The organism is Cryobacterium sp., from assembly GCF_025463825.1.
In the GTDB taxonomy this organism is placed as follows: Bacteria; Actinomycetota; Actinomycetes; order Actinomycetales; family Microbacteriaceae; genus Cryobacterium.
The window spans coordinates 1-45,219 of the sequence record NZ_JAODBG010000075.1 but is presented as its reverse complement, the minus strand read 5'-3'; the positions used below and the strand labels follow the sequence as shown (position 1 = coordinate 45,219).

The 45,219-nt window shown below is 69.7% G+C and carries 44 protein-coding genes, 1 tRNA gene and 2 pseudogenes; 24 read left to right on the top strand and 23 right to left on the bottom strand.

What is annotated here, in order from left to right; all coding sequences use genetic code 11:
* The coding region (locus tag JWP54_RS09505; protein WP_297370919.1) for an AMP-binding protein at window positions 1-812 on the top strand (812 nt) is incomplete at its 5' end.
* 138 nt (window positions 813-950) lie between these two features.
* Window positions 951-1,526, top strand: a complete 576-nt coding sequence (locus JWP54_RS09500) for a nitroreductase family protein (RefSeq protein ID WP_297370916.1) — start codon at window positions 951-953, stop codon at window positions 1,524-1,526.
* Between the two features lie 160 nt (window positions 1,527-1,686).
* On the opposite strand, the gene JWP54_RS09495 is transcribed toward JWP54_RS09500, so the two are convergent.
* The 4 genes from JWP54_RS09495 to JWP54_RS09480 all read right to left on the bottom strand — a co-directional run bounded on the left by JWP54_RS09495 (window position 1,687) and on the right by JWP54_RS09480 (window position 6,442).
* The gene (locus tag JWP54_RS09495; protein ID WP_297370912.1) at window positions 1,687-2,736 is read right to left on the bottom strand and encodes a zinc-dependent alcohol dehydrogenase family protein; all 1,050 of its coding nucleotides are present in this window, start codon (window positions 2,734-2,736) and stop codon (window positions 1,687-1,689) included.
* 26 nt (window positions 2,737-2,762) lie between these two features.
* Window positions 2,763-4,160: an LLM class flavin-dependent oxidoreductase gene (locus JWP54_RS09490; protein WP_297370909.1), complete on the bottom strand. Its 1,398-nt coding sequence runs from the start codon at window positions 4,158-4,160 to the stop codon at window positions 2,763-2,765.
* Window positions 4,161-4,220: 60 nt separating this feature from the next.
* Window positions 4,221-4,294, bottom strand: a tRNA-Met gene (locus tag JWP54_RS09485).
* Between the two features lie 45 nt (window positions 4,295-4,339).
* Window positions 4,340-6,442, bottom strand: a complete 2,103-nt coding sequence (locus JWP54_RS09480; RefSeq protein WP_297370907.1) for an FAD/NAD(P)-binding domain-containing protein — start codon at window positions 6,440-6,442, stop codon at window positions 4,340-4,342.
* Window positions 6,443-6,601: 159 nt separating this feature from the next.
* On the opposite strand from JWP54_RS09480, the gene JWP54_RS09475 reads away from it, so the two are divergent.
* The 6 genes from JWP54_RS09475 to JWP54_RS09455 are packed head-to-tail and all read left to right on the top strand — an operon-like array spanning window position 6,602 to window position 10,996.
* A complete protein-coding gene (locus JWP54_RS09475) occupies window positions 6,602-7,753 on the top strand; it encodes an LLM class flavin-dependent oxidoreductase (RefSeq protein ID WP_297370905.1) in 1,152 nt (383 codons plus the stop codon).
* A complete protein-coding gene (locus JWP54_RS09470; protein ID WP_297370901.1) occupies window positions 7,740-8,360 on the top strand; it encodes a GNAT family N-acetyltransferase in 621 nt (206 codons plus the stop codon). The genes JWP54_RS09475 and JWP54_RS09470 overlap by 14 nt, the downstream gene beginning before the upstream one ends.
* Window positions 8,361-8,364: 4 nt before the next feature.
* Window positions 8,365-8,631 (top strand): hypothetical protein, encoded by a 267-nt coding sequence (locus JWP54_RS17725; RefSeq protein WP_367274206.1) that lies wholly within the window; start codon window positions 8,365-8,367, stop codon window positions 8,629-8,631.
* Window positions 8,559-9,320: an amino acid ABC transporter permease gene (locus JWP54_RS09465; protein WP_367274205.1), complete on the top strand. Its 762-nt coding sequence runs from the start codon at window positions 8,559-8,561 to the stop codon at window positions 9,318-9,320. Before JWP54_RS17725 ends, JWP54_RS09465 begins: the two co-directional genes overlap by 73 nt.
* A complete protein-coding gene (locus JWP54_RS09460; protein WP_297370898.1) occupies window positions 9,317-10,069 on the top strand; it encodes an amino acid ABC transporter ATP-binding protein in 753 nt (250 codons plus the stop codon). The genes JWP54_RS09465 and JWP54_RS09460 overlap by 4 nt, the downstream gene beginning before the upstream one ends.
* Window positions 10,070-10,084: 15 nt before the next feature.
* Complete coding sequence (locus JWP54_RS09455) at window positions 10,085-10,996, top strand: transporter substrate-binding domain-containing protein (protein WP_297370895.1); 912 nt, start codon at window positions 10,085-10,087, stop codon at window positions 10,994-10,996.
* 116 nt (window positions 10,997-11,112) lie between these two features.
* Here JWP54_RS09455 and JWP54_RS09450 read toward each other — a convergent pair whose 3' ends face one another.
* From JWP54_RS09450 to JWP54_RS09440, 3 genes are read right to left on the bottom strand one after another with little or no spacing between them, the layout of a single operon-like run.
* On the bottom strand, window positions 11,113-11,499 hold the full coding sequence (locus JWP54_RS09450) for a rhodanese-like domain-containing protein (RefSeq protein ID WP_297370892.1): 387 nt from the start codon (window positions 11,497-11,499) through the stop codon (window positions 11,113-11,115).
* A 36-nt stretch (window positions 11,500-11,535) separates the two neighbouring features.
* Window positions 11,536-12,912: an NtaA/DmoA family FMN-dependent monooxygenase gene (locus tag JWP54_RS09445; protein WP_297370888.1), complete on the bottom strand. Its 1,377-nt coding sequence runs from the start codon at window positions 12,910-12,912 to the stop codon at window positions 11,536-11,538.
* The gene (locus JWP54_RS09440) at window positions 12,909-14,186 is read right to left on the bottom strand and encodes an LLM class flavin-dependent oxidoreductase (RefSeq protein WP_297370885.1); all 1,278 of its coding nucleotides are present in this window, start codon (window positions 14,184-14,186) and stop codon (window positions 12,909-12,911) included. The genes JWP54_RS09445 and JWP54_RS09440 overlap by 4 nt, the downstream gene beginning before the upstream one ends.
* A gap of 196 nt (window positions 14,187-14,382) precedes the next feature.
* Here JWP54_RS09440 and JWP54_RS09435 point away from each other — a divergent pair, with 196 nt between their 5' ends.
* From JWP54_RS09435 to JWP54_RS09395, 9 genes are all read left to right on the top strand, one after another.
* On the top strand, window positions 14,383-15,351 hold the full coding sequence (locus tag JWP54_RS09435) for an ABC transporter permease (RefSeq protein WP_297370882.1): 969 nt from the start codon (window positions 14,383-14,385) through the stop codon (window positions 15,349-15,351).
* On the top strand, window positions 15,348-16,307 hold the full coding sequence (locus JWP54_RS09430) for an ABC transporter permease (RefSeq protein ID WP_297370879.1): 960 nt from the start codon (window positions 15,348-15,350) through the stop codon (window positions 16,305-16,307). The genes JWP54_RS09435 and JWP54_RS09430 overlap by 4 nt, the downstream gene beginning before the upstream one ends.
* On the top strand, window positions 16,304-18,085 hold the full coding sequence (locus JWP54_RS09425; protein ID WP_297370876.1) for an ABC transporter ATP-binding protein: 1,782 nt from the start codon (window positions 16,304-16,306) through the stop codon (window positions 18,083-18,085). Before JWP54_RS09430 ends, JWP54_RS09425 begins: the two co-directional genes overlap by 4 nt.
* Window positions 18,082-19,713 carry an ABC transporter substrate-binding protein gene (locus JWP54_RS09420; protein WP_297370873.1) on the top strand — a complete coding sequence of 544 codons (1,632 nt, stop codon included), beginning with the start codon at window positions 18,082-18,084 and terminating at the stop codon, window positions 19,711-19,713. Before JWP54_RS09425 ends, JWP54_RS09420 begins: the two co-directional genes overlap by 4 nt.
* A gap of 63 nt (window positions 19,714-19,776) precedes the next feature.
* Complete coding sequence (locus JWP54_RS09415) at window positions 19,777-20,565, top strand: MFS transporter (RefSeq protein ID WP_297370868.1); 789 nt, start codon at window positions 19,777-19,779, stop codon at window positions 20,563-20,565.
* 846 nt (window positions 20,566-21,411) lie between these two features.
* A complete protein-coding gene (locus JWP54_RS09410) occupies window positions 21,412-21,567 on the top strand; it encodes a hypothetical protein (RefSeq protein WP_297370865.1) in 156 nt (51 codons plus the stop codon).
* Between the two features lie 9 nt (window positions 21,568-21,576).
* Window positions 21,577-22,053 (top strand): 4Fe-4S single cluster domain-containing protein, encoded by a 477-nt coding sequence (locus JWP54_RS09405; RefSeq protein ID WP_297370862.1) that lies wholly within the window; start codon window positions 21,577-21,579, stop codon window positions 22,051-22,053.
* 88 nt (window positions 22,054-22,141) lie between these two features.
* On the top strand, window positions 22,142-22,636 hold the full coding sequence (locus tag JWP54_RS09400) for a hypothetical protein (RefSeq protein WP_297370858.1): 495 nt from the start codon (window positions 22,142-22,144) through the stop codon (window positions 22,634-22,636).
* A 7-nt stretch (window positions 22,637-22,643) separates the two neighbouring features.
* The gene (locus tag JWP54_RS09395) at window positions 22,644-23,264 is read left to right on the top strand and encodes a helix-hairpin-helix domain-containing protein (RefSeq protein WP_297370855.1); all 621 of its coding nucleotides are present in this window, start codon (window positions 22,644-22,646) and stop codon (window positions 23,262-23,264) included.
* A 19-nt stretch (window positions 23,265-23,283) separates the two neighbouring features.
* On the opposite strand, the gene JWP54_RS09390 is transcribed toward JWP54_RS09395, so the two are convergent.
* The 6 genes from JWP54_RS09390 to JWP54_RS09365 all read right to left on the bottom strand — a co-directional run bounded on the left by JWP54_RS09390 (window position 23,284) and on the right by JWP54_RS09365 (window position 30,438).
* Window positions 23,284-24,420, bottom strand: coding sequence for an LLM class flavin-dependent oxidoreductase (locus tag JWP54_RS09390; protein ID WP_297370852.1), 1,137 nt, complete (start codon window positions 24,418-24,420; stop codon window positions 23,284-23,286).
* Between the two features lie 3 nt (window positions 24,421-24,423).
* Window positions 24,424-25,275, bottom strand: a complete 852-nt coding sequence (locus JWP54_RS09385; protein ID WP_297370849.1) for a DUF1684 domain-containing protein — start codon at window positions 25,273-25,275, stop codon at window positions 24,424-24,426.
* An 828-nt stretch (window positions 25,276-26,103) separates the two neighbouring features.
* Complete coding sequence (locus tag JWP54_RS09380) at window positions 26,104-26,727, bottom strand: N-acetyltransferase (RefSeq protein WP_297370846.1); 624 nt, start codon at window positions 26,725-26,727, stop codon at window positions 26,104-26,106.
* A complete protein-coding gene (locus tag JWP54_RS09375) occupies window positions 26,724-27,731 on the bottom strand; it encodes an alpha-L-glutamate ligase (RefSeq protein WP_297370843.1) in 1,008 nt (335 codons plus the stop codon). Before JWP54_RS09375 ends, JWP54_RS09380 begins: the two co-directional genes overlap by 4 nt.
* Window positions 27,728-29,035 carry an amidohydrolase gene (locus JWP54_RS09370; protein ID WP_297370841.1) on the bottom strand — a complete coding sequence of 436 codons (1,308 nt, stop codon included), beginning with the start codon at window positions 29,033-29,035 and terminating at the stop codon, window positions 27,728-27,730. The genes JWP54_RS09375 and JWP54_RS09370 overlap by 4 nt, the downstream gene beginning before the upstream one ends.
* Entirely contained in the window at window positions 29,032-30,438 is a 1,407-nt protein-coding gene (locus JWP54_RS09365) for an NtaA/DmoA family FMN-dependent monooxygenase (RefSeq protein WP_297370838.1), read from the bottom strand. The genes JWP54_RS09370 and JWP54_RS09365 overlap by 4 nt, the downstream gene beginning before the upstream one ends.
* 176 nt (window positions 30,439-30,614) lie before the next feature.
* On the opposite strand from JWP54_RS09365, the gene JWP54_RS09360 reads away from it, so the two are divergent.
* Window positions 30,615-31,808, top strand: a complete 1,194-nt coding sequence (locus tag JWP54_RS09360) for an aminotransferase class I/II-fold pyridoxal phosphate-dependent enzyme (RefSeq protein WP_297370835.1) — start codon at window positions 30,615-30,617, stop codon at window positions 31,806-31,808.
* The gene (locus tag JWP54_RS09355) at window positions 31,805-33,127 is read left to right on the top strand and encodes an O-acetylhomoserine aminocarboxypropyltransferase/cysteine synthase family protein (protein ID WP_297370832.1); all 1,323 of its coding nucleotides are present in this window, start codon (window positions 31,805-31,807) and stop codon (window positions 33,125-33,127) included. The genes JWP54_RS09360 and JWP54_RS09355 overlap by 4 nt, the downstream gene beginning before the upstream one ends.
* On the opposite strand, the gene JWP54_RS09350 is transcribed toward JWP54_RS09355, so the two are convergent.
* Window positions 33,124-33,300, bottom strand: coding sequence for an ATP-binding protein (locus JWP54_RS09350; RefSeq protein ID WP_297370922.1), 177 nt, complete (start codon window positions 33,298-33,300; stop codon window positions 33,124-33,126). The genes JWP54_RS09355 and JWP54_RS09350 overlap by 4 nt on opposite strands.
* A gap of 114 nt (window positions 33,301-33,414) precedes the next feature.
* The gene (locus tag JWP54_RS09345; protein ID WP_297370830.1) at window positions 33,415-35,577 is read right to left on the bottom strand and encodes an AAA family ATPase; all 2,163 of its coding nucleotides are present in this window, start codon (window positions 35,575-35,577) and stop codon (window positions 33,415-33,417) included.
* A 113-nt stretch (window positions 35,578-35,690) separates the two neighbouring features.
* Here JWP54_RS09345 and JWP54_RS09340 point away from each other — a divergent pair.
* Together JWP54_RS09340 and JWP54_RS09335 are read left to right on the top strand one after the other, a co-directional pair.
* A pseudogene (locus tag JWP54_RS09340) lies at window positions 35,691-36,250 on the top strand (GrpB family protein).
* A 112-nt stretch (window positions 36,251-36,362) separates the two neighbouring features.
* Window positions 36,363-36,764 (top strand): hypothetical protein, encoded by a 402-nt coding sequence (locus tag JWP54_RS09335; RefSeq protein WP_297370828.1) that lies wholly within the window; start codon window positions 36,363-36,365, stop codon window positions 36,762-36,764.
* Window positions 36,765-36,785: 21 nt separating this feature from the next.
* Here JWP54_RS09335 and JWP54_RS09330 read toward each other — a convergent pair whose 3' ends face one another.
* Both JWP54_RS09330 and JWP54_RS09325 read right to left on the bottom strand, forming a co-directional pair.
* Window positions 36,786-37,667 (bottom strand): aldo/keto reductase, encoded by an 882-nt coding sequence (locus tag JWP54_RS09330; protein ID WP_297370826.1) that lies wholly within the window; start codon window positions 37,665-37,667, stop codon window positions 36,786-36,788.
* A 417-nt stretch (window positions 37,668-38,084) separates the two neighbouring features.
* The gene (locus tag JWP54_RS09325) at window positions 38,085-39,116 is read right to left on the bottom strand and encodes an alcohol dehydrogenase catalytic domain-containing protein (RefSeq protein ID WP_297370824.1); all 1,032 of its coding nucleotides are present in this window, start codon (window positions 39,114-39,116) and stop codon (window positions 38,085-38,087) included.
* Between JWP54_RS09325 and JWP54_RS09320 the strand changes: the two genes are divergently transcribed.
* Window positions 39,104-40,060, top strand: coding sequence for an aldo/keto reductase (locus JWP54_RS09320; protein ID WP_367274204.1), 957 nt, complete (start codon window positions 39,104-39,106; stop codon window positions 40,058-40,060). The two genes, JWP54_RS09325 and JWP54_RS09320, sit on opposite strands and share 13 nt — an antisense overlap.
* Window positions 40,061-40,089: 29 nt before the next feature.
* Here the strand turns inward: JWP54_RS09320 and JWP54_RS09315 are convergent, their stop codons facing one another.
* Window positions 40,090-40,740 (bottom strand): hypothetical protein, encoded by a 651-nt coding sequence (locus tag JWP54_RS09315; protein ID WP_297370819.1) that lies wholly within the window; start codon window positions 40,738-40,740, stop codon window positions 40,090-40,092.
* On the bottom strand, window positions 40,737-41,651 hold the full coding sequence (locus tag JWP54_RS09310; protein ID WP_297370817.1) for a VOC family protein: 915 nt from the start codon (window positions 41,649-41,651) through the stop codon (window positions 40,737-40,739). The genes JWP54_RS09315 and JWP54_RS09310 overlap by 4 nt, the downstream gene beginning before the upstream one ends.
* A gap of 184 nt (window positions 41,652-41,835) precedes the next feature.
* On the opposite strand from JWP54_RS09310, the pseudogene JWP54_RS17720 reads away from it, so the two are divergent.
* Window positions 41,836-42,414: pseudogene (locus JWP54_RS17720) on the top strand (SDR family NAD(P)-dependent oxidoreductase); the annotation flags it as partial.
* 138 nt (window positions 42,415-42,552) lie between these two features.
* On the opposite strand, the gene JWP54_RS17715 reads toward JWP54_RS17720, so the two are convergent.
* Window positions 42,553-42,834: a MaoC/PaaZ C-terminal domain-containing protein gene (locus tag JWP54_RS17715; RefSeq protein ID WP_367274207.1), complete on the bottom strand. Its 282-nt coding sequence runs from the start codon at window positions 42,832-42,834 to the stop codon at window positions 42,553-42,555.
* A 201-nt stretch (window positions 42,835-43,035) separates the two neighbouring features.
* On the opposite strand from JWP54_RS17715, the gene panB reads away from it, so the two are divergent.
* A complete protein-coding gene (gene panB / locus JWP54_RS09300) occupies window positions 43,036-43,881 on the top strand; it encodes a 3-methyl-2-oxobutanoate hydroxymethyltransferase (RefSeq protein ID WP_297370813.1) in 846 nt (281 codons plus the stop codon).
* 113 nt (window positions 43,882-43,994) lie between these two features.
* Here panB and JWP54_RS09295 read toward each other — a convergent pair whose 3' ends face one another.
* The 3 genes from JWP54_RS09295 to JWP54_RS09285 all read right to left on the bottom strand — a co-directional run.
* Window positions 43,995-44,387 carry a VOC family protein gene (locus JWP54_RS09295; RefSeq protein ID WP_297370811.1) on the bottom strand — a complete coding sequence of 131 codons (393 nt, stop codon included), beginning with the start codon at window positions 44,385-44,387 and terminating at the stop codon, window positions 43,995-43,997.
* Window positions 44,388-44,396: 9 nt separating this feature from the next.
* Window positions 44,397-44,669 (bottom strand): helix-turn-helix transcriptional regulator, encoded by a 273-nt coding sequence (locus JWP54_RS09290; protein WP_297370809.1) that lies wholly within the window; start codon window positions 44,667-44,669, stop codon window positions 44,397-44,399.
* A gap of 124 nt (window positions 44,670-44,793) precedes the next feature.
* The coding region (locus tag JWP54_RS09285) for a MetQ/NlpA family ABC transporter substrate-binding protein (protein ID WP_297370806.1) at window positions 44,794-45,219 on the bottom strand (426 nt) is incomplete at its 5' end.

Below are 45,219 nucleotides of genomic sequence, written 5' to 3'. Positions count from 1 at the left end.
AGCGCACCCCGCCCACCTTCCTGCCCGCCGTGCCGCCGATCTACGACAAGCTCGTGAAGGCCGCGAACGAGAAGGGCATCAGCCTGCGCGGCACCAAGTACGCCATCTCCGGCGCGATGAGCCTGCCGCTGGCGACCGTGGAACTGTGGGAAACCGCCACCGGTGGCCTGCTCGTCGAGGGCTACGGCATGACGGAGTGCTCACCGATCGCGGTCGGCAACCCGATGGGCCCCAGCCGCCGCCCCGGCACCGTGGGGGTTCCATTCCCCAGCACCGAGATCCGGGTCGTCGACCCGAAGGATCCCACCGTGGACCGCGGCTTCGACGAAGAGGGCGAGCTGCTCGTGCGCGGCCCGCAGGTCTTCTCCGGCTACTGGGACCGCCCCACCGAGACCGCCCAGGTGCTGCTGGCGGATGGCTGGCTGCGCACCGGTGACATCGTCACCGTGTCGTCCGACGGCTTCGTCACCGTGGTCGACCGCATCAAGGAACTCATCATCACCGGCGGCTTCAACGTGTCGCCGTCCGAGGTGGAGGCCGCGTTGCTGTCTCACCCCGATATCGCCGATGCCGCCGTGGTCGGCCTCAAGGCCGAGACCGGCGGGGAAGACGTGATTGCCGCGGTGGTACTCGTACCTGGCGCCACCCTCGACGTTGCGGGCCTGCGCGAATACTGCCGCACCCGCATCTCTGCCTACAAGGTGCCGCGCCGCATCGTCGAGGTCGACGACCTGCCCCGGTCGTTGGTGGGCAAGGTGCTGCGCCGGCAGGTGCGCGACAGCCTGGCCGCCGCGGAGACGCCCGCCGGCTGAGCCCAGTGCTTGCCTCGGCGAGCCTGAGCAAACTCACATGCGAATGCATGGAATACCTGCGCGCGCCGCGCGTTGGAGTCACTGGGACAACGGTGCCCCACATCCGATTCACCTCATTGGTATAGAAAGCCGGGCACCATGACCCTCATCACCGATTCCCACAGCCGCGTCGCCGACACCACGGCGCCGATCCTCCCCGCCATGGCTGAGCGCTGGAGCCCACGTGGCTTCGACCCCACCGCCGTGATCGACGAAGACACCCTCACCACGGTGCTCGAAGCCGCCCGCTGGGCGCCGTCGGGCAACAACAACCAGCCGGCCCGCTTCATCGTCGCCCGCCGCGGCTCCGCGAGCTTCACCAAGATCCACCAGCACCTGATGGGCTTCAACCAGGCGTGGGCCGACAAGGCCTCAGTGCTGATCCTCAACATCGCCGAGGGTGACAACGCCTGGGCCGAGTACGACCTGGGCCAGGCCGTCGCCCACCTCACCATCCAGGCCCAGCACGAGGGCCTCTTCAGCCACCAGCTCGGCGGCATCGACCGCAAGGGCCTGGCCGACGCGTTCCACCTCAAGGCCAACCAGAACGCCGTCACCGTGACGGTTCTGGGCGTGCTCGGCGACGCCGACAACCTGACCCCCGAGCTGCTCACGCGAGAGATCGCCCCGCGCACCCGCAAGCCCCTCACCGACGTCGTTCTCGTCAACGACTAGGCACCCCGGCGCCAACTGGCATCTCACCCGACATCCGCTCGCGAAAAGCCAGTTGAGGCCCCCTCCCGGCCCGCCAATGGGCCGGAACTGGCAAGTCGCGCATGCCGCACGACGAACGCCCCCTCGCTTCGAGCGAAGGGCGTTCGTGTGTGCGGTGCGGCTACGGGCGCAGCAGCACCTTGATGGCGCGGCGCTCGTCCATGGCGGCGTAGGCTTCCGCCACCTCGGCCAGCGGCAGCTGCAGGTCGAAGACCCGGCCCGGGTTGATCGCACCGGTCAGCACCTCGGGCAGCAGCTCTTCCACGTAGGCGCGCACGGATGCGACACCGCCGTTCACGCCGACGTTCCGGCCGAAGAGGGCCTTGATCGGCAGCTCGGCGCCACCGTTGGGCACGCCGACGTAGCCGACCATGCCGCCGGGACGTGCCGAGCGGATCGCCTGGTCCATCGATTCCCGGGTGCCGACGCACTCGAGCACACAGTCGGCGCCGACGCCGTCGAACATCTCGTGGATGCGTTCGACGCCCGCGTCGCCGCGCTCCTCGACGATATCGGTGGCGCCGAACTCCCGCGCGACGGCCTGACGGTCGGCGTGCCGGGACATGGCCACGATGCGCCGGGCGCCGAGGCGCTTGGCGGCGATGATGGCGCAGAGGCCCACGGCACCGTCGCCGACCACGACGACGGTGCTGCCGGCGGTGACGCCGGCGGAGACCGCGGCGTGATGTCCGGTGCCCATGACATCGGCCAGGGTGAGGAGGCCAGGGACCTGGGCATCCGTGGGCTGCACGGGGGTGGCGACGAGGGAACCGTCGGCGTGCGGAACCCGCACGCGCTCGCCCTGGGCGCCGTCGGCGAAGCCGCCGAGCCGGTCGTTCGCGCCCCACCAGCCGCCGTTCAGGCAGGAGGTGCTGACGCCGTTCCGGCAGTTCACGCAGGTGTTGTCGCAGTCGTAGAACGGTGCGATGACGAAGTCGCCGACCTTGATGGTGCTGACGTCGGGGCCGATCTCGTCGACGATGCCGACGAACTCGTGGCCGATCCGGTGGGGCTCGTTGGTGGCGGTGACGCCACGGTACGGCCACAGGTCGGAGCCGCAGACGCAGGCCGCAACGACCCGCACGATGGCGTCGCCTCCGGTGGAGAGGACGGGGTTGGGTACTTCTTCGAGTCGGATATCCCGCTCGCCGTAGATCACTGTTGCACGCATCCGAAAAGCCTAACCCCCCGAGCCGACTAGCCCTGGAGGTTGGCGCCGCCTCGGTAGCGGGTGGCGGGGTGCGGATGCCTCAGGCGCGGGGAACCGCCGAAGAGGCGCTCCCGTAGGGTCTCGCCAGCCACGTAGGCCTCGCGCAGGCGTCCGCGGGCGCGGAGTTCGGGCACGACGAGTTCGATGAAGTCCTGGGCGGTTCCGAAGGAGTGGTACTGGCGCAGGTTGATGCCGTCGATGCCGACGTCGTCGAGCCAGGCCTCGATGGCGTCCGCCACCGTGGCCGGGGTGCCGCAGACGAAGAACAGTTCGTCCCAGGACTCCTTGAGGCCGGCCAGGTACTCGGCCACGGTCTTCTCCAACGGCAGGAAGGCCGCGCCGGGCGCATCCTGCTTGCCTTCGGCGATCAACGCATCCCGGACCGTCGTGCCCGGCTCGTGCGCCATCGGGTCGAAGGGCACGCTCTGGTGCGCGAGACGCCCCTCCACGCTGGCGAGCTCCCGGTAGGCGCGGAGCTTCTGGGCGGCTTCCTCCTCGGTGCGGCCCACGACGATGCCGGCCTGCACGATGAACTTGATGTCGGTGGCCGACCGGCCGTTCGCCGCGACGGCGTCCCGCATCGCCTGGATGCCGGCGAGCACCTTTTCGTAGCTGGGTCCGCCGGTGAACACGACCTCGGCGTGCCGGCCGGCGAAGTCGATGCCGGCCCTGGACGCCGTGGCCTGGTACAGCACCGGGGTGCGCTGCCGGGACGGCTCGGTCAGGTGCGGCCCGGCCACCGAGAAGTGCTCCCCCACGTGGTTGATGTAGCGCACCTTGGTGGGATCGGTATAGACGTTGTGCTCGGTGTCGCGGAGAACCGCGTCGTCGTCCCAGGAGCCCTCCCACAGTTTGTAGAGCACGTCGAGGTATTCGTCGGCGATCGCGTAGCGCTCATCGTGCGGGATCTCGTCGGCCAGACCGAAATTGCGGGCGGCATTGGGCAGGTAGGAGGTGACGATGTTCCAGGCGACCCGGCCCTTGGTGAGGTGGTCGAGGGTGCTCATCCGGCGGGCGAACGCGAACGGCGGTTCATAGCTGGTGGAGAACGTGACGCCGAAGCCGAGGTGCGTGGTGACCGCCGCCATGGCCGGGATGACCAGCATCGGGTCGCTGCTCGGGATCTGGAGCCCCTCGCGCAGCGCGGTCTCCAAACCGTCCCGGAAGACATCGTAGGCACCGACAACATCGGCCAGGAACACCGCGTCGAAGCCGCCGGCCTCGAGCATCGTGGCCAGCTCGGTCCAGTACTCGATGTCGTTGAAGCGGTGCCGGTTGTTGCCGGGCAGGCGCCAGAGGCCGTGCGTGATGTGGCTCACCGTGTTCATCTCGAACAGGTTCAGGATCAGCCGCTTCGGGGTGCTCACGGCGCTCGGGGTACTCATCCCAGCAGCCTAGATGCACTCCGGCATCCGCGCGGGTCGCACGAGCCCGTGGGGCGCTCGACGCGACGGCAGGATTCGAACCTGCGTATACCGGAATATGAAACCGGTCCCTTGGTCCACTTGGGTACGCCGCGATGTCCCCACGCTAGGCGGGTCGGCGGCCCGGCGCCCGGTTCGTGTCACGGTTCGACGCTGTGTAACGTTGTGTGTCGTTCGTGGGCCGTCTCGCACTCCGCGGTGGCGGGCGCGGGGGTGTGCAGGGTCGCGAGGTGGCGGAGCAGCGCGCGGGCGACCTTGTCGTTCTCGCGGAAGGAGATCGCGTTGGTGCGCGGCCGGGAGAACGCGCCGACGAACGGTGAGTTCGTGTATGGCCCGATCGCGAAGCGGCGCTCGTGCAGGGCGCCGCTCGCGTCCACCACCCGGGTGTCCAGCTGGCGCACCAGCAGCCGGCCGGTGCTGCCGACGTAGTCGCCGTCGGCCACCAGCTCCTCCACTGCGCCGCCCTCGGCGATTAGGGCGCGCAGCAGGTCATTGTCGCTGCGGGAGACGCTCGTGTCGGGCAGCCGCGCGTCGATCAGCGCCGCGGCGGTGACCACCCGGTCGACGTTGGCGCTGCCGGCGCGGAACAGCCCGGTGGCCTCGTCGGCCTGAACCTCCAGGTCACCGCCGAGGAACTCCACGATCCCGGCCTCGGACAGCGCCACGAGTTCGTCCAGCCGGTGCCCGGGCGGTCCGCTGGCGATGAAGCTGAAGTAGCCCAGCCACCAGCCGTGGATGTCCCGCACCCGGGATTCGGCCGTCCACTTGGGCGAGTCGATGATGTCCGACAGCGTGAACAGGCTGGTCAGCAGGGCCACGAACAGGCCCAGCGTCGCGGAGTGCTCCGGCCGGGTGCGCAGGGCGAGGTCGCCTTGGATGTACTCCCGCAGCGCCGCCTGCAAATCCTCGGCCGAGCCGAACCGCAGGCCGTGTAGCGGCCGGTCGAACTCGGGCAGGAAGATCCGGTCGAGCGGGTCGGGCACCCCCGCGACGACCAGGTCGCGAAAACGAGTGATGTCGCGCTCGATGGCGGGCGCATCCGATCCGAATTCGACGAGCGGATGGCTGGAGCGGCGCTCCGCTGCGGCCACGGGGGTGCCGGCCGCGATCGGCAGCGCGCGCGGGTCGATCGCCGCGAACCGGTCGGCGAACTCCGCCCAGGGCAGGCTCACCCGTTCCGGGTGCCCGGTGAAGAGTTCGCGGTAGTAGCCCCACAGGCTCTCCTGGGCGATCAGCGGCCAGATGTCGGCGGTGAAGTCCAGGCTCTCGCTGCCGGACTCCAGCCGGGCGGCCACCTCGGGTGTGAAGAACCGCGGCGCCGGGCGCTCGCCCACCAGGGTGGAGCTGATTTTGGACCGGTACGGCACCCCGCGGCGGGAGCCGAGGAACAGGCGCGGTTCGTCGCCGCTCGGCGAGTAGACCAGCCGGCCGGAGTCGTCGTGGCTGAACCGGCCGCCGCGGCCCTCGGTGAGGAGCACGGTGAGGTCGACCGCGGCGAGGCCGAAGCCGCGCACGATGAGGTTCTGGCCGGGGGTGATCGGGCTCAGGTCGGCATCCGCGGTGAACGCCGGCGGCAGGTAGACCCGCCCGTGCCGGGCGGCGAAACCGGCCAGCTCGGCGTGCGCCGGCTCGGGCTGGGAGCCGTTGTGGCCGAGCGAGAACAGCACCACGTTGGCGACGATCGTGCTGTCGTCGTCGAGCGTGACGAGCTGGTCGCCGCCGGGCAGGTCGTCGACCCGCGTCGCGCGGGCGGGGTGCACCTCGACGCCCACGGCATCCGACAGCTCGTCGGCCGCGGCTCGGAAGAACCAGTCGAGGTAGAGGCTCTGCAGCCGGCGGGTGGGAAAGTCGGCACCGGTGAGGACGCTGATCTCCGCGGCGAGCGCCGCATCCACGGGAGGCAGCTCGATGCTGCCGGTGCGTACCCGGTCGACCCAGTCGATCAGCGACGGGCCGGGCCGCACCGGGCCGTCGATCACGGAGGACTCGTCGGTGAACATGGTGACGTCGGCCGCCATCGAATTCAGCTTGAGCAGTGGGGACTGGTCGAACCGCCAGATTCGGCCGGGCCCGGCGGGGAACGGGTCGATGAAATGCAGCACGAGGGGCCGGTCGGTGGTCCATTCGGTGCCGAGGTTGGCGGCCAGCCGTTCGAGCACGCCGGCCCCGCGGGGACCGGCGCCGATCACCGCGACCGAGAGGGGCGAGCTGTCGGTGTCCGGGGTGGTATCTGCACTGCTCATGACACAACATTCGTCGGTCCGCTCCGAATCCGGCGCGAATATGACTCACCGTGACGACGTGACGAATTGTGAAGGCGGATCGTTGCCCGGCCGGGATGCCGCCGCTTACGTTCGGCTCATGCGCCACACCCGGCGCGCGGAGAGAAAGGACGTGAGAACATGCCCATCGAATTCCTCGGCATCGCCGCACTGAACAACGGCAGCGAGACCCAGCCGCGCACCGGCCCCAGTTTCGACCTGGACTACACGCTGCGCCTGGCCCGGGCGCACGAAGACCACGGCTGGGACCGGGTGCTCTTCGCCTATCACTCCGGCTCCCCCGACCCCGCGTCGATCGCCGCGCTCGTGGCCGCCAAGCTCGACAGCCTGAAGATCCTGCTGGCGCACCGGCCCAACGTGTCCTACCCCACCTACGCGGCCAAGGTGGTCGCCACCCTCGACCAGATCAGTGCCGGCCGGGTCAACCTGCACGTCATCACCGGCGGCTCCACCGCCGACCAGGCCGCCGAGGGCGACCACCTCAGCAAGGACGACCGGTACGAGCGCACCGGTGAGTACATCCGCATCCTCAAGCAGGCCTGGACCAGCACCGAGGCGTTCAGCTTCGTCGGCAGCCACTACCGGTTCGAGGATTTCGTCAGCGACATTTTCCCGGCGCAGAGCCCGCGCCCGCAGATCTCCTTCGGCGGCTCGTCCCCCGCCGCCTATTCGATCGGCGCGGTCGAAGCCGACATCTTCGCGCTCTGGGGTGAACCGCTCGCCGACACGGCCGAGCAGATCCAGACCATCACGGATGCCGCCCTCGCGGCCGGCCGCACCGAGCGTCCGCGCATCCAGGTGGCGTTCCGCCCGATCATCGCCGCCACCGAGGCCCTCGCCTGGCGAAAGGCGGAGGACATCCTCGGCAAGATCGAGCAACGGGTCGCCACGACCGCCACCCCCGAGCAGGTGGCGGCGCTGCACTCACCGGAGAACGCCGGCTCGCAGCGGTTGCTGCGGATCGCCGAGCAGGGCGACCGGTTCGACAAGGCCCTGTGGACCAAGGCCGGCAAAGCTGCCGGCGGCCGGGGCAACTCGAACGCCCTCGTCGGCACACCGGAGCAGGTCGCTGCGGCGTTGTTGGACTACATCGACCTGGGCGTGGACATCATCTCCGCCCGCGGTTACGACTACGTCGACGACACCGTCGACTTCGGCCGCTATGTCATCCCGCTGGTGCGCGAGGAAGTTGCCAAGCGCGACGCCGCCGCCGCATCCGCTTCCGCTTCCGCTTCCGCTTCCGAGAAGGGGTCTTCTCGTGACGCTGCTTGACCCACCCCGGACCGGCAACGCCACGGACGAGGACACCTTCGTCTACGTGTCCGCCGATGACCCGCTGGCCGAACCGCTGCTGACCGAACTGGCCCAGGAGTACGACTCCCGCTACGGCTCGTTCTTCGGTGAGAGTGCCTCCGTCGAGATCCGGCGGTATCCGGTGGAGGCGTTCGCTGCCCCACACGGCGCGTTCGTGCTGCTGCTGCGCGGCGGCACACCCATCGCCGGTGGCGCCTTCAAGCGCTTCGACGAGCACACCTCGGAACTCAAGCGCATCTGGACCGCAGCGACGCACCGCCGGCAGGGCCTGGCCCGGCTGGTAGTCGCCGAACTCGAGCACGAGTCCCGCCGCCGCGGCTACGACCGGGTCTTCCTCACCACCGGGCCCCGCCAGCCCGAGGCGAAGAACCTGTACCTGCGCACCGGGTACACCCCGCTGTTCGACCCGGCCCTCTCCCCCGAGGAGGTCATCATCCACGCCTTCGCGAAGAGCCTGGACGCCACCCCGCTCGACGTGCCCGGCATCACCCGGGCCCACGAGGTGGCCCTGGCCGAGCACCGGGCGAAGAATCCCGGCTTCGTGCCACCGGCAGAGGGCGACTGAGGCCATGACCGGCACCGTCGAAAAAACGCTCACCGCACCATCCGCCACCCCCGTCGTGGTCAACCGCGGCACCGACTTCAACACGCTCACGGTGGTGCACACCCGGCACTACCTGCGCTGGATCTTCGGCGCGCTGGTGCTGTTCGTGGTGCTGCAGCGATTCTGCGGGGCCTGGGCCTCACCCTCGCCCTCACCGCGGTGGCCGGTTCGCTCGGGTTCCTGCTCGGCACGATCCTTGCCCTGGCCCGGCTGTCGAAGTCACCGATCCTGAACTCGGTGTCGTGGTCGTTCTTCTGGTTCTTCCGGTCCGTGCCGCTGCTCGTGCAGGTGCTGATCTGGTACAACCTGGGCTACCTCTACCCCCGGCTCGGCTTCGGCATCCCGTTCACCGACACCTACCTGGTGGGCTTTGACACCATCACCCTGATCAGCCAGTTCGCCGCCGCTGTGCTCGGGCTCTCGCTGCACCAGGCGGCCTACTCCGCCGAGATCATCCGCGGCGGCATCCTCTCGGTCGACCAGGGCCAGCTGGAGGCATCCGCAGCCCTGGGCCTCCCCCGGCACGTGCGGGTGCTCCAGATCATCCTGCCGCAGGCGGCCAGGTCAATCCTGCCCAACGCGTTCAACGAGATCATCGGGCTGCTCAAGGGCACCTCCATCGTGTCGGTGATCGCGCTCGGCGAGCTGTTCTACGTGGCGCAGGTGATCTACAACCGCAACCAGCAGGTGATCCCGCTCCTGCTCGTTGCGGTGATCTGGTACATCATCCTCACCACCGTGCTGAGCATCGGCCAGTTCTACGTGGAGCGACATTTCGCCCGCGGCGCCGAACGCGTGCTGCCACCCACCCCGCTCCAGGCCGCCCGGCGCTGGATCAGCGTGCAGTGGGCACGGCTGGACGAACCCGGCACGCCCACCAGCGCCGGCCTCGACGCCAAGTCAGAGAGCTTCCGACTATGAGCACCACGACGGAGGCCGCCACCCGCGGCCTGGTCGAGATCCGCGGTGTCTCCAAGAGCTATTCCGGCCACGAGGTGCTGCACGACGTGAACCTCACCGTGCAGCCCGGCGAGGTGGTCGCCATCCTCGGCCCGTCCGGTTCGGGCAAGTCCACGCTGCTGCGCACCATCAACCACCTCGAGAGCGTCGATGCGGGTTGGGTGACCGTGGACGGCCAGCTGATCGGCTACGAGCAGCGCGGCGAGCGGCTCTTCGAGCTCAAGGAGAAGGAGATCCTCACACGCCGCACCCAGGTCGGGGTGGTGTTCCAGAACTTCAACCTGTTCCCGCACCTCACCGCGGCCGAGAACATCGCCAAGGCTCCGGTGGCGCTGAAGCGGGTGAACAAGGCCGACGGCCGCGAGCTGGCGTTGGGCCTGCTGGCCAAGGTCGGGCTGTCCGACAAGGCGGATGCCTACCCCCGGCAGCTCTCCGGTGGCCAGCAGCAGCGGGTCGCCATCGCCCGGGCGCTGGCACTCACGCCCAAGGTGCTCCTCTTCGACGAGCCCACCTCGGCGCTGGACCCCGAGCTGGTCGGCGAGGTGCTCGACGTCATCCGTGACCTCGCGAAGCTCGGCACCACGCTCATCATCGTCACCCACGAGACCGGCTTCGCCCGGGAGGTGGCCGACCGCATCGTCTTTATCGACGGCGGCCACGTGCTCGAGGTCGGCACTCCCGTGCAGGTGTTCGAATCACCGACGCAGTAGAGAGGTCCACCCATCATGGCTATCAAGAAGAAGACAGCGGTTCTCATTGGAGGCGTCGCGGCCGTCGCCCTCGTCGCCGGCGGCATCACCGCCGCGGTGCTGAGCAGTAACAGCGCGGAGGCCACCCCGGCCGCCGCGGGCGAGACTCTCGCCTTCAACCTCGGCCCGGACCAGGACCGGGTACGCCAGGACGAGGTTCCCGAAGCCGTCGCCGCGATCGAGGCCAGCGGTTTCGCGCCCATCGAGGCCGGCAAGCTCACCGTGGTGGTGAGCCCCTACGTCGCCCCGCTCGGCCTGTACGCCGACGATGACACCACCCTGATCGGCAACGAGACCGACATCGCCCAGCTCATCGCCGACGGCCTGGGGCTCGAGCTCAACCTGCAGCCGGCCGCGTGGGCGGACTGGCCCCTCGGCATCCAGTCGGGCAAGTACGACCTCATCACCTCCAACGTCACCGTGACCGAGGAGCGCAAGGACCTCTACGACTTCGCCAGCTACCGCGAAGACCTGCTCGGCTTCTACGTGAAGGCCGACTCGCAGATCAAAGAGATCACCGAGGCCAAGGATGTCGCCGGCCTCAATGTCGTCGTCGGCTCCGGCACGAACCAGGAGAAGATCTTGCAGGCCTGGGATGAAGAGAACATCGCCGCGGGCCTCGACCCGGTTCAGTACCAGTACTTCGACGACGACGCGGCCGAGAACGGTGAGACCAAGCTGGTCGGCACGTTCAACGGCGGCTTCCCGGAGCACGCGAACATCGCCGCGGGAACCCTCAAGGACAACGGCCTGATCGAGGGCGTCGCCCTCGCGCTGAACGCCTCGATCGAGGGCGGCGAGTACGCCGAGGTCCTGGAGCGCTGGGGCCTGACCAGCGAGGCCGTTTCCGAGTCCGAGGTCAACCCGGCCGGCCTGCCGCGCGAGTAGCTCCGGCACCTCGAAATATGGAAGAAGTGACTGTTTGAGGACGGAATCAGCAATCCCGTCCTTTCTTCCTGCCTTTGTCCTTTCTTGCCGCCAGCGATATTCGCTGGCACGCCGGGTTAGGACTCCGTGCCGGGAGTGGTGGGCTGGCCTGCGACCTTCCAGGCCTCGAAGCCGCCCTCGACGTGGGCGACGGCGGTGTGGCCGTGCTCGACGAGCCAGTCCGCGACCGGGCGGGAGCCGGCCACGCTACCGCAGACCACCACGATGGGGTGCTCGTCGGAGTGCACCTGCGTGAGCCGCTCGGGCGAATCCGCCCCGAACAGCTCCGGCAGCCGCTCCCGGTCGACCACGGTCGCCCCACTGATGCCGCCGACCCGCTCGCGGGTGGGCAGGCTGCGCACATCGATGAGCACGGCGCCGTTATGCACCCACGCTGCTGCGGCCTCGGCGTCCAGGAGCTCCGGCTCGGCGGTGGCTGGCGTGGTGGTGGTCTGATCGGTCATGAGCGTCTCCAGTTTCGTTGGGTGATCGGGTGCGGGTCAGACCGGCAGGCCGAGGGTGCGGCGCAATGTCGCGCCCTCCTCGTACTCGGTGCGGTAGACGCCGCGCTCCTGCAGTTCGGGTATCACGCGGTCGACGAACTCGTCGAGCCCGGTGGGGTTGGAGCTGCCGACGATGACGAAGCCGTCGGAGGCGTCCTCCTGCACGTGCCGGTTGATCGTCTCGGCCACGTGCACCGGGGTGCCCACGAAGGTGTGGGTGGCGGCGAAGCGGATGACCAGGTCCCGGATGCTCAGCCCCTCGGCTTCCGCCAGCGCGCGCCAGCCGCGGGCGATGGCGGCCGGGTCGGAGTCGTGTCGCACCCGGCCGCGGGTGACGCCCTGGTCGGTGCTGACCGGGTCGATGTCCGGCAGCGGTCCGTCCGGGTCGTAGCCGCCGAGGTCGGTGCCCCAGACCTGCTCGAGGAACGCGATCGCTGTCTGCGGGCTCACCTGCAGCAGCGCGGTCTCGCGGGAGCGCTCCCGCGCCTCCTGCTCGGTGTCGCCGAGGATGAAGGTGGCCGCCGGCAGGATCTTGAGCGAGTCGCGGTGGCGCCCGACGGCCGCCAGCCGGCCCTTGACGTCGGTGTAGAACTTCTGGCCGTCCTCGAACTTGGCGTGCCGGGAAAAGATGACCTCGGCGGTGCGGGAGGCGAAGCCGCGCCCGTCGGCGGAGTCGCCGGCCTGCACGATCACGGGGCGGCCCTGGGGGCTCTGCGGCAGGGTCGGGAACCCGGTGACGTCGAACTGCGGGCCATGATGGTCGACCAGCCCGATCGCGTCCTCGGCGAGGAAGTCGCCGCCGGCCTTGTCGGCGGCGATGGCGTCCGGCGACCAGGCGTCCCAGAGTTGGCGGGCCACGGCCACGAACTCTTCGGCCCTGGCGTACCGGTCGGCGCCGTCGAGGAACTTCCCGCGGCGGAAGTTCTCGCCGTGGAACGCGTCGAACGTGGTCACGATGTTCCAGCCGGCCCGGCCGCCCGAGAGGTGGTCGAGGGAGGAGAGCTGTCGGGCGAGCTCGTAGGGCTCGTTGAAGGTGCTGCTCAGGGTGCCGACCAGGCCGATGTGCGATGTGACGGCGGCGATTCCGGCGAGCACCGCGAGGGTGTTGGGCCGGCCCACGACGTCGAGGTCGTGGATGAGTCCCTTGTGCTCGCGCAGCCGCAGCCCTTCGGCGAGGAAGAGGAAGTCGAACTTGCCCTTCTCCGCGTTCTGGGCGAAGTGCTTGAAGGAGGAGAAGGCGATCTGGCTGGCCGCAGTGCTGTTGTCGCGCCAGACCGTGGTGTTGTTCACGCCGGGGAAGTGCGCGGCGAGGTGCACCTGCTTGAGCGGTCGCTCTGCGCGGGTGCGCGCGGGTGCGTCGGAGGTGAGGGTCATGAGCGGGCGCTTCCGATCAGGTTGTGGTCAGCAGGGTCGTTGCGGAGGGCGCCGGGGGCGGGGTCGGCGGATGCGGCGTAGCGGTTCTCCGGCACGCCCAGCCCGAGCCGCTCGCGGAGGGTGCCCGCGCCGGCGGGCCGGTCGAGCACCCCGGCGGCGGCGAGCGCGGGAACCACCTCGGCGGTGATCCGCACCAGGTCGGCGGGCAGCCGGGCGGGGCGCAACCGCACCCCGTCGAGGCCGGCATCGTGCCAGGCGAGCAGCTGCGCCGCCACGTTCGCGGCGGTGTCGGCGAGGATGACGGTGTCCGAGGTGTACGTCGCGCCGTGCGCGGCGTCCAGCCGGGCGAGGGCCGCGCGGGCCTCCTGGGGGCTGTCTTCGATCAGGATCACGGCCTCGCTCCACACCCGCAACGGCTCAGGGGCCGTGCGCGTGACGGTGGCCGCCGCGTCCGCCAGCTCGCCGAGAATCTGGGTGAGGTGCGCGTCGTCCTTGGGGGTGATCCCCACGATGTCGGCGGCTGCGGTGGCCAGCTCGTACGGCACCTTCTGGTGGGCGAGCGCAAAGACCACGGGCTGGCCCTGGGGCGGGCGCGGCGTGATCGACGGGCCCTTCACCGTGAAGGTATCGCCGGCGAAGTCGATGTAGTGCAGCTTGTCGCGGTCGATGAAGCGGCCGGTGGGCTCGTCGCGGATGATGGCGTCGTCTTCCCAACTGTCCCAGAGCCGGCGCGCCACCTCGATGGTGTCGGCGGCCTCGCCGAAGAGCTGCTCGATCAGCGCGGTCTGCGCCGGGTCGGTGCCCGCTACGACAGCGCCGGGGTCCAGCGGAGGGAGGGTGCGGCGGCCGACGTGCGCGGCCTCGTGCGCCCGCCCGGAGACCTGCACGCGCCAGCCGCCCCAGCCCTCGCTGACGTAGTCGAGGGTGGCGGTGGCGGTGCCCACGTGGAACGGTTCGGTGTGCGTGGTGGTGACGGTGGGGACCAGCCCGATGCGGCTGGTGTGCGGCGCGATCGCGGCGGCCAGCAGCAGCGCGTCGAGCCGGCCGCGCACCTCATCGTGGCGGTCGTCGACGCCGCCGAAGCCGGCGGACTGCAGCCCGAAGGCGTCTTCGAAGGTGACCAGGTCGATGCCGGCCGCCTCGGCGATCCGCACCAGGTCGACCCAGTAGGCCAAATCGAAGAGTTCGGTGGGGCGGGCATCCGGTTCACGCCAGGCCGACGGATGCCAGCCCGCGCCGTCGAGGGCGATACCGAGGTGGAATCGTGCGGTCATGGTGTGGTCCTTTCGCTGTGGCTGGAATGTCACTGAGGTTTCCCCCACGCTAGGCACGCCGCCGGGCTTGAGGCCTACCGGGCGGTAACACGAGGTCACGGACGCAACGCCGGGTAACAATGCGGCCGGCCGATTGACCCGCTGTCTAGCCTGTGTCCAGCCCTCCTCTTCGCGCCCCACCAGAAAGTTGCCAGCCGTGACCCGATACATCATCCGCCGCCTGGCCCAGGCGATCGGGGTGCTGTGGGCGGCCTACACCGTCTCGTTCCTCGTGCTCTACGCCCTGCCGGGCGACCCGGCCCGGCTGATCGCCGGACCCGACGCCACCGACATCACCCCGGCCCAGCTGGATGCCCTCCGCGCCGAGTTCGGCCTCGACAAACCGCTGATCGTGCAGTATTTCGACCGGCTCGTCGCACTGGTTCGCGGTGACCTCGGCCAGTCCATCCCCACCGGCCGGCCGGTCACCGAACTGATCGGCGAGGCGCTGCCGTCCACCATCCAGATCGCCGCCCTCGGCCTGCTGCTGGCCATCGTGTTCGGAACGGGTCTGGCGATTCTGGCCACCTTCAGCCGCAACGCCGCGCTCGGCCGACTGCTGCTGGCCCTGCCGCCGTTGGGCGTGGCCGTGCCCGGGTTCTGGTTCGCGCTGCTGCTCATCCAGTGGTTCTCGTTCGGTATCCCGCTGTTTCCCGCCGTGGGCAACGTCGGTTTCGCCGCCGCAGTGCTGCCGGCCATCACCCTGGCGTTGCCGACCGGCGCGACCATCGCCCAGCTGCTGTCCAAGAGCCTGGCCAACACCCTGCGCGAGCCCTATATCGACACCGTCTGGGCCAAGGGTGCCGGGCCCGCCCGGGTGCACTTCCGGCACGCGCTGCGGAACGCCGCCCTGCCGGCACTGACGGTCACCGGCCTGATCGTGGGGCAGCTGCTGTCGGGCACAGTGGTGGCCGAGACCGTGTTCTCCCGCCCCGGCCTCGGCCGGGTCACCGCGACGGCGGTGGCCCAGCAGGACATCCCGCTGGTGCAGGGCATCGTGCTGTTCGCCGCCGCGGTGTTCGTGCTGACCAACCTGCTCGTCGACCTCATCTACCCCATCCTCGACCCGCGGATCGTGATCGGCCGCCGCCGGGTGGCCCGCGTGCAGACCGGAGTTCCCGCATGACGACTACGCGCACCTCCGAAACCAGCACCGCGACCGACGGTCTCGTCGGCACCGCCGGCAACCGCTTCGCCGACGCCGTCGCGAGCCGCCGCCGCGCCCCGGGGGGCACCGCCCGCGGCGCAGCCGGCCGGCTCGCCCGGCTGGTCCTGAACCTCCGCCGCCACCCCGGCACCGTTCTCGCGGTCGTGTGGCTGGTGCTGGTGCTCGTCGCCACCCTGGCGCCGGGCCTGTTCACCGGCCAGGACCCGATCGACGGGGTCCCGGCCGACAAACTCACCGGCCCGTCCGCCGCGCACTGGTTCGGCACCGACCAGCTCGGCCGTGACCTGTTCGCCCGGGTGGTCTACGGCAGCGCCCTCACCCTGCAGGCCGCGCTCATCGCGGTGGGCATCGGCCTGCTGGTCGGGTCACTGCTGGGCCTGCTGGCCGGGTTCATCGGCCGGTGGGTGGATGACGTGATCATGCGCATCAGCGACGTGCTGCTGTCCATCCCCGCCCTGCTGCTCTCGCTGGCGCTGATCACGGTGCTCGGTTTCGGCACCGTGAACGTGGCCATCGCCGTGGGCCTTGGCAGTGTGGCCGCGGTGTCGCGCATCATGCGCTCCGAGGTGATCCGGGTGCGCAACGCCGTCTACGTGGAAGCCGCGCTCGCGTCGGGTAACCGCTGGTCGCGGGTGCTCTTCCGGCACGTGCTGCCCAACTCCGCCGGCCCGGTGATGGTGCTCGCCGCCCTCGAATTCGGCACCGCCATCCTCGCCATCTCCGCGCTGAGCTTCCTCGGTTACGGCGCCCAGCCGCCCGCCCCGGAGTGGGGCTCCCTGGTCTCCACCGGGCGCAACTTCCTCACCACCGCCTGGTGGCTCACCACCCTGCCCGGCATCGTGATCGCCCTCACCGTGCTGGCCGCCAACGCGCTCTCCCGGGCACTGGACTCCGACGAAAGGCGCAGCAGATGAGCGACGTCACGGCCCCCGCACCGGGTACCCCGGTGCTCGACATCGACGGCCTGGCGGTGCAGTACCGCACCGCGGCCGGCACCATCGACGCCGTCCGCGATGTGAGCCTGACCATCGGGCGCGGCGAACGCGTGGCCATCGTCGGCGAGTCAGGGTCGGGCAAGTCCACCACCGCGCACGCCATCGTGCAGTTGCTCGCGAAGCAGGCCGGCATCGTGCGCGGCAGCATCCGGTTCAACGGCACCGACCTCGTCGGCGCCGGCCGCAAGGACCTCCGCGCCGTGCGCGGCCGCCGCATCGGCCTGGTGCCGCAGGACCCGACCGTGTCGCTCAACCCGGTGAAACGGATCGGCACGCAGGTGGCCGAGGTACTTGTCATCCACGGCCTCGCCGACCGCAAGAACGCCGAGATCGCCGCGATCGAAGCCCTCCGCCGGGCCGGCCTGCCCGAACCGGAGCTGCGCGCCGCCCAGTACCCGCACGAACTCTCCGGCGGGATGCGCCAGCGGGTGCTCATCGCCATCGCCATCATCGGCGGCCCCGACCTGATCATCGCCGACGAGCCCACCAGCGCGCTCGACGTGACCGTGCAGCGGCAGATCCTCGACCACATCGACGAGCTGGCCGCCGAAACCGGCATGAGCGTGCTGTTGATCACGCACGACCTGGGCATCGCAGCCGACCGGGCCGACCGCATCGTGGTGATGAGCGAGGGCACCGTCGTGGAGCAGGGCACCCCCGCCGAGGTGCTCGGTGCGCCCACGCACCCGTACACCCGCGCCCTGATTGCCGCGGCGCCGAGCCTGAACGCCGCCGGCGACGTGGACCGTGCACTCGAACCGCTCGCCGACGAGATCCGCGCCCGGGTGTTCGGCGGCGCGCCCGGCGACCCGTTCTCCGTGCTCGACCGGCCGGTGGCGGCCACCGGCTTCGACAAGCACGCCGCCGACGTGCTGGTGCTGCGCAACCTGGTCAAGGACTTCCCCGGCCCCCGCGGGGCCGGCACTGGCGTGAACCGGGCCGTGGCCGACGTGAGCTTCTCGGTGCCGCGCGGCCAGACCTTCGCCCTGGTGGGCGAGTCCGGTTCCGGCAAGACCACCACGGCGCGGCTCGCCCTGCGCCTGGACGACACCACCAGCGGGCAGGTGCTCTTCGACGGCCGCGACATCACCGCCGCCCGCGGCCGGGAACTGCGGGAACTGCGCCGGCGCATCCAGCTGGTGCACCAGAACCCGTACGCGTCGCTGAACCCGCGCCTGACCATCGCCCAGATCATCACCGACCCGCTCACCGCGCACGGCCTGGGCTCCGGAGCCGACCGCAAGGGGCGCGCGGCGGAACTCGTGGACGTGGTGGCGCTGCCGGCGACGGTGCTCGGCCGCCGCCCGGCCGAGCTGTCCGGCGGGCAGCGCCAGCGGGTGGCCATCGCCCGGGCGCTGGCCGTGAACCCGGAACTGCTGGTGCTCGACGAACCCGTCTCGGCGCTCGACGTCTCCATCCAGGCGCAGATCCTCGGCCTGCTCGCCAGCCTCCAGCGGTCGCTGGGGCTCAGCTACCTGTTCATCTCCCACGACCTCGCCGTGGTGCGCCAGATCGCGCACCGGGTGGGCGTCATGCGGCTCGGTGAACTCGTCGAGGTCGGTGCTGTCACCGACGTGTTCCGCTCGCCCCGGCACGTCTACACCCGGGCCCTGCTCGACGCCATCCCGGGCCGGGGCAGCAGAGTATCCCCCTCCGTTTCCCACTCACACCACACACGATCTGGAGTACAACCATGAGCAGCTTCCACTGGGGGCGAACCGCCCTCCTCGGCACCGCCTTCGCCCTCACCGTCGCCCTCAGCGCCTGCGCGGGCGGCTCGGCCGGCACCGGCACCACTGCGGGTACGGATGCCGAGCCCGCCGTGGGCGGCGACCTCACGTTCGCCCTCGCCAACGACCCGATCTCGCTGAACCCGTCCGGCACCGGATCGGGCAACGACACCTGGTACGTCACCCGCCAGCTGGTGGACTCGCTGCTGTACCAGAACCCCGACACCAACGAGCTCGAGCCGTGGCTGGCGAAGAGCTGGGAGGCCAACGCGGACGCCACGGTCTTCACGTTCGAGTTGCGGGACGACGTGACCTTCTCCGACGGCACCCCGTTCACCGCCGCCGACGTGAAGGGCACCTTCGACGACATCATCGCCGCCGGCCCCAAGTCCCAGGCCGTGAGTTCGTTCGTCGGCTACCAGGAGACCACGGTGCTCGACGACTACACCGTCCAGGTCACCTTCAGCACGCCGAATTCGGCGTTCCCCAACTCCACGTCATCGGTGCCGCTGGGCATCGTCGGTGCCGCCACCCTCGCGGTGCCCTACGACGACCGGGCCAACGGCGCCGACGTGGTGGGAACCGGCCCGTTCGTGCTGAACACCTACACCAAGGACGTCGAGACCGTGCTGGACCGGCGCGACGGCTACGCCTGGAGCCCCGCATCCCGAGACCTGGACGGCGAAGCCTACCTCGACAGCGTCACGTTCCCGATCGTGCCCGAGCCGGCCGTGCGCACCGGCAGCCTCACCTCCGGCCAGGTCGACGTGATCGGCGGCGTGCAGCCCGTCGACGTCGAGACACTCACCGCGAGCAGCTTCCCGCTGGTCAGCCGCGGCAACCCCGGCGTCAGCTTCGGCGAATACTTCAACCTGTCCCGACCGATCGTCGCCGACATCGCGGTGCGGGAGGCCATCGCCCACGCCACCAACGCCACCGAGATCCGCGACACCGCTCTGAACGACGAGTTCAACGTGGGCACCAGCATCCTCGCCGCCACGACCCCCGGCTACGCGGACGAGTCCGACTACTTCGAGTTCGACCCCAAGACGTCGGCGAAGCTGCTCGACGGCGCCGGCTGGAAACTCGGCGACGACGGCATCCGCGAGAAGGACGGCACCCGCCTCTCGCTGGTCGTGAACTGGATCACCAACTTCGGCCCCAACCAGACCTCACTCGAACTGCTGCAACAGCAGCTCAAGGACGTGGGCATCGAACTGACCCTGCAGGGCGGCGACGTGCCGTCGTTCCTGGAGAAGCAGACCAGCGGCGACTTCGACATCTCCTGGCAGAACCTCTCCCGCGCCGACGGCGACGTGCTGCGCACCACCTTCTCCAGCGCCGCGGCGAACACCCTGCGCATCGACGACCCCACCCTCGAGGCGCTGCTGCAGGAGCAGCTCGCCACCGGTGACCCGGCCGCCCGCGCCGACGTGCTCGCCGACGCTCAGGAGCGCATCGCGTCCCAGTACTACCAGATCCCGGTGCACGAGCTCACGTCGATCCTGGCCACCCAGCCGGATGTGGGCGGTGTGACCCTCGGCGCGGACTCGCGTCTGGACCAGCTCACCGGAGCCTGGACCGCCGCCGAATAGCTCCACACTCTCTCGAGACAACTGCTGTCGCGTTTCTCTTTGGTCACCATGAACGGAGAACCGATGACACCGGATGCACTCAACCGCTCACAGCGGCACCGACGCCTCGCGCTGCTCTGCTGCCTGGGCGCCGGCTTCGGCACCCTGGTGGATGCCTCCGTCATCACCTACACGGTGCCGTACCTGGGCTCCGAGTTGCACGCCGAGACCAATGGCGTGCAGTGGTTCCTGGCCGCGTACTCCCTCAGCTTCGGCCTGGGTCTGGTGCCCGGCGGGCGGCTCGGTGACGCCTACGGCCGCCGCGGCCTGTTCATCCTTGGCTTGGCCGTCTTCGTGCTCGGCACGCTCGCCTCCGGCCTGGCACCGACCATCTGGATCGCCGTTGCCGGGCGCCTGGTGCAGGGCTTCGGCGCCGGGCTGATCAGCGCACAGGTGCTCGGCATCATCCAGGACGAGTTCGCCGGGCCGGGCCGGGTGCGCGCCCTGGCCCTGTACTCGATGGCCGGCGCCGCCGCCGCCATTTTCGGCCCGCTCGCCTGCGGGCTGGTGCTTACCACCCTGCCGGATGCGCTCGCCTGGCGGGCCGTCGTGCTGCTGAGCGTGCCCCCGGTGCTCGTCACCGTTTTCCTGGCCGGGTTGCTGCGCTCGGCGCCGCGCGAGCGCGCCCGCCGGCCGCCGGCCGCACCTGGATCTGCCCGGCATCACCGTACTGGGCGCGATCGTCGTGCTCGTCACCCTGCCGGTGATCGATCCCGGTATCACCGGCGGAGTCCTCGCGGCGGTCGTGGGCTCCGTGGTTTTGCTGCTGGCCGCCCAGGTGCTCTGGGAGCGGCGGTACGCGGCGACGGGTAGAAACCCGCTGTTCGTTCCTGCCCTGATGCGGTCGCCCGGGTTCGTCGCCGGCAACGTCGTGGCGCTGCTGTGGTTCGGCGCGGTCGTCGCGCACATCGGCATTGTGACGATCTTCCTGTTGCAGGGCGAGGGCCTCTCCCCCTTGCTGGTCGCGGCGGTCCTGGTGCCCAGCGCGGCCGCCCGGCCGGCCGCATCCGGGTTCAGCTCGCGGCTCTTCGCCTGGCTGGGCCCAGCGAGCGTGACGATCGGCCTGGCTTCCCAGGTGCTGGCCCTGGCGGCGCTGTGCCTGGCCACCCTGTGGTTTTCCGGCGACACGCTGGTCGCGGTGATCGTGGTCACCGAGGTCGCCGCCGGGCTCACGGCGGGCCTGGTTGAACCGCCGCTGCGGGCTATCACGCTGGGCTTTGCTGCGGATGCCTTCCGCGGTGTCGCCGCCTCGTTCCTGCAGCTCACCCAACGCCTCTCGGCCACGTTCTGTGTGGCCATCGCGACGGGTCTGATCCTGGGCACAACCGGAGCCCCGCCCACCACTGTCGACCTGCGCGCCGGTTTGCTGGTCTGCCTGGCGCTGCTCATCGGCGCCACGGTGGTGAGCCGGTCCCGGCTGGAGGCCGCGCACCGGCAGCGGGCGCAACCGGCACCCCTTCCAGCAGAGGGACGCGTCACGTATCGAGCTCCGCCCGCCGGCGCATCCGCACCTTCTCCGTCCGGCAGCGAATGCCTCGATCACATCGCCGAGCTCGAGAACCTGCTCGAGGCGGAGACGACCTCGTCGTCGTTCACCGACGCCTACTCCCAGGTCAAGGCGGAGCAGGAGACGTCGGCGCAGAACTGGGACGGCACCCGGTGACCTTGCTCGCCACTCCCCGGGTGCGCGGTGCCACGCCGGAGCTCGGCACGGTCGAGCCTGTCGAGCGGGCGGGTGCGGAACTACGCTGGTCGCGGTTCCTGCCCGCCACGGGCGCCGAAGGCCCAGGCCAGCGTGCCGCCCTGTGGGTGTAGGGCTGCAGCGTGCGCTGCCCCGGCTGTTTCAACCCGCACCTGTGGGCGGCGAGCGGGGGCCGGCTCGAGAACACGGTCGAGCTCGCCGTGGGTTTTGTGGCGGATGCCGAGCGCGCCGGCGCCCTGGGAATCACCCTCCTCGGCGGCGAACCCTTCGACCAGGCGGCGGGGCTGGCGACCATCGCCGAGGCTTTCCGCGCCGCCGGGCTGAGCGTGATGACCTTCACCGGTTACACCCTGGACCGACTCACCGGGTGGGCGGCCACCCGCCCGGACATCGCCCGGCTGCTCGCCGCCACCGACCTGCTCGTGGACGGACCGTACCTCCGCGACCAGCCGGACGCGGTGCGGCCCTGGCTCGGTTCGACGAACCAGGCATCCGCGCGCTCACCCCGGTGTACGCCGAGGAGGTCGCCCGGATCGAACGGGAGGGCGGGCGCGCCCGGTTGGAGATCCGCATCCACCCGGACGGCCGGATCGACGTGAACGGTTGGGCCGACGACGCGGCCCTCGAACACCTTCTGCATGACCTCGGTCCCCGACAGGACCGGCCTGGAACGAAAGCGAGACTCGCATGAGTGTCACCCTCATCCTCCTTCCCATCGCCCTGGCCGCTGCCGCCGCCGCCGGTGGTGTCGGCGCGCTCGGTGCGACTCTGACCGCCAGGGGCAAGAACGGTTCCGGTCCGGCACCGGAGATCCGGGTGCGCACCCGCATGAAGGACAGCACCCTGCTCTCCACCGCCCTGACCAACCTCGGCGCCACGGCGGTCGACGTGTCCGCCACGCTCGTCACGGCCGAGATCGACGGCGTCTCGCTGACGATGACGCTCACCGAGGACGCGGCCTGGGAGGCGCACGTGGAGAGCCTGGACGGCCGCGAGGTCCCCGTCGAGCGGGCGAGCGAACTGCTGCAGCGGCTCGACGGCGAATACGCGCTGATGGTGCAGCAGGCCGTGGCTCAGAAGATCCGGCTGCGCGGGGAAAGCTCCGGCTTCGACCTGGTCTCGGAGACCCGGGAGGCGGATGACGCCGTGACCATGGTGCTGAACGTCCGCACCGAGGCGTAGCGCACCGATGACAAACGCTCCAGGTCGCTTCCGGGCCACCGCGGTCCAGGCGAGCGCGGCCCAGGCGAACGCGGGACCGACGGTGTGGTGGCGCCTCGGCACCAGCTCGTGGCTGCTGCTGCTGCTGCTGTGGGGCCGGCGCGAGAACGGCCTCACGATCTTCGGCAACGCGCGCCCGGGCAACGCCAGGAACCGCCCGCCGACCGGTCCGCGGCAGCGCGCGGCGGCGATTCCGGAGGAAGCGCAGAAGCTGCTCGGCGGCAGGGGAACCGCCAGGTCCGACTATCTCGCCGACGCCCCGCCGGCTCCGCGCCGACGCCGGGCGAGCCGAGCCGAGCAAAGCCAGCAGGCCGCGGCCGCCGCGCCGCCGGTGCCGGCCACCCCCGCCGAAATGATCGACGTGAACACGGCGAACCAGCGCACCCTGGCACGACTCACCGGCATGGATCGCGGGCTGGCCAAGACCGTGATCGCCGACCGCGCCAGGCGCGGCGGATTCGGCTCCCTCGAGGACTTCGCGGCCTCGGCCGGTCTCCAGCCGCACGAGCTCGTGCGCCTGCGCGCCGAGGCCTTCTGCTCCGCCCGTCCGCGCGCCAAGCGCAGCTTCAGCCGTCGCGTCGACTACTGACCCGCGAGACGCCCGCCGGTCAGGCGAGCACGCGAGGCCGCGAGGCCGCGGTGACGGCGGCGGCCGCATCCGCTGACTGGGCGCCGGCGAAGGCCGGGCGGGCGCCGTACGGGTCGTCGTCGCCCCACAGGGTGGTGGGGGCCTCGCGGCGCACCGTGGGAATCACCTCGGTGGCGAACCGCTCGAGGATCTCCAGCTGCTGTTCGAACGGCACCGTCGTCGGCAGGCTGATCGACTGCAGGTCGTGCCGGAACAGCTGGTGGTACGACAGGATCTTGTCGATCACCTGCTGCGGGCTGCCCACCAGCGCCGGGCCCTCCGCCACGGCGTGGTCGATGTCACGGAACGGGGTGTTGTTGCCCGGCACGTGGGTCGCCGCGACGATGGCCTCATAGACCGGCCCGTACTGCTCCTTGGCCTGCTGGGTGGTGTCGGCGAGGAAGGTGCTGCCCGACCCTGACCCCAGATACGCGAACCGCGGGTCGTGCCCGTTTCGTGCGTATTCGTCGCGGTAGTGCTCGATCAGCACCGAGTAGTTCTGCCGTGGCTGAATGGCGTTGGCGGTGAACAGCGGGTCGCCCCACTTGGCGGCCAGCGCGGCCGAGGCCAGCGTGGTCGCCGACCCGTGCCACACCCGTGGTGCGCCGGCGTACGGGCGCGGCAGGGTGGTGATGTCGACGACCGGGGGCCGGAACTCACCGGACCAGGTCACGCCGGTCTCCCGCCACAGCCGGCGCAGCAGCTCGTACTTCTCGGCGACGAGCTCCCACTGGTCCTCCACGAGCAGCCCGAACAGCGGGAAATGCTGGGCCTCGTTGCCCTTGCCGATGGTGAGGTCGAGCCGGCCGCGGGAGATCTGGTCGATGGTGGCGTAGTCCTCGGCCACCCGGATCGGGTCGAGCAGCGACAACACGGTCACGCCGGACTGCAGCCGGATGCGCGAGGTGGTTGCCGCGATCGCGCCGAGCAGCACGGCCGGCGCCGAGGACAGGAAGCGCCCAGCGTGCCGCTCCCCCACCGAGTAGGCATCGAAGCCCAGTTCCTCCGCCCGGCGGGCCACCTGGATGGTCTGCGCGAACCGGTCGCTGGGTGACACGATCCGGCCGGTGACCGGGTTGGTGAGGTACGGGATGATGTCGAGAACCTGGAACTTCACGGGTCAGAGCTCCACGGTGATGCGGTCGAGCGGTGTCTTCTCCCCCGCCTCGATCCCGATCGGCAGCCGGTTCTCCGCCGGCGGCAGCGGGCAGGTGGCGTAATCGGTGTACGCGCAGGGCAGGTTCACGGCCCGGTTGAAGTCCAGTGTGGTGGCGCCGGATGCATCGGGCGCGGCCACCGACAACGCCCGGTTGGCCGCATACGTGGTGATGCCGCTCGTGGCGTCGGTGAACAGCACGAGCAGGCTGTCCGGGGCATGCCCGTTGAACGCGGTGAGCCGGAAGGTCTCGCCGCGGAGCTCGAACTCCAGCTCCCCCGGCGCCTCGTAGACGTGCTGCAGGCCCTCGACCGCGGCACCGACGGTGACCTCGCGGGGCGTCCCGAACGGAAGGTACCGGGCGGCGACGAACCAGCGCGGGTTCGGCAGGTAAGTGGGTGTGCCCGGGTACGCCGCCCGGAACGCGGTGCCGGGGTGCCGGGGCCGCACGACGATGTGGCCACCGCGCTTGGCGATCTCGATCACGGTCTCGCCCGCGACGGCGTTGAGGCCGTCCCGCTCGGCGACCGGCCCGAAGTCGTGCCGGCCGGTCAGCGGCCCGGCGGCGACGCTGAGTTCCTCCCCCTGGGCGAGCTCCACCACCGGCCCGTCGGCGGTGGCCGACCAGGCGCCGGGCGCATCCTCGAAACGCTGCGGCTCCTCGGTGAGAAAGTGCAGCCCGGTGATCGCGAGGAAGCCGTGCTCCGACGCGCGCTGCGTCTCGTGCGCGGCATGCCACGCCTCCCACTCTGATCCGAATGCAGCGCGGTCGATGGCCGGGGAAATCGTCTCTGTGTTGATCGTCTCTGTGCTCATGACTGCACGCTACGGCCCGGCCACGCGCAATTGACGGATGATGCGTCCCGCGGCGTCACACTCGCAACACGCGGTAACGATGCTTGCGCTGCGGCTGATTGTCCTGCGGCTAAGCCTGCTTCGCCAGATCGACGATCCACGTGGCCGTCTTGACACCTCGCTTTGCGTCGGCCGTCACCCGTGCACGTGCCGCGGCAACGCGTTCAGCCTGAGAAACGTATCTCCCCGATGACGCTGAGCGATACCCATCCCCCGCGGGAGCTTTGGCATCCCGCGTGAGGGACTTGCCCATCTTCGCGTTTCTTCTGTTGAGCGCCATGTCTACCTCCCACTCCATATTCTGGCCCAGCGGCGGCCCTCCGTCGAGGATTCGGGCACAGCTTCCAGGGCTTCGTCGGTTGCCGCGGCGATCACGTCAGCCTCGTGTTCGTCAGCCCATTCGCTCTCCGCCAGTGAACTCAAGACTCGGTGCCCGATTGTAGCTTTGTCCGTGTCACCGCTCACAGTCAGGTCAAGAGCCCACTGAGCCCGAGCCCACCACTGGGCCTTGCGATCCGCTCCGTTTCGCTGCTGTCGATTTTGTTCTTCTTGCCGGCCTGCCTCGCGGGCGGATTGCCTTGCGGCGGCGAATGCAATCAAAGCGGCGATGACCGCTGCAACACCACCGAAGCCGGGAGACGTCACGAAGAGACTCACCCACGCCCAGTCCATCGAGCACCCCGTCCGCCACGGGGCGAAAAGCCACCCGATCGCAAAACCGATGATCACTGCTCCGGCCCAACGACAAGGCCGATACGCTCATATGGCATGGTCCGACAATAGTGCCGTCTACCGACAGGCCCGCCGCGTGGACAGCGCGAATCGGTAGACCACGGGCGGGATCGCGTCGGGTGAACCCGGGCCGCCCAGGCCGCCAGGGACCCGGTCATGCACGAGCGTGAAGCCGACCCGGTCGTAGAGCCGCTGCGCCGGCAGATTGAGCGAGCCGGTGTCGAGCACCACGGCGTCGACGCCCCACTGGGCGGCCACCGCCAGCGCGTGCAGCACCAGCGCTTCGCCGATCCCCCGGCCGCGGGCATCCGGGTCGACCGCGATCAGCCGGAGCTCGGCCTCACCCTGCCGGGCCAACCGGGTGCCGGATGCGCCGGCGCGTAGCAGGCTGGCGGTGCCGAGGAGCGGCACGACGGCCGTCTCATCGGCTGCATCAACAGCGCTGTGCCCATCGACAGCACTGTGCCCATCGACAGCACTGTGCCCATCAACAGCGACGAGCAACGCGCCCGCCGCCGCCCGACCGGCCGAATCGCGCACCAGCGCGGTGCGGGCCGCCGACACCGGGAGGTGCCCGTACGGGCCGTTCCGGAAGCCGAGCTCCACGAGGTCGGCCACCCGCCCGAACTCGTGCGGGGCGGCTGGGCGCACCCGCACGCCCGTCAGGCCCGGCCCGCTCATGCGTCCGCGGGCACGTCGGGGTAGACCTCGGCGAGCAGCCCCGCCAGGTAGGCGACGATCGCCCCGGGGCCGCTCTTCGGGGCGTCGGCCTCGATCTGCGCGTTGTAGTTGGTGTTGGTGTTCACGTCGTAGGTCACCAGCCGGCCGTCGGCGGTCTCGATGAACTCGATGCCGGCGATCTCGATGCCTTCCGCGCGCAGGAACGCCCGGTACCGGTCGATGATCGGCGAGTCGAACCCCTCCCGGCGGGCGAAGATCTGCTGTCCGGCCTCGGGCAGGATGGTGGCGCCGGGCGGCAGCAGCAGCGCACCGGTGGTCGGGTCGATGGCGCAGGCATCCGCCGGGCACAGCTGGTAGCCGCCGCGGGCGGTGTCGGCGGTGATCGCGTAGATGAACTCGTCGCCGACGATCTCCACCCGGGTCACCTCGGGCTTCGCCGCCACCACGAACTCCTGCAGCAGCGAGATGCCGTCCTCCGGCTCCTCGTACCGGCCGGCGTCGATGGCAGCGGCCAGCTCTGCGGCGCTGTCGAACTTCTGCACGCCCAGGCCCTTGCCGCCCTGGTTGTGCTTGGTGATGAACGGCGTGGGGAAGCCCTGCGCCGCCTCGACCAGCCGGTGCGTGCCGACGACCACGCGGGTGCGCGGCACGTCGAACCCCTGCGCCCGCAGCCGGGTGAGCTGGTCCACCTTGCTGACCTCGAGTTCGATGGTGCGGCGGCCGTTCACGGTGCGGGCGCCGTACGCGTCCAGCCAGTTGAGCACGCTGCGGGTGTAGTCCTTCGACAGTCCGTGCCCGCGGGTGTGCGCGGAGGCGCTGATCCGCGACCAGAAAATGCCGGCCGGCGGCGCCTCGTCGAGGTCGAGCACACCGTCCACGAGCAGCCATTCGCGGTACGGCACGCCCGCGGCCTCGAACGCGGCCTGGAACGGGCCGAACCAGTCGGGATTCTCGTGCAGCACGTGCACGACGGGGGTGGCCTCGGGGGCAATCAGAGAACTCATGAGAAATAGCCTTCCACGTCCAGCACCCCACCGCATGCGGCGAAGTCCGCCGACACCGCCTGGCGCAGCTCGTCGTCGAACAGGAAATCGGCGGCGGTGAGCGCCAGCCCGTCCGCGCCGTCGAACACTGCCCGGTCGCCCTCCGGCCCGTTCGCGTAGTCGGCGAACTCGGTGGTGTGCAGGGAGATCCCGGGCGGGCTCACCTTGATCACCGGGTGGATCGACGGCACCCTGGCGCTGACGTTGCCGAAATCGGTGGAGGCCGCCAGTTCGCTGGGAACCACCGCCCGGGTCAGCACGGTGCGGCCGAGTTCCGCCTGCCGCACGGCCCAGCGCGCGGTCAGCGGCTGATTGAACCGGATCGGCAGGGAGTACGGCGCCGGGTCCCAGTCCACCTCCACGGTGGTGCCGGTCGACAAGGCGCTGCCGTGGGCGATGTCCTCCACCCGGCGACTGAGGTCCTTGAGCGTCTCCACCGCGGGCGAGCGCAGGTAATACTCCAGTTCGGCGAACGCGGGCACGATGTTGGGCCGGTCACCGCCGGCCAGCACCACCCCGTGGATCCGGTCGCCCGGCGGCAGATGCTGGCGCAGGAACCCGACCGCCTGGTAGTTCAGCGCCACCGCATCCAGGGCGTTCCGGCCCATGAACGGGCTCGCCGACGCGTGCGCGGCCACCCCGGTGTAGCGCACCCGCACGATCCGCCGGCCGATGAACGGATGGTCGGCGGCGTCGTAGCCGAACGGATGCACCATGATCGCCGCATCCACCAGGTCGAACGCGCCCGCCCGGGCCAGCAGCTCCTTGCCGTTGCCGCCCTCCTCGGCGGGGGTGCCCAGCAGCACCACCCGGCCGGGCAGCCGGTCGGCGACGGCGGCCAGCGCCAGGAACGCGCCGACCGCGGCGGCGGCGATGATGTTGTGCCCGCAACCGTGGCCGATGCCGGGCAGGGCGTCGTACTCGGCGAGGATCGCCACGGTGGGGCCGGCCGGGTCGCCGATCTCCGCCTCGAACGCCGTGGCGAGGCCGTAGGCGTTGCCGTGGGACGCGATGCCGTGCGCGGCCAGCAGGGCACGGATGTCGGCGACGCTGTTCGTCTCCCGGAACGCCTCCTCGGCGTGGTCGAAGATGCGGTGCGACAGGGTCAGCAGCTCCGGCTGCAGCAGGGCCAGGGCGGCGCGCACGTCGGCGGCGATGCCGGCTGGGGCGCCCGGGTGCGGTGACTGGATCGGCACGGCGAGCGCGGCCTTCCGTTCGGTCTCCACGGCCACCGCGTCGAGGTAATACCGGTTCGGCGCGGTCATCGGCTGCGGCCCGGAACCGTCGACCCGAGGTGACCACGCAGGGTGCTGGCCGAATAGGCCTCCCGCACCAGGCCGCGGCGCACGAGTTCGGGCACCACGAGTCGGGTGAACGTTTCGAACTGCTCGTGCAGGAACGCGCTGAGCACCCCGAAGCCGTCCACGGCGCCGGCCCGGTACCAGCGTTCCATCTGGTCGGCGATGTCCGCCGCCGATCCCACGATGATGGGTGAGCGCACCAGGTGCGCCACCAACAGGTGCCGGTAGGTGACCGGGCGGTCGCCGCCGACGGTGCGCCCGGACCGCTCGGCGACCACGGCGAGCAGCCGACGGCCGGTGTCGTTGAACCGGGCCGCGGTCGGCGCGGTCACCACGTCGTCGATGCCCCGGTCGGCCAGGGGCAGACCCACCAGCTGCCGCAGGCTTTGCGCGCTCCGGTTGGTCGGCAGGCCGAGCGCGGCCGCCGTCGGGGTGCCGTCGTCCACCTGGAAGAGTCCCACCAGCCGGTCGTACACCTCCCACGCGTCGGCGCGCTGCTCCCCCACGATCGGCAGGATCGGCGCCACGATCGACAGTGCGTCCGCCGGCCGGCCCAGCGCCGTGACCCGCTGTTTCGTCTGCGCGTACAGGGTCACCGCCTCCTCGAGAGTGGCCGGCGCCACCAGGTAGATGTCGGCCGATGCGGCGGAGAACTCCTGCGCCCGGCGCGACGTGCCCGCGTGCATCAGGGGCACGTGGCCCTGCACCGGACGCTGCACGTTGAGCGGCCCGGCCACGGCGTAGGACCGGCCGACGTGGTCGAGGGTCGACACCAGGGCCCGGTCGATCAGCGTGCCGGTCGCGGCGTTCCGTACGAAGGCCTTCTCGTCCCAACCGTCCCACAGCCCGTGCAGCACCTGCACGTACTCCTCCGCCACGTCGAAGCGGTCGAAATCGGGCACGTGCCCGGCCTTGCCGAAATTCGCCGCGCCGCGGGCATCCGTGCCCACCGTGAGGTTCAGCCCGAACCGGCCGGAGCTGAGCCGGTCGATGGAAGCCGCGGCCCGAGCGGTGGCGTACGGCTCGGAATGGGAGACGTTCACGGTGCCCACAATGCCGATCCGCCGGGTCGCGGCGGCCAGGTAGGAGGCGGTGCTCAGCGAATCCGCACGGGACAGCAGGTGCGGGTCGGAGAACTCCAGGTCGGTGTCGGTGGAGAGCCAGTCACCCAGGAACAGGAAATCAAAACCGGCCTTCTCCGCCGCTAGGGCCACCCGTTTGAGCGCGTCGGCGTCCTTTCCGGGGTCGTTGTGCGCGCCGGGGTACCGCCAGCCGGACGGGAACGCCCCCAGGGTGCGCACCATGGCGCTGAGGATGAGGCGGTCGTCTGGCTCGGTCGCGGGCGGGGTGAGCTGCCGAGTCGTCATTCCTCGACGCTAGGGCGCGGCCGCCGCAGCGGGGCGGCCGGCCGCAACAATCCGCCGCACGCTGACACACGGCGTAAAGGAGGAATGACGCGAAGCGTCATCTGTTTCGGCCCCGCGCCTTGCCATTACTAGGGTCGACAGGAGCTGCCCGTCCTCACAGAGCCGAAAGTTTACAGATGACGACAACATCCTTTGCAACCCGTCTCGACGAGATCACGCGTGACGAACTCAGCCGGTCCAGCAGCCGCAAGTGGAGCCTGCACCCCGGCACCATCGGTGCCTGGGTCGCCGAGATGGACTTCGGCACCGCACCGGCGGTGACCGCGGCGCTGCACCAGGCAGTGAGCGACTGTGACCTGGGCTACCTCGCGCCAACCACCACCCGCCGGATGGCGGAAGCCACGGCCGGATGGCTGCTCGATGACTACGGCTGGGCGGTGCCGCCGGAGAACATCCACCCGGTGTCCGACGTGATGAGCGCGTTCGATGTCACCGTTCGCCGGTTCTCGCCGGCCGGAAGCGGCGTCATCGTGCCCACCCCCTCCTACATGCCGTTCCTCAGCTTCACGCCCACCCTGGGCCGGGAAATCTTCGAGGTTCCCGGCCTGGCCGTGGACGGCCGGTGGACCCACGACCTCGCCGCCATCGATGCGGCCTTCGCCGCCGGCGCCCGCACCCTGGTGCTGTGCAACCCGCACAATCCCACCGGCACGGCCCTCACCCTGGCCGAACTCGAAGGCATCGCCGAGATCGTCGAGCGCTGGGGCGGCCGGGTCTTCGCCGATGAGATCCACGCCCCCTTGCGCTACGGCGACACCCGGCACATCCCGTATGCGTCGATCTCCGCGGAGAGCGCCCGGCACACCATCACCGCCACGTCCGCGTCCAAGGCCTGGAACCTGCCCGGCCTCAAGACGGCGCAGTTCATCACGACCAACCCCGCCGACGAAGAGGTGTACCAGGTCTACGGCTTCACGGTGGTGCACGGCGCCTCCACGCCGGGGGTGATCGCCGCCACCGCCGCCTACGAGGAGGGCGGCGACTGGCTGGCCGGCGTGATCGACTACCTCGACGGCAACCGCCTGGTGCTGCAGGACCTGCTCGCCGAGCACCTGCCCGAGGTGCGCTACACCGTGCCCGACGCCACCTACATCGCCTGGCTGGACTGCTCGGCTCTCAGCATCGACGGGTCCATCGCCGACTTCTTCCGTCTCGAAGCCGGGGTGACGATGACCGACGGGTCCCTCTGCGGTCGCGGCTTCGGCGACCATGTCCGCCTGATCTTCGCCATGCCCCGCCCCCTCCTCGAACAGGCCGTGCTTCAGATGGCCGCAGCCGTTCGCCGACTGAAAGCGACACCCCAACGATGACCACCGCCCCGACGAACAGAGACGCCGCAGCCGACCCGGAATACAACTGGGACGGCTACGCCTTCGACACCCGCCAGGTGCACGCCGGCGAATACGACGAGCTCACCAGCGGGGCCCGGATCCCGCCGATCAACATGACCGCCGGGTTCCGGTTCGACTCTTTCGCGGATGCCAAGGGCCGGTTCAACGGCGAGGCCGACGGTCTCATCTACTCCCGGCAGCGCAACCCGTCCGGGGCGGTGGCCGAGCGGCGGATCGCGTCGCTGGAGGGCGGCACCGAGGCCATCGTGGTCGCGTCCGGCCAGGCCGCGATCACCGCGGCGCTGCTGTCGATCGCGCAGGCCGGCGATCACATCGTGTCCACGGCGAGCATCTACAGCGGCACCCGGATCCTCTTCGGCCGCAGCTTCGCCCGGTTCGGGGTCACCGTGGACTACGTCTGGGACGAGTTCGACGACGACGAGTGGGACCGCGTCATCACTCCGAACACCAAGGCCATCTTCAGCGAGACCATCCCGAACCCGAAGAACGACATCGTCGACATCGGCCGAGTCGCCGCGGTGGCCACACGGCACGGCCTCCCGTTCGTGGTGGACAACACCATCGCGTCCCCGTTCCTGATCCGCCCGTTCGAGCACGGCGCCGACGTCGTGGTGCACTCCTCGACCAAGTTCCTCAGCGGTCACGGCGCCGCGATCTCCGGCACCATTGTCGACGGCGGCACCTTCGACTGGGCCGCGGCGGACCGTTCGTTCCCGCTGATCACCGCGTCCGCCGGCGGCCTGCCGTCGATCGCCCAGAAGTTCGGTCGCACGGCGTACGCCCGGGCCACCCGGGAGGCCGTGGTGAACGACATCGGCCCGGCGCTGTCGCCGTTCAACTCGTTCCTGCTGCACCAGGGCATCGAAACCCTGTCGCTGCGGATGGAGCGGCACCTGTCGAATTCGCTGACCATCGCGGCCTGGCTGGCCGAGCATCCGGGAGTGGAGAGCGTCGACTACGCGGGGCTGCCCGGCAACCCGGCGTTCGACCTCGCGCAGCGGCTGTACGGCGGCCGCAGCGGGTCGGTGTTCTCCTTCACCGTGCGCGGCGGCGAGGCCGGCGCGGGCCGGTTCCTCGACAGATTGCGGGTGATCAGCCACATGACCAACATCGGTGACACCCGGTCGATGGCGCTGCACCCCGCCACGTCAACGCACACGTCGTTCAGCCAGGAGTTGCGGGACCGGCTGGGCATCGCCGACGGCCTGATCCGCCTTTCGGTGGGCATCGAAGACCCCCAAGATCTCATCAACGACCTCGACCGGGCGCTCTCCTAGCCGGCCATCGCGGTTTGCAGCGGCAGGCGCACCGTGAACACCTGGCGCTGGTCTTCGGCGCTGAGCCCGATGCCGTCGTCGGTCACCCGCAGCACGGCACCGGTGCCGTCCTGGCCGACGCTGAGGCTGACGGTGCCCTGCGGCCGGACGAATTTGACGGCGTTGGCGAGCAGGTTGTCCCACCAGGCGAACCCGTAGGCTAGCGAGGCATCTCGGCCTCAGTGGCAGCCCTCTCCTGCATTCAAGCAGGTCCGGGGCCTGATGTCCCCCGTTACGGGGACTTTGGGCTAGGCATGCCCGACCGGGGTCGAGCCCACCGTGAGCGACTCACCATCCGCCGCCAGGTCCACGAGCACGGTTTCACCGTCGCGGATGCTGCCGGCCAGCAGCGCTGTCGCCAGGCGGTCGTCGATCTCGGTCTGCATCAACCGCCGCAACGGCCGGGCCCCGTAGATCGGGTCGTAGCCGCGCTCGGCCAGCCAGGCGCGGGCATCCGGGGTCACCGCCAGCTCGAGCCGGCGTTCGCCCAGGCGGCGTTGCAGCCGGTCGACGTAGAGCTCCACGATCTGGGCGAGGTCGTCGGTGGACAGCGACGAGAACACCACGATGTCGTCGAGCCGGTTCACGAATTCGGGCTTGAACGCCTGCCGCACCATCTGTTGCACGGCCCGCTCTTTCTCCTCCCAACTGAGCACCGGGTCGACGAGGTACTGCGAGCCGAGGTTGGAGGTGAGCACCAGGATGGTGTTGCGGAAGTCGACCGTGCGGCCCTGGCCGTCGGTGAGCCGGCCGTCGTCGAGCACCTGCAGCAGCACGTCGAACACCTCGGGGTGGGCCTTCTCCACCTCGTCGAAGAGGATCACCGAGTACGGCCGGCGGCGTACGGCCTCGGTGAGCTGGCCGCCCTGTTCGTAGCCGATGTAGCCGGGAGGGGCGCCGACCAGGCGGGAGACGGAGAACTTCTCGCCGTACTCGCTCATGTCGATGCGCACCATGGCCTTTTCGTCGTCGAAGAGGAACTCGGCCAGCGCCTTGGCGAGCTCGGTTTTGCCCACGCCGGTGGGGCCGAGGAACAGGAACGACCCGGTCGGGCGGGCGGGGTCGGAGATGCCGGCCCGCGAGCGGCGCACGGCGTCGGCGACGGCGCGCACGGCCTGCTTCTGGCCGATCAGCCGGTGGCCGAGCTCGCCCTCGAGGTTGAGCAGCTTCTCCGTCTCGCCCTGCAGCAGCCGGCCGACCGGGATGCCGGTCCACGCGGCGACCACCGCGGCGATGTCCTCGGCGGTGACCTGGTCGCCGACCATCCGGGCCCCCTCCTGCTCGGTCTGCTCGGCCTCCGCGAGCTCGCGCTGGATGACCGGGATGTCGCCGTACAGCAGCCGGGACGCTTTCTCCAGGTCGCCGCGGCGTTCGGCCACTTCCGCCTGACTGCGCGCGTCGTCGAGGCGCTTGCGCAGGTCGCCGACCCGATTCAGCGACGAACGCTCCTTGTCCCAGCGGGCCTGTAGCTCGCCGAGCTTCTCCTGCCGTTCGGCAAGATCATCGCGCAGCTTCTCCAGCCGCGCCTTGGAGGCATCGTCCTTCTCCTTCTTCAGCGCGAGTTCCTCGAGCTTGAGCCTGTCGACGCTGCGGCGTAGTTCGTCGATCTCCACCGGCGAGGAGTCGATCTCCATCCGCAGCCGGCTGGCGGCCTCGTCGATGAGGTCGATGGCCTTGTCCGGAAGCTGCCGGGCGGTGATGTAGCGGTTCGAGAGCGACGCCGCCGCGACGAGCGCGGCATCCGCGATGGACACCTTGTGGTGCGCCTCGTACCTCTCCTTGAGCCCGCGCAGAATGGCGACGGTGTCTTCCACGCTGGGTTCGTCCACCAGCACCGGCTGGAAACGGCGCTCGAGCGCGGCGTCCTTTTCGATGAACTCGCGGTATTCGTTGAGCGTGGTCGCACCGATCAGGCGCAGTTCCCCGCGGGCGAGCATGGGCTTGAGCATGTTGGATGCGGCCACGGAGCCTTCGCCGCCGCCGGCGCCCATCAGGGTGTGCAACTCGTCGACGAAGGTGATGATCTGCCCGTCGGCGTCATTGATCTCCTTGAGCACGGCCTTGAGCCGCTCCTCGAACTCGCCCCGGTACTTGGCTCCCGCCACCAGGGCGGCCAGGTCGAGCGACACCAGCTGCTTGCCCTTGAGGGAGTCGGCCACGTCACCGGCCACGATGCGCTGGGCGAGGCCCTCCACCACGGCGGTCTTGCCGACGCCGGGTTCGCCGATCAAAACGGGGTTGTTCTTGGTGCGCCGAGTGAGCACCTGGCTCACCCGGCGGATCTCGGCATCCCGCCCGATCACGGGGTCGAGCTTGCCGCTCCGGGCGATCTCGGTGAGATTCACGCCGTACTGCTCCAGCGCGGTCTTCTGCTTCTCGTCGGTTCCGGGGGCACCCTGCATGTTGGCCATCACACCATCCTTCGCAAATACTTGAGTGGACGCGACTCAAGTTTAGACGCACGTTGCCGGATGCGCTACCGCCTTGGTCGTCGGCCGGTGTTCGCCGATGCGAGCATGTTCTGGTGAAGAGAAGCGACGGTGCGCGGCGGCCGGACGTCTCGGCGGTAGAGCTGATCGGTGGCCCCGAACCACTCACGCTCGAGCTCCACAGCCATGACGAGCGGTGGGTCGGCCGCTACCTGGAGCACCGGCGCCAGATCCTGACCGCTCTCGCAGCGAACGTGGGCGTCGAGCACATCGGTTCCACCTCCGTCCCCGGGCTGGCAGCAAAACCGATAATCGACATCGTGGTCACGGTGGACGACATCACCGCCGAAGAGGACTACCTCGAGGCGCTGCTGGGCGCCGGGTACGAACTGCGGACCCGTGAACCGGGGCACCGTCTCGTGCGCACGCAACCCGCGACGTCCATGTGCACGTCTATCAGCAGGGTGATCCTGCGGTGGTCGAGTACCTGCTGCTCCGCGACTGGCTGCGCTCGAACGCGGCGGATCGCGCTCTCTTCGAGAGCACCAAGAGATCGCTGCTCCGGCGCCGGTGGGACGACATGAACGCCTACGCGGACGCCAAGACCGACGTCATTCTCGCGATCACAGCGCGAGCGCGAGCAGCTCGCGGGTAGGCGGGTGCGAAGTCCCTTACGGGAGCGACACCAAGGGCTGGGCGGGGTGGGCCGGAGATGCGCGACATCCTGGACTCCTACGGTGAACCAAGATCATCCGTCCCGCTGGGGAATGCTTGTCATTGTGTCCTTCGGTCTCTCGGTGGGCCTGGGGTTCGCGCTGAAGGCGCTCGGCGCCCCGGCCGCCGATTCGAACGCACCGGTGACCAACACGTTCCTCGGCACCGGGTTCCTGCTCGGCGCAGCCGCGCTCTGGGCGTTTTCGAAGTACCTGCTGCCCAAACTCGACAAGGCCAAGCCGTCGTTCGTCTACCAGCCGTTGGCCGAACCGGTGGTCAATGAACGCGGTGCGAAGGTGACCCACCGACCGGTCGCCGTGGTGAACCAGGAGACCGGCCAGCAGATCTGGGCCCGCCCGTCGTCGACGTTCTTCTTCATCCCGATGCGTTTCTGGCCGTATCCCCTCGCCGCCATCGGGGTCGTGAACGTCGTCATCGGCCTCAGCCAGGGCTGAGGTCCGCCCGCGCCGCCTGAATCAAGCCTCCGGGATCTCCCGGCCGAAAGCCTCGAGGGTGACCGCCTCGGGAGCCGGTCCTCCGCGCACCCCGGTGTCGAGGGCGTCGATGGCGCTCATCTGGTCGGCGGTGAGGTCGAAGTCGAAGACGTCGAAATTCTCACGAATGCGCACAGGGCGCACCGACTTCGGGATGACCGAGTGGCCGAGCTGCAGCTGCCAGCGCAGCATGACCTGCGCGGCGCTCTTGCCGTGGGCGCCGGCGATGCCCAGGATCACGGGGTCGGTGAAGGTGCTCGTGCTGGCGTCGCCGCGGTACGAGGTGATGCCGCCGATCGGCGACCAGGCCTGCGTGAGAATGCCGAGGTCTGAATTGGCCTTCCGCACCTCGGGCTGGGAGAAGTACGGGTGCACCTCGATCTGGTTCACCGCGGGCACGATCGTGCTTTCCTTCCGCAGCGTCTCGAGGTGCTCGACCATGAAGTTGCTGACGCCGATGGCGCGCACACGCCCGTCGGCGAGGAGCTTCTCGAGAGCCCGGTAGGCCTGAATGGCCTTGTCGAAGTCGCCGGGCAGGGCCTGGTGCAGGATGAACAGGTCGAGCTGGTCCACGCCGAGCTTGCCGGCGCTCTTGTCGAAGGCGTGCAGGGTCTGGTCGTAGCCGTAGTCGCTGATCCAGACCTTGGTCTCGATGAAAACTTCGGAGCGGTCGATGCCGGAGCGGCGGATGCCCTCACCGACCTCGCGCTCGTTGGCGTAGGCGGCGGCGGTGTCGATGTGCCGGTAGCCGGCCTGCAGAGCCGTGGCGACGGCATCCGTAGTGACGTCGGGCGGGGTCTGGAAGACGCCGAGGCCGATGGCGGGCAGAACCACGCCGTTGTTGAGAGTGAGGTCGATAGTCATATTCCTACGCTAATCCGGGGGTGTTGGGGATGGGAGTGCCTGTAAGTCCCCCTCTCGGTCTTCCTTCCAATCACACGCCGATGCGGCCGAGCCACGCCTCGACGTCCGCCTGGGCTTCGGCGGCTTCCTCGCCCTGCACGGCGAGGCCTTCGCCGATCGTCGCGCCGGGACACCGCTCGGTCGGGCAATCCGTTCACGATTGCGGGGCGGGCGTCGTCCTCTTGTTCGCGGCTGTTTCGCGCAACAATCCCGTCGTAGTCGGGCGGATAGGCGGCGGCGGCCTCGATCCGATACACGTCCACGCTGACCGCGGTGGCGATCATGTCGGCGACGACCTGGGTGCAGGCGGAGAGCACGCCGGTCACGAGACCGGCTCCCACCGCTTTGGTGAGGACGTCACGTCGGTCCACGAGCGGCCTACGGGCGGATGAGCACTTTGAGTGCTTCGCGGTCGGCCATCGCCCGGTAGCCGGCGGCTACCTCGTCGAAGCCGACGGTGCGGTCGAAGACCTTGCCGGGTTCGATGGTCCCGTCCAGCACCAGCGGCAGCAGCTCGTCGATGTAGGCGCGGGCCGGGGCGACACCACCGGTCAGGGTGATGTTGCGCATGAACTCGGGAAAGCCCAGCGGGACCTCACCGAACTGGGGCGCGCCCACCCTGCTGATGACCCCGCCGTCGCGCACCACGGCGATGGCCGTCTCGATCGCGGACTTGAGCCCGACGGCCTCGAGCACCACGTGGGTGCCGTCACCGCCGGTGAGCTCCTTGACCTTGGCGATACCCTCCTCGCCCCGTTCGGCGACCACGTCGGTGGCACCGAACCGACGGCCCAGGTCGGTGCGGGCCTGGTGCCGGCCCATCAAGATGACCTGGCCGGCGCCGAGGAGCTTGGCCGAGAGCACGGCCGAGAGGCCGACCGCGCCGTCGCCGATCACGGTGACGGACTGCCCGGGCAGGATGTGGGCCTTCTTGGCCGCGTGGTAGCCGGTGCACATCACGTCGGACAGGCTGAGCAGCGACGGGATCAGTGCCTCGTCGAATCCGGCGGGGACGACGACGAGGGTGCCGGCCGCCTGGGGCACGCGCACGAATTCGCCCTGGCCGCCGTCGCCGGGGCTGCCCCAGTGCTCGCCGTGCCGGCAGGAGGTCTGCAGGCCTTCGCGGCAGAAGTCGCAGGTGCCGTCGGAGGCGACGAACGGCGCAATGACGAAGTCGCCCGTCGCGAGGCCGACCACGTCGCCGCCCAGCTCTTCGACGATGCCGACGAACTCGTGGCCCATCCGCGAGCCGTGCTCCGAAGCCGGCTTGGACGCATACGGCCAGAGATCGCTGCCGCAGATGCAGCCGGCGACGACGCGCACGATGGCGTCGGTGGGCTGCTGGATGATCGGGTCGGGCACGGTCTCGACGCGGACATCGCCGGCGCCGTACATCAGTGTTGCTCGCATGGGGGTTCCTTACCTGGGTGAGAAGCGGTCTCCAGTCAACGCCCGAGCGGCCCCACGCGCGAGTCCCTGTCGTTACAGGTACTGGCAGAGCCTGCCTCCGCGGGCCGGGTCACCCTAGTGTCGACACCTGCACAAGCGCGAGCTCGGCCGCACCGGTCTGCAGGTGTCTCCTCTGGCGATCGGCGGAGCGGCGTTCGCCTACGTCGAGGAGTCATCCGGGTGGAACCCGAGGACAGCGGAAGGTCGGAAGGTCGTGCAAGGGCTACAGCGAAACCCTGATCGGTGAGGTGATGAGATCCCGTCGCGAGGACTGCGTGCTGGCCAGCAAGGTCTGGTACGAACTGGATCACGACGGAGTCATCGACAGCGTCCACGAAAGCCTGCACCGCCTGCAGACCGACCGCATCGACCTCATGCAGATCCACGGCCGGATGTACACCCCCGCCGACGTTGAGCACGTGTTGACGGGCGGCCCGCTCGACGCCCTGATCGAGCTCCGCGAGGCGGGTACGATCGGGCACATCGGGATCACGACGGAGGAGCCCTGGTCCGTCCTGCCGTTCCTGGAGCATGACGCCATCGAGGTCTACCAGGTCGCGTACAACATCATCTACCAGGCCGCAGCGAACCATTTCCTGATCCAGGCCGCCGAGAAGAACGTCGGTGTCGTCTCGATGCGCACGATGACCTCCGGGGTTTTCCAGCGCGAAGCAGCGTTCCTGGCCCCCGGCTGGCAGTCGGCGCACGACCTCTATGAGGTGGCCCTCAAGTTCGTGCTGTCCGACACCCGGGTCACCTCGGGCATCGTCGGCATGCGCTGGCCGGAGGAGGTCGAGCGCAACCTGGCTCTGGTCGAAGGCTGGGAACCCGAGACGGACTTCGCCAGGATGCCGCGGCTCACCTTCGAGGTGTACCGGGCGAACGACGAGCAGTCCGAAAGGTGAAGATCCGATCTCGGACGGCGTAGCCGGGCTCAGCGGCCGCCCACGGCCCCGATGCCGGCGTTGATCGTGACGAATTCGCGCACGTCGCCGAGCTCAGCAGCGTTGATCCCGTGGGCAAGGCCCGGATACACCCGCTCGACCAGGGTGGAGTGCAGCGGCAGGAACGAGCTCGTGCGATCGATCGCGGGCGCGCCGATGACCCGGTCTTCGGCGCCGCGGCCCCAGAAGAGCGCGGGGCGCTCTGCGGCAAGGGTGTCGTCGCCGGGCTGGGCCGCACCGAGCACGAAGCCGCCCAGCACGACCGGGGCCAGCACCCGCTCCGGCCGGGTGCGGAGCAGCTGGCTGGCCATCAGGCCGCCCTGCGAGAAGCCGATCGGGATCACCCGGGTGCCGGAAGCCAGGTTGGCGTCGACCCAGGCCCAGATCGCCTCGGTTGCCGCAGCGACCGGCTGAGCGCCGGGGTTGCCGGGGGTCGTGATGGCGAACCAAGCCGCGCCACCATTGCCGGCATCGAGCGGCGCGCGGAGCGAAGCCCAGGGCAGGTCGAGTCCGAGGGCGGGCATCAGCCCGGTGAGGTCGTGTTCGTTCGATCCGTAGCCGTGCATCAGGAGCAGCACGACCGGCTCGGCCATCGGGTCGGTTGGCCAGGCGGGCGAGCGGACATCCCGCAGCGCGGTCATCGGGCGATCAGCTCGTCGACGGAGAGGTCGGGCAGGCCAATGGTCACCTGGGTGCCCCACGGGTCGGTGACGGTGACGGACCGGCCGTCGCCGGCGAACGGAATGGACGTGGCGGCCAGGCGGGCGGTGAGGGACTCAAGGTCGGCGACGTCGGGCACGGTGACGGCCACGTCGCCGAGGCCGAGGCTGGCCGCACGCGGTCCGGAGCCGCGGCTGTTCCACACGTTCATGGCGATGTGATGGTGGTAGCCGCCGGCCGAGGCGAACAGCGCACCCGGATAGCCGGTCTGCGTGGCTGCGAAGCCGAGCGCGTCGACGTAGAACGTGCGGGCCGTCTGCACGTCGCCGACCTGCAGGTGCACGTGCCCGACGGCGCCGGCCTCGGCGGGGCCGGCATCCAGGACCCTCTGGTTGAGGTGGTTCTGCAGGTAGGAGTTGGGGTCGAGGTATTCGGTGGCCATCCGGATTTCTTCACCGTCGTGGATCCAGCGGTCACGGTCCCGGTCGGTGTACAGCTCGACACCGTTGCCCTCGGGGTCGGTGAAGTAGAACGCCTCACTGACGAGATGGTCGCTGGAGCCGACGAACCGGCTGCGCGGGTCTTGCGCGGCGCGGTACACGGTGGCGGCCAGGGTTTCGGGGGTTTCGAAGAGGAACGCGGTGTGGAACAGGCCGGCCTGACGCGGATCGACGCGGGGCAGGTCCGGGGTGTGAATGAGGCGCACCAGCGGGGTGGTGCCGCGCCCGAGTACGCGGTGCACCTCGCGGGAGCGGCTGCGCTCCTCGAGGGGCTCCATGGCGAATGCCCGCGAGTAGTAGTCCGACATGGTGTCGAGGTCGCCGACCCGGAGGGTCACCGCTCCCATTGATGTGTCGGCGTTGAGGATCTGCTCGTCGGTGGTGACGCTCATGACTGGCTCCCGGGAATCGCGGTGAAGTGCTTGTATCTACAACCATACCTCAAATGGTTGTAGCTGCAACAATTAGCTGTGGAATACTTAATACCGACCCGTGGTTTGCTTTTATGCGAACGCATAAGTTCAGCATTCTCAATGCGCCGAGATTTCCCGGGAGCTCGCCGCGGAAGGCGCCGCCGTGGTGATTACCGACATCAAGCTCGAGGCCGCGCAGGCGGTCGCGGACGAGATCATCGCCGCCGGCGGCAAGGCCGCCGCGTTCACGCAGAACACCGCGAAGTGGGAAGACTCCGAAGCGGCCGTCACCTTCGCCCAGGAAACCTTCGGCGCCCTGCACCTGGCCGTCAACAACGCCGGCATCGGAGCCGCGCCGCAGAAGATCGGCGACTACGACATCGCCGCCTGGGACCGCGTGCGCGCCGTCGACCTGGACGGCGTCTTCTACGGCCCGAAGTTCCAGCTGCCCGCCATCGTGGCCGCCGGCGGCGGCGCCGCGGTCAACATGGCCTCCGTGCTCGGCTCTGTCGGCATCGCCGAGAACGCCGCGTACGTGACGAGCAAGCACGCCCTGATCGGACTCACCAAGGTCGCCGCGCTGGAGTACACCGCGGATGGCGTCCGCACCAACGCTGTCGGCCCCGGCTTCATCGACACCCCGCTGGTGCGCTCCAGCCTCTCCCCCGAGGCGCTCACCGCGCTCGAGGCCCAGCACGCGTCCCGCCGTCTCGGCACCGACAAGGAGGTCGCCGCTCTGACCCTGTTCCTGCTCAGCGACGCCGCATCATTCATCTCCGGCAGCTACCACCTCGTCGACGGGCGGCTACTCCGCGCAGTAGTCCTCGGCGATCAGGCGCGGCGGCGGATCAGGTTCATCATCACCTGGGACATGACCAGGTCACCGGACTGGTTCCGCGCCTCGATGCGCGTGTGCACGAGGCCACGATCGGGCTTGGACGCCGATTGCCGGGCAGAGAGCACGGTGAACCGGGCCGAAAGGATGTCGCCGGCTCGCACCGGAAGGATCCACCGGAGCTCGTCCACGCCCGGGGAGCCCAGGCTGGTGCTCGTTCAGGTAGTTGTCCACCATGATCCGCATCATCACGGCGGTGGTGTGCCACCCGCTGGCGATCAGGCCGCCGAACGGCCCGGCGAGCGCCGCCGCCGGGTCCAGGTGCATCGCGTGCGGGTCGAAGGCGGCGGCGAACGCGACGATGCTCTCTTCGCTGACCAACGCCGCCCCGTACTCGGCGACGATTCCGGGCCGGTAGTCCTCCAGATAGCGGTCGGCCAGGGGAACGGTGAAGGAGGTGTCCATAGGGATCTCACTGTACGCAATCGGTCCTAGGGTGAAAGGTCACTTGAATCCTGAAAGGCACGCATGAATGAGCAACCTGCTCCCTACGGTAACGCGGCGAACGCTCCGGCCACCCGCAAACGGGTGCGCATCCACCACCTGCAGGAGTTGAAGGAGCGCGGCCAGAAATGGGCGATGCTCACGGCGTACGACATGTACACCGCGGCGACGTTCGACGAGGCGGGCATCCCGGTGCTGCTCGTGGGCGATTCGGCGTCCAACAACGTGTTCGGCAACCAGACCTCGCTGCCGGTCACCGTGGACGAACTGATCCCCCTGGCCCGCGCGGTCACCCGGTCCGCCGAGCACGCACTGGTGATCGCGGACCTGCCGTTCGGCTCCTACCAGGTCTCTGCCGAGCAAGCCTTCCACACCGCGGTGCGGTTCATGAAGGAGGCGAGCGTGCACGCGGTCAAACTCGAGGGCGGCGCCGAGATGGTTCCGCAGGTCGAGCTCCTCGCCCGCTCCGGCATCCCCGTGATGGCCCACATCGGCTTCACACCGCAGGCCGAGCACAGCCTGGGCGGATACCGCGTGCAGGGACGCGGCGCGGATGCCGAGCGGCTGCTGGACGCCGCCCGCGCACTCGAGGCGGCGGGGGCGTTCGCGGTGCTGATGGAGATGGTGCCCGGTGACGTGGCCGCCGACATCACCGCGGCCCTGCGCATCCCCACCGTGGGCATCGGCGCTGGCAACGGCTGCGACGCCCAGGTGCTCGTCTGGCAGGACATGGTGGGCCTCCGCACCGGCCGGCTCCCCCGCTTCGTCAAGCAGTACGCCGACATGCACTCCGTGTTGCTCACCGCCGCCCAGGACTACGCGGCCGAGGTGACGGCGGGTACCTTCCCCGCACCGGAGCACACCTTCTAACAGCACCCCGCAATAAGGAAAAAGTGAGCTGACAAGGACTGGATCGCGCACGATGTCCTTATTTGCGACCGTTCTCCTTCTCAGCGTGCGTTGCTCAGCCTCGGCCTAGCCGATCAGGCCGGGCTGGTCAGCTGGATCAGGTTGCCGCAGGTGTCGTCGATGGTGGCCACCAGCACCGGGCCCATCGGGGTCGCCGGCTGGGTGACTCTCACTCCGTTCGCCTCGAGCTCGCGCACCGTGGCCGCCACGTCATCGACCGCGAACGAGGTGGCCGGGATACCGTCTTCGACGAGCGCGGCCAGGTACGCCTTCGCTGCGGGGTGCTCGTCGGGTTCGAGGAGCAGCTCGACGCCGTCGGGCTCCCCCGGGCCGACAACGGTGAGCCATCGATGCAGGCCGATGGGCACATCGTTCTTCAGCACGAAGCCGAGCTTCTCGGTGTAGAAGGCGAGCGCCTTGGCCTGGTCGTCGACGAAAATACTCGTGAGGTTGATGCGGATGGGCACGGGATTCTCCTATCGGGTGATGGGCCAGCGGTCGGTGATCGCGCGGAGGGGCGCAGAGTTCAGGTCGTGGATCTTGGTGCGACCGACCCGGCGGGTGCGCACCAGGTCGGCCTCCTCGAGCACCGCGAGATGCTGGGAAATGGCTTGGCGGGTGGAGGCCACTCCGTGCACCGTCATCAGCCGGGCGCAGATCTCGAACAGCGTCAGGCCATCGCGAATTACGAGTTCGTCGAGGATCTGGCGCCGGGTCGGATCGGCGAGGGCCCGGAACACATCTCCCATGCCCTCCATTTTATGCAAGTGTCAGCTTGCATTCCAAGTGCTCGGGGCACACCAAAGCGGTCGTGTGGTCATCTCAGGGATTCGAGGTGACCACACGACCTCTCTCGCGGGCTGGGCTGGGGTGTTACTCGGCGTCGATGGGCAGCAGGATGCCCGCAACGGCGGGGTCGGTCGCCAGGAAGTCCTGCACGGCCGGGTCGGCGAACGCGGCGACCAGGTTCTTGATGTTCTCGGTGTCGGCGAAGTCGCTGCCGATGGTGAGCTGCCCGGCGAACTCGTCGGGTGCGGCCGGGGCGAAGATCTGCTTGCTGATCGGCACCTTGGCCGCCAGGTAGTACTCGGTGTAGCCGACCGCGGCGTCCAGGTCGGGCAGGGCGCGGGACTGGGCCGCGAAGTCGAGCAGCGGGAACTTCAGGTGCTTCGGGTTGGTCGCGATGTCGGCGATCGTCGCGTCGCCCTTCGTGGTGCCCGCCTTCAGTGTGATCAGGCCGGCGCGCTCGAGGATCCAGAGCCCCTGCGACTCGTTCGCCGGGTCGGAGTAGAGCGAGAC

What these genes read in the sequence shown, in the direction of transcription:
- JWP54_RS09400 (WP_297370858.1), top strand. Translation starts at nt 22,142, where the DNA reads ATGAGTGTCACCCTCATCCTCCTTCCCATCGCCCTGGCCGCTGCCGCC.
- JWP54_RS09365 (WP_297370838.1), bottom strand. Translation starts at nt 30,438, where the DNA reads ATGACGACTCGGCAGCTCACCCCGCCCGCGACCGAGCCAGACGACCGC.
- JWP54_RS09495 (WP_297370912.1), bottom strand. Translation starts at nt 2,736, where the DNA reads ATGCGTGCAACAGTGATCTACGGCGAGCGGGATATCCGACTCGAAGAA.
- JWP54_RS09440 (WP_297370885.1), bottom strand. Translation starts at nt 14,186, where the DNA reads ATGACCGCACGATTCCACCTCGGTATCGCCCTCGACGGCGCGGGCTGG.
- JWP54_RS09290 (WP_297370809.1), bottom strand. Translation starts at nt 44,669, where the DNA reads ATGGGAGATGTGTTCCGGGCCCTCGCCGATCCGACCCGGCGCCAGATC.
- JWP54_RS09430 (WP_297370879.1), top strand. Translation starts at nt 15,348, where the DNA reads ATGACGACTACGCGCACCTCCGAAACCAGCACCGCGACCGACGGTCTC.
- JWP54_RS09450 (WP_297370892.1), bottom strand. Translation starts at nt 11,499, where the DNA reads ATGACCGATCAGACCACCACCACGCCAGCCACCGCCGAGCCGGAGCTC.
- JWP54_RS09385 (WP_297370849.1), bottom strand. Translation starts at nt 25,275, where the DNA reads ATGAGCACAGAGACGATCAACACAGAGACGATTTCCCCGGCCATCGAC.
- JWP54_RS17715 (WP_367274207.1), bottom strand. Translation starts at nt 42,834, where the DNA reads ATGCACCTGGACCCGGCGGCGGCGCTCGCCGGGCCGTTCGGCGGCCTG.
- JWP54_RS09325 (WP_297370824.1), bottom strand. Translation starts at nt 39,116, where the DNA reads ATGCGAGCAACACTGATGTACGGCGCCGGCGATGTCCGCGTCGAGACC.
- JWP54_RS09335 (WP_297370828.1), top strand. Translation starts at nt 36,363, where the DNA reads ATGCTTGTCATTGTGTCCTTCGGTCTCTCGGTGGGCCTGGGGTTCGCG.
- JWP54_RS09445 (WP_297370888.1), bottom strand. Translation starts at nt 12,912, where the DNA reads ATGACCCTCACCTCCGACGCACCCGCGCGCACCCGCGCAGAGCGACCG.
- JWP54_RS09370 (WP_297370841.1), bottom strand. Translation starts at nt 29,035, where the DNA reads ATGACCGCGCCGAACCGGTATTACCTCGACGCGGTGGCCGTGGAGACC.
- JWP54_RS09500 (WP_297370916.1), top strand. Translation starts at nt 951, where the DNA reads ATGACCCTCATCACCGATTCCCACAGCCGCGTCGCCGACACCACGGCG.
- JWP54_RS09490 (WP_297370909.1), bottom strand. Translation starts at nt 4,160, where the DNA reads ATGAGTACCCCGAGCGCCGTGAGCACCCCGAAGCGGCTGATCCTGAAC.
- JWP54_RS09380 (WP_297370846.1), bottom strand. Translation starts at nt 26,727, where the DNA reads ATGAGCGGGCCGGGCCTGACGGGCGTGCGGGTGCGCCCAGCCGCCCCG.
- JWP54_RS09425 (WP_297370876.1), top strand. Translation starts at nt 16,304, where the DNA reads ATGAGCGACGTCACGGCCCCCGCACCGGGTACCCCGGTGCTCGACATC.
- JWP54_RS09355 (WP_297370832.1), top strand. Translation starts at nt 31,805, where the DNA reads ATGACCACCGCCCCGACGAACAGAGACGCCGCAGCCGACCCGGAATAC.
- JWP54_RS09475 (WP_297370905.1), top strand. Translation starts at nt 6,602, where the DNA reads ATGCCCATCGAATTCCTCGGCATCGCCGCACTGAACAACGGCAGCGAG.
- JWP54_RS09310 (WP_297370817.1), bottom strand. Translation starts at nt 41,651, where the DNA reads ATGAGCGTCACCACCGACGAGCAGATCCTCAACGCCGACACATCAATG.
- JWP54_RS09415 (WP_297370868.1), top strand. Translation starts at nt 19,777, where the DNA reads ATGACACCGGATGCACTCAACCGCTCACAGCGGCACCGACGCCTCGCG.
- JWP54_RS09460 (WP_297370898.1), top strand. Translation starts at nt 9,317, where the DNA reads ATGAGCACCACGACGGAGGCCGCCACCCGCGGCCTGGTCGAGATCCGC.
- JWP54_RS09330 (WP_297370826.1), bottom strand. Translation starts at nt 37,667, where the DNA reads ATGACTATCGACCTCACTCTCAACAACGGCGTGGTTCTGCCCGCCATC.
- JWP54_RS09395 (WP_297370855.1), top strand. Translation starts at nt 22,644, where the DNA reads ATGACAAACGCTCCAGGTCGCTTCCGGGCCACCGCGGTCCAGGCGAGC.
- JWP54_RS09315 (WP_297370819.1), bottom strand. Translation starts at nt 40,740, where the DNA reads ATGACCGCGCTGCGGGATGTCCGCTCGCCCGCCTGGCCAACCGACCCG.
- JWP54_RS17725 (WP_367274206.1), top strand. Translation starts at nt 8,365, where the DNA reads ATGACCGGCACCGTCGAAAAAACGCTCACCGCACCATCCGCCACCCCC.
- JWP54_RS09420 (WP_297370873.1), top strand. Translation starts at nt 18,082, where the DNA reads ATGAGCAGCTTCCACTGGGGGCGAACCGCCCTCCTCGGCACCGCCTTC.
- JWP54_RS09375 (WP_297370843.1), bottom strand. Translation starts at nt 27,731, where the DNA reads ATGAGTTCTCTGATTGCCCCCGAGGCCACCCCCGTCGTGCACGTGCTG.
- panB (WP_297370813.1), top strand. Translation starts at nt 43,036, where the DNA reads ATGAATGAGCAACCTGCTCCCTACGGTAACGCGGCGAACGCTCCGGCC.
- JWP54_RS09345 (WP_297370830.1), bottom strand. Translation starts at nt 35,577, where the DNA reads ATGGCCAACATGCAGGGTGCCCCCGGAACCGACGAGAAGCAGAAGACC.
- JWP54_RS09455 (WP_297370895.1), top strand. Translation starts at nt 10,085, where the DNA reads ATGGCTATCAAGAAGAAGACAGCGGTTCTCATTGGAGGCGTCGCGGCC.
- JWP54_RS09480 (WP_297370907.1), bottom strand. Translation starts at nt 6,442, where the DNA reads ATGAGCAGTGCAGATACCACCCCGGACACCGACAGCTCGCCCCTCTCG.
- JWP54_RS09360 (WP_297370835.1), top strand. Translation starts at nt 30,615, where the DNA reads ATGACGACAACATCCTTTGCAACCCGTCTCGACGAGATCACGCGTGAC.